Genomic DNA, 45927 nt, shown 5'->3' with positions numbered 1-45927 from the left:
TTTTCTTAACTCTAGTTTATTTGTGTATTTTAAGTAAAGCACCTAAAAATACGCAAAGCAAGATATTTGGTGAAAAATTGTTAAAAATCACACGGATTGATTTTCAATAGTTAACTATTTGTTTTATTTCATTTAGGTAACAAATTTTAAATATTTGATTTTAAATAAAAATTTAAATGGTTAATTAGGTAACATGTTTATGGTAACTAAAAATATTTTTTAATAAATTTACGATTTATATAAATCGATTATTAGTTATTTTATTTAAATAACAAAATCAAAGAATAAATATAAAAATGAAAATTAAAAAATAATCAAGTGAAAAAAAACTTAGTAACAAAAAACAAGAACAAATAAAAGTGTCATATACACATACTTAATTTATTTAAAGTATCGTTAATAACGAATAAAATACATAGAAAAATCGAGTCATAGTATCAAATAATAAGAAATATAAATTAAGTAACATATAATAAGTATTATTAGTAACAATTAATACCATTATACACGTGTATAATGGTAGTAATTGATACTACAATAATATCAAAATCACAGAATATTAAACAATGTTTATTTTTATTGATATTATGTATTCTATTAATATGATACTTTAATTTAGCGGTTTTTTATGAACTATAACTTTAAATGTTCTTAATTTATGTTATTATATATTAATAGATAATAAGGGGGTTATATGACTCAGAAGATTAAAATTGGCGAATTAATAAACGCATTGGTCGATGAAATCGATGAGATAGATGTATCAGAAATGCCTCAAGGAGAGAAAACCCGAAAATACAAAGCGGCTGCGTCTAGATTTAAAAACGCATTGTTTACCGATAAGAGGAAATACCGAGGAAAAGGGTTAAAAAATAGAATATCTTCAAATACTTACAACGCTTACATGACAAGAGCTAGAAAAATATTTGATGACAGATTACATCATCATTTCTTAGATAATGTGACGAAACTAGCGAAGAAATATTATTTATTTTCCGATGAGCTACATAGTTGGATAGAACTTTCAACCTCAGAAATCAGGCAAAAATTTATTGCATTACAACATCAATTAAAATGCATTATTCCACTAACTGATGAACTAAATAAAATAAAATTTGGAAATCGTTCTGCAGAAAATAGAATCATTCGGATAGCTAAAAAATATCCAGCATGGTCATTCTCACTGTTTGATCTAAACAGCAGTGAATGGTTAGAACGACGTAACCATCTATATAAATTGCTCGGACAGGGGCAATTGCTATTAGAAGATCTATCTAAGCTGAAAATAAACCATGACGTACTCTACTCATTACAATTGAGTCAGGCAGAACGGACCTCTATTCAAAATAGATGGAATGACGTTCTCAGTAACAAAAAGCGTAGCGTCGTTTGGATTGATTATCCTGCATATATTCAGGCACTGCATAATATATTAAATGCACCTGCTCATTCATTTGATTTAACCACCAGAATAGGAATGGCGCCGTTAGCGTTTGCATTAGCTGCTACATCCGGGCGGAGAATGATTGAAATCATGGTGCATGGCAGTTTCAAAATTGTTGGAAAATACAAAGTTGAATTTTTAGGACAAGCGAAAAAACGGACTGGAACAGATACCGGGCGCACTATTTACACGCTATGTGATTCCAGTATTTTCATGGAAAAATTCGAGTTACTACGGAATTGTTCTGCAATATCAGATTTTGGTGAAATCATGACAAATGATGATCCAAATGATACTCGGTCACCAAACGCCAAAATTAACGCAGTAATAGCGAAATCTTTTAACCCCTGGGTAAAACAGTTTTTCAATGATGATCGCCGGGTTTATAAAGACAGTCGCTCTATATACGCAAGAATTGCGTATGAAATGTGGTTTCATCATGATTCTCGCTGGGCTGATGTTGACGAGGATGTATTTTTCTCCGAACTACTGGGTCATGACGATGAAAACACCCAATTGCACTATAAGCAGTTCAAATTACAAAATTTTTCACGTACTTGGAAACCTGATACTGGCAACGAAAATAGACGATTAGAGGCGCTACAGCAATTAGATGATGAAATGCCAGATTTTGCTAGGGGCGATGCTGGAGTCCGAATTCACACCGAAACTAAAAAAATTGTCGAACAGTTTCCGTATGATTTGGTTACCTCATCTCAGTTACGTACGTTAGGGTTCAATATCCCACTGACCAAACGGTATTTAGAGTTCGCTGCAGACGCGCTAGAGCAGGAGATTGGCGAAAACGGTCGATATCAACTGATAGATACCTCACCAAAAATCATTATTCAGGATAACGACGACGAGGAGCTGGTAGAGGTAGATGATGAATCCATTGACGATGATGAAATAGAAATTGATGACGACAATGATATTGATGAGACTGAACCTGAAATAGAGGTGGAACCAGAACAGGAACCTGAATCGCCCCCTGAAGCAGCAGAAAATCCAGAACCGACTGAACGCCCCAGATTCTCTGCACCACATCGCCGTGATGATGGTCAATGGGTTGTTAAATTCGAATACAGCGGCCAATATTACTCATGGATAGGTCAAGCTAAAAATCTAAAAGATGCGATGACTCAGGCATGGTTGACGTATTTCAGCTAGTTTTAGGTAAAATATGGAACAAAGAATGCCGTTAGACAACCATTATAAATTATAGGGTACTAGGCCACATGCATCAGCATAGATTAGTTACTGACGATTTAGGTACGTTTTTAGTTATGTCTAACGACATTAACTACATTGATATCGAATTTATTTTTTCTGAAGAATCTACACGAATCATAAATTTAAGAATGTATTTTTGCCCACCTTCCATAGATATTGTTGCTGCAGAAACCATGAATAGAATGTTAGGTGAAGATTTAAAAACTATGCATGTACAGGTTGTTAGCTTCTTAAATACAGAACAATTAAATTCAAACACATCTGATTTTTTCTCAAAACCTGAAGGCTCCATCAATTTAAAACTCGATGAACTTAATTATCTTTACGCTACCTTGGTTGACTTAATGCTAAAAGTTGCAGAAAATGAGAATATAGAAATTCTTTATTTTTCAGCGTATGAAAAACGACTCAACAAAATTTACTCTAGATATGTGAAATTTTTTGCTAAAATGCACAATCTAGAATATATGCACGATGGAGGCAGTTATGCGATACGAATGCAAAGACACTCATAACAAAGAAAAAATCGATTACGAAGCTATCCGTCGCAGCAAAAACGAGATGCTAAAAAAAGTCATTGCAGCTCATAAAGAGGCTGAACGTAAAGGCGAAATCGTATATAAGCCTCTTTAATGAACAACCCCGCCGCAAGCAGCGGGGTATCTCAAAACAGTGCCAGTTGATGATCTGAATGCAGTTTGTGATATTCCTTACCTTGATTTTTGACGTACCGTCCAATCATCTGTTCATCGCCGTGCTTGCCGACCGTACTGGCAAAATAGCCGTCAGTCCAAAACTCGCCTCCCCACAGAGCTTTCTTCACTTGTGGGCAGCGTTTGAATATTTCACGCGCTGTCAGACTTTTGATTAGTTTAACAATTTTAGTCACACTGTACGTAGGCACTGATTGCACGAGAAAATGCACGTGATCTTTGTCCGTACCTATTTCTAGAAACTTCACCTGATAGCGAAGTTCTATATCCAGACACACCGTTTTCAGAATTTCATCAACACTATCATCAAACACGGCTCGCCGATATTTTGCTGGCAAAACGATATGGTACATTAGCACCGTAACATTATGGCTTTTATGGATGTATTCACTCATCCATTTAGTTTACGCCGCAAGCGGCGGGGAATATAACCCTTAGAGATTTAAATAGCTTATTGTGCATTTTCCGATTTATTTTATACGAACCTCTGGGCAACTGTTGTTTGTTCACGTGAAAAACTCCTACCGACCTATCTACGCCCGCTGGGGCAACAATGGGACCGCGGTCCCACCCTTATATTTAATTTCATATCTTTGCCTCTCTGTTTCTAATCGCAATTTGGATGCGTGCCAGATTAACAGTCGTCTGTTTATATTTCGCGGGTGTATTGGGATAGATTTTATTTAAAATCACATTCTCTTCACGGCTAATCATGAGTAAATTATCAATGTGGCAATTTTGAGAGTTACCATCTTTGAAAATTAAAATAGAACCAGTGGGTAATTTTCCGTGATGATTTTCCCATATGACATGGGATTTTAGTCTCCATCGTTTATGATGGGCTACTTTTATATAAACATAGCCGTCACTATCAATGCGTTCTGAACCGACCTCACGGCGATGACTGGGGATTGCTCCTTTCTTGAATGATGTTACATTTGATCTCATTTTCCCCTTAGTTCCTGCATTATGGGGTTTGTTCCCTTTTGGGAAATGCCCAGTACGCCCCGTGCGCAATCCCAATCGTTTTCTGAATCCGTGAAGTGATTTTTTGGTGTGGTTGACTGAAAAATATTGATTAAATTTGGTGGTCAGTTCCTCTATGGGTAGTAGATAATTTTCTCTCATCCACTCTTTCATTTCAGCGGTGTATTTAAACTGAGTCATTTCTACCCACCTAAATATTTAGGTACACAGTCAACATCATCATTATCTAATGCCCTTTGAACTTCCAACGTTAATTTTCCATTATTGATAATCTGAGTAGAAATTACTGAAATACATTTAGCGCGATTAAATTCATCCTTAAGATTTTCGCCTGAAATACTCTCATCAGACAGCCGCTCTAGCTGGGAAAATAGATGATCATTTAAATCAGTCAGTTTATTTTTCATGGTATTTACCTATAGGGTTAGATGTTCTGTTTGGATTGCCGAGCACAGTAACTGAATTTTGAAAAACGATGGGCCGTCTTTCTTGTTTTTTCTGTTGTTTTTTCTGTTGTTTTCTCTCCTCGTTGCGTTTCTTCTTCGCTCTGGATATACGATTCCATTCGAGAGTGCAAATAACACAGGCACCCGTTGATATGTAACGTTCTGTATGTCCTTGAGGGCACGGCCGCCCTTTAGTATATTTTTTTAGATCTTTCAAAAGATTTTTCATAATTACCCCAATTAAACAGCCATGGCCGCAATATTAATTGCTGCGTTGATATCACGATGATGATCCGCGCCACAAATGCACTGCCATCGCCGTATGGATAATGTTAATTCATTATTAATATGACCACAGGCGCGACCTGTTCATATGAACCGACCTACTGCGCCCGTGCGGGCGATACGACGTTCTAAGCCATCATTCAGGACTAAACAGCCCGACCTACTGCGCCCGTGCGGGCGATACGATACGACACATGTTACATCAGCACTGGTTATCTGACCTACTGCGCCCGTGCGGGCGATACCCTAACGGTTTTTGGTAGATTAATCATAGTGTTAAACAACCACAAAAAACCTACCAAAATTTTTTCGCAAATTTCCTCTTTCAACCACGATATTTCACCATGTCCAGAGGCGTAAATTCGGGCAGGCCGTGCCCTATTTAAATAATTCATATCAACTCACCATAGCCCACTGTCAGTGGGCTATAATTAATTGATAATTAATTAATAATAGTGACTGAAATATCTGAGTTTTTTACCCCTTTAAACCCTGCTTCATTTAAAATAAGAGACATGTCATTAATAATTAATTCAGAATATTCATATTGTTGAATAGGAAAATCCGCATCTATATATTCACGTACTTCAATTTTATTTAATTTTACTGTGACTTCCATTTTTAAATCCCCATTGTTCAGTAATAATTTTTTAATGCAATTGGCTATTAGAAATACCTGAGTTTAACTGGTTAATAATGACGATTTTCAATTGTTCCAATGTGGATTTTTCCATTGGGGAAAAATCGTTTGTATTGAACGATTCCCAGCTAACTCTACATGTATTAATTTTTTCATCATAAACAATACCAATCTCTAATTTTGCAGCCATAATATCACCTCGATTTAATTTCAATAGTTAAGTTTTTTATTTCTTGAAATGTCTTTCAATCCGCGGTAATAACCACGTAATAAATTACGGCGAACTATGCTCAACAATCCAGGTCGATTTAATTCAACTGGCAATTTATGAAATTTAATATTCCGTGGATTAATTCCATCGAATGCCATTTCATAACCTGAGTTTTGTAATTCGTCTCGTTGATATTTTAAAAACGCATCCCAATTACAATGTGGACACGGGGCATTATTATCAATGTCGAATTCGTATTTAGGACAATTACAACGGATGTCGGTATCCATGATTAACCCCGCGCTCTCGACTAATTAGACCATCCCATTCGCGACGATATTGTTCTGCCTGAATAACCAGATTTTTTGCGGCTAACAATAAATGTGCTGTGTCGCGGATATAAATATTCGCATCATGCGATTCCATCGTATGATGGGCGGTATTAATCAGGGCGCGAATTTGCGAATGTAATGACGCCAACTCTTCGGATAAACCAAATTCGTTTCGACGAATATTGCTCATATTACACCCCCGAACGGTAGGCGGGCACGGAAAAATAAAACGAATTTTTGGGAGAATTGTTGGCGGGCTGAATCTTCACTATCAGCTATAGTGGTGAAAAAGTGGAGATTATTTTTTTTATCGGTGCGGTAAATAGCCGCAAATTTGTAGGTGTGCATTGCAGAAACCTCATTCAGCATTTTACGCTGCCACCAAAGTTTCCACGCCTGGTGGCAGTCCAAACGGAGGTGGAAATACCGAGCTGAATGAAATCGGCCAACCCAAAGGTTGCTCCGCTTGAACCGCCATATATAATGTTCAAGCTACGCAAACAAAAAAACACGCCGACGCGTGTTGTTGCGTCATCCAGCCAATCGGGTTTCCACGCCCGAATCACAGATTTTGCTGTGACTCATTAAAACTACCCCAACCTAAACCAAACGTCAATAAATATAATCGAAAATTATTGTTAATTGAGTCACAAAATACTGTTTTGACTATTAACAACACAAAAAAACTCACATCAATTCTGTAAATGCTGGGCATGATTCATTTGTTGATGCAGGATACGAACGACCAGAATATCGATATCCCGGACAGTGTAAAAAACAGTGTGACGCTGAAATTCAATCCGCATCACACCGGGTATAGCAGGATAATCCCGCCCAATATCGGGCATACTAGCCAGTGTCTTTAAAAACGCATCCAGAGCGGCGGTGTAGTGATCCGCCCGGGTTTCCCCGAATTGCATCAGTGTATAGTCATAAATTCCAGCAAAATCTTCTGCCGCCCGTTCTGATAACCTATACACGATGGTGCCGTTTCCTCTGCTCAGCAATGTCCCGCAACGTCAGCGAGCTTTCTCCACTATTCAGCCCATCAATAACTGCGTTACGGATCGCTGAGTCCTGATTTTCCTGCTGTTCCAGCAAACGTAATGCCGACCGCATCACTTCGCTGGCTGAACCATAACGGCCATTCTCAATCATCCGTTGCACAAAGCTGTCGAGTTGTTTGCCCATACTGACAGAAGTAATTTTTCTCATATCACATACCTGTATTAACAGTTAATACATTAAGCTTACTGCAAACTATCAGATCAAGCCACATTTTAAACGTTATGATTTATTAAGATACGATATTTCAATTAATTACGCCCAATAACATCGTCAGAAATACGAATTTCAATCGAATTATTCATAGTCATTCCTCATTTATTTTTAACTACACAGCACAGCCTGTACCCCATTGTGACTCGCATGACGCGTGTCGCTGACAAACTGTCTCAATAGCTGCAGCTCACCGCTAGACAGCCTTTCCATAAACTCTGTGAGGAATAGCGATGCAAACGTCAACGCTATACTGGTTGGCGACCACTGTCGCACTGTATCCAGCTCATCACGCGACAACGCGGTTTGTGCCCAGTCCACCGGAATTTTCACCGGAATCCTACCCAACGCGTGTTCTATTACTGAAACAGGTGCGGCGGGAGTGTCTCCTGTGGATCGCGGATCATCATTTATATATAGAGAAACATTCGGATCGCGATCCACCTCATCAACCCGCACTGTTTCTGGTTTACGCGGGGATAACGTCATTCCCGCATCACGTCGTTTGCCAATAATATCGCGCATAAAATAAATTGATTCTGGAGTGATGGTATAAACGGTTGGTCGTTTTTCACCGACTCTGGGACGTCGAGTTTCGATCTTTAAACCGAGGGATTTGCATATCATCCTGAAAAAATCGGCCTCGTCTTTTATTTTTTGGTTTGGTTGATAATACCCACCGATTTTTACGATATTATTGAACACGTCGGCGTTCTCCGGGGTCAACAGCATGTCACGAGCCTGCGCCAAACGCTCTCGGTCGATATTGCCGGAATAACCTGTTCCCAATAGTTGTTCGAAATCAATACCACACGCGGCAAAATATCTGCATAATGCGTCGCGCTGGATTGACCAAAATTTGCGTAAACTTACATCAACAACAGGCGTGCATTTAACTGATATTGGTTTAATAGAAGGATTTTTTTCCCGAAAAATTTTATCAGCTTGCTCTTGCGTCATTGCGGAACAGACGAAATTTTGCCATTTATTGCCAATTTTGTATCGGTAATGAAAACTCAGTAGGGCCTCTTCTCTGTCCCAGCGACGAACTGTCAGTTCATCCTGTAATATCAGTTCGATCCGTTCAATTTTTCGTTTACCGCCTTCACGATGAAATTTCAGACTGGATTCGTCGACGGGCAGCATCATTTCGTATTCAATTTCCCAACGATTTAATTTCGCCCGTTCTTCCTCTGATACAGCACGCCGTGCCAGCAATTCTTGTCGTTCGTCGTCCGATGGTGTTTCGGTATTAATATGCAATTGAACCAACTCATCCCAGCGAATTTCGCGCGCCTCTTTACGTAATTCTTTGCCGAGTTCGTTTGCGTCCAAATCAATTGCCAATTTTTCGACCCGATACCCGTCGCTATACATAATGCACAACATATTGTTGGCGTAATCGTTTTTGGCTGTGTTCTCCAACGCCGTGGCTTCGATTTTCATTTTGGTAAAATCGGTGTTTGCTATTCCTAACGACAGTCGGTCACCATCCAACACCACATCGGTAATTTCGCCATTTTTGCCCGCGTTTTCTAACATGGCCTGTATATATGCTCGTTTAATTTTTACCGGATCGGTTTCACGTCGTTGCCGAACGCGGTCAAATCCGATGATGAACTCACGGGCTGTGCGGTCACGGCGCAACATTTGAATTGCGTCTGATGGCGCGACTTCGCCGCAGAACATGCCAAAATGTCGGTCAAAATGGGGCGTTTCGAACGAAACTCCCGATGAAATCGACGGACTGTAAATTAATCCGTCGTATTTGATGAGCATTTTTTTCGGCGAATCGGTAAACGCCTCAACTTCCGGATTTGGTTTTGTGTTGAGGTTTACGCACAGAAATTTTTTCTCTGGATGATCCTTTTCCAAGCGTGTAGCTACATCCTCTGCGAACGTAGCACTATCAGTTGCTAATAGGATTTTTTCACCACGCTTAACTGCACCGACAACCTCTGTCATTATGCGATCTTTTTCTGTATAGAGAACACGGATTGGTTCACCCGTTTCCCGGTTGCGAACGTCAACCGGCAATTCAATAACATGAATTTTTTCCCATACAGGTAGGCCAATTTCTTCTCGGCGTTTTATGGCCAACTCAGCCAATTCAACTAACAGGTCATTTGCGTCCGCATCAACCATTACGGGGTGTTCGGTAGTTCTGGCCAGCGCGTCAATTAACTGATTGAAAACCCCAACAGGGTTATCCATGGCTTTGCCGGATAGAATCGCGCGTAACCCCTGAGTTGCCTCATCCAACCCGAAAAAATCGTGATTTTTCATTAATGGCTGCCAGCAATTTTTGACAATTGAATTCATACAAATTGTCAGTTTATTGGCGTACGTCGCCGCATTCTGAGCACCCTGATCTTGATAGTGCAGGATATCTTTGTCGCCACTGGCCATCATCTCCCATAAACCACCGATGAGTGACACGCGGTGCGCGACGGCAATGCCGCGTTCTGCTGCATGCATCATTGGGCGCAATAGGTGCTGTGATTTACCCGAACCCATTCCAGCACGGACGATAATAGGACCCGTCAGCGATTTGACGTAATTCAATACGTCATCGGTCATGTGCGGTTTATCAAACTGTTTATAGGTGATGTGTTTCGGGCGCAGTTTGGGATCAGTTATGCGTTCGCTGAACGAACGAGTATTTTGTGCCTTCCGGCATTTCCAATTAAATCGTTTGTTAACACGGTGACGAACTAATTTTGAAAATTCGGTCAATAATCCGATTTCTTGTAGTTTTTTTTCTATCTTGGTGACCAATTGACGGGGTGATAAATTAGTAGGGCAATAGCCCATACCCGCATTAATGCAGGAAGTCAGTTGGTTTTTGATATTTTTAATTTCAACAACAGACAATAATGCTAGCTCAGCATCAAAAATGTTATCGGCTATGCAGAATTGGTTTTCTTTCACACTCAACTGGCGCTGGGTTTCATTTTTACCAAATTTAACGTAGAGGTCGTTAAAATCCGACTGTCCTTCTTCAATGGTTGGGAAAATTGGTCGCGTACATTTAACTGATGGGAATTTTTTCATAATTTCAATTCCCATACGTAACCCAGTGTTCCCCTTCCCTTTGACCCGTGCTGTGTGTTCGTCGTTGTCCAGGGCGCACCAAATTTTTACGCCCTCATAAACAGTGGCCAGTTGATCGACAATGTTAATTAGGTTGCCCGCTGATATTGCCACAACTACCGCATCGAAATTGTTTTTAGCCGCTAAATAGACGGATGCACCTGTCGCGAATCCCTCAACAACGCAAACGCGCTTCGCTCCTTTTAGATTGCCAATGACGTGGCATGCGCCAGTGAATTCACCATCATCAACAGCCCGTGTTTGGTATTTTTCACTGTTGGCGTAAATACGCTGCCAACCAATGATTCGACCGTCTGAACGGTTATCGAGGTGATATAGAGGTACTGCTAAAAATTCGTGTTTTTTCGGGTTGGGACCGTGGTCCCAGTATAAAACACGTCGAACATCGCACGATTTAAAAATAGGACCGATTTGTTTCTTAACCGCGTATGGATGAGAGCCGTCCTCAGCAGACGCATTGTGGAACAGTTCCGATATGTGGAGATATTCCATTAGGGCCTGATGCCGATTCTGGTTTGTTACCCGTCTACTAATATCCTCACGTTTCAATCGTTCTTCGCGCTCTTTTCGCTGTTTTTCAATACGTTTTTGGTTTTCTTGTTCATCATATTGAGCTGGGACCGCGGTCCCACTTGAACGATTGAATGCATGGTATGCCGATAACAAAAATTGGTATCCGGACCACGACCCGTCCCCGAACCCTTTTTTGACGAAATTGACAAACGGATATCTAATCCCATTGTTCGATGTTTCCAATCTCGAATAGATTTCTACGCGTCCGCGTAGCTTTTTTTCCAAAACGGCGGGATATTTTCCGGTATATGTGGAATATTTTTCGGCGTTGCCCTGAACGGCTACGAGTTGGATGTTAGGTGCGCATTCATTCCAGTCAACACACGCTGAGGCCGCTATTTCTGCGAGTTCGCCGTATGCAGCATAGAGAATTTCATATGGATCTGAATTAAATTTTGTCTGATAAAAATCGATAATTGTCACGGATTACTCTCCCACCCATAAAAAAAGGTTGAACAAAAATGGGAGATTCGACTAAAATGAACTTACTCAGTTAAGTTCTATTTTTTGACGAATCCCACAAGAACCTCGGTCGCCACAACCGGGGTTTTTTGTATTTAAAATTCCAGTTGGTCTCAAAGGCTCAATCGGTTACTACGCCACATAGCAACTAATTAAAGCACAGTTCAAAACCATTTTAAAGCAAGTTACATTTTCTTGTTCACCATTGTTGATCGGATTGAACCCACGATCATGTTTATGAATTTGATATCGGTTATTTTTAAAACAGTGCGTTTCATTGAAATATCAATGTTATCCAGATGAATTTCGCCCGCCTCTTTCTCGACCCGCGCTAATCGCCGCACCATCACATCCCCGCTATTTGTTACGACGACGACATTTTCACCGTAAACGAGGTTTTCATGGTAGCTGACCAACAGAACGTCGCCATACGTAAACCCGATTAGATCATTACACACACAGTTTAACGCATAAATTTTGTTTGGCGTACTGTCAAAACCAATATATGCGGCAGGGATAAAATTTTTATCACTATTCATATAGCGTTGGTCAGGGCCTGTTTTTGTGTCCCCGACAATCGGAATTTTTTGTTGTGCACCTGTTTCGTCGCCGTCCAGCACCCAGTAAATGGATTTATTCAGGATTTCGGCCAATTTTACGCCAATGCTCAGTGCGGGCATGACGTCGCCTAGTTCGATGTTTCGAACCCCAGCAATGGAGATACCGACGTACTCGCCCACCTCACGTAACGTGAGTCCCAACTCTTTCCGCCGTTCTTTCAGTCTATCGCCTCGTGTTTTCATATATACATAATAGCCGATCACTGTATAGCTAGCTATAGAATTTTTATTTTGAAGCTGGCTTTAAAATTAATTTTGATTTATTGTTGTTTTCATGAAACCGAACGACCTCATAATCTACTATGGCGACGTAGTTAGAGCAGCCAGAGCACTCGATGTAACAACGGGCGCGATATACCAATGGCTGGACTCAGGCACTATCCCGAAATTGCGTCAGAGTGATATTGAGGTCAGAACCGCATACCAGCTCAAATCCGATTTCACGTTGAATCGGTTGGCGGGTCGAAATGTTCACGTTAAATGATGGAGGCGCCATGCTGCAATATGAATACGTGCGCATACATTTGAGAATTGCTCTGTTTGGTTTTGTTCTGAAACAGAACGGTCAGATGGAATCTCTAAATATGGGTTCCGGTGCCGGTAGTCGTTTTAATGAAAAACCGCGTCGCAAAATAGAAATTGATGGCCGAAATATTTTTGTTGATGCTGAACCTGTTCATTATACCGAGACCGGAAAATATCAGCACAGTACGTTACCTATTGACGATGCGACCTACCTATTTTGTGACTGGCGTCGTGCTATTCATTTAATACCGGATAACTCTCGTGCCTGGATTCAATATTGTTACGCATATGATTTAAATTTTGATTACCAAATATCAATTTGCCAAAACGTTTATCAACGATTTTTGTCACTGCATGAACGATATGGAATGAAAAAAATGTCATCAAAAACAGCAACGCGTGTCCGCCAGTTAATTTGGTTAGCCGTTCAGGAATCCGTAGGTGAATTCCGTGATGATTTTCGTCGTGAATTCTCATACAGCGACCTCAGCCGACAAATTGGAATATCCCCATCTAATTGGAATGAAAACTATCAGTCTCGTTGGTATTTGATTATTGAGGCGTGTCGGGAATTGGACGAGGAGGCACTAACCCATGTTGACCAACAATTCCGAATCCAACAGGACCGCAAATATCTCAGATATGCCAGTGTGTCTGTGTAAACAGGTCATGTTGTTTCAGCCGGAAAAACCCCAGTTGAGGTATTCGAAAAAACGGGATCAGTATTTGATGTTCTGTCCGACCTGCGGTTACAGAACTCGCCCGGACAGCAACAGACAGGCAGTGGTTGCAGATTGGTTTATGGGGAATCGCCCTAGTGATAAACACATCGAAACGTTATGGATAGAGCGCTACACCGAGCTTCAGTCAGAGCCGATAGCACAAAAAATATCAAACGATAATGAACATGGGACCGCGGTCCCAGTTGAATAGAGGATAAATAAATGCCTGATAATGTTTTGGTAACTATTGATGTCACGTTTACTACGAATGTAGAAACAACCGTCGAAATGTCTAAAGAAGTTTATGAGCAGATAACAAATCCCGAATTACATTATTCCCAAATAGTAGGAATTCTGTTTGATCACGGTATAGATTTAGAAAAAGAAGCAATAGATCAAGGATTGGAGGCCGATGAACTTGAAATCAGTTTAGAAGATGAGGAAGAAAACAATAGTTAAATAATTATATCTGATACAAAAATAAAATTAATTAGTAATTAAAATTAATTCATTAATATAACGGTTAGATAAAAAATGAAATCATTTAAAACTCTGTTCCCATACAGGACCAGTACCGAGCTGTCCTACGACATTACATGTGGTATTCATGAAAACACATTTGATGGATTATCTGACGGAGAATTAATCGGCCGTGGCTGGGGAATTATTTGTGATAGCAACAGAATAATAGTGTCTGATAACAGGCTGTTGATTAAATATGTAGCGGAGGTCAGAAAACCGAATGCTGCCGCAGTAAATAAAATCTATCAGGAACGGATTGATAAAATAACCACTGATGGTAGAGAAATAACAGACGCCGTTTATTATGAAATAAAATCTCAGGCTGAAAATGAAGTTGCTAAATATTCCCCCATATCCAAAACTGTTGTTTATTTACTGATTATTCCATTACAGGGACTGATTTTCTGTAGCGGTAGTACTGAGAAAAAATGCGAAGACGCGCTGAAAATGCTGAGAGTCTCCATTGGCGGACTGGCCGTTGAACCCATGTCATTTGTGTCAAATGAATCGCAGATTATGGCCATGTATCTCAGTGGACAAAATGATTCGTACAAATTACCTGAGAATCTGATTATAGCGCCGATGGGTGATGTTATAGCGACATATTCAGATGATGTATCGACTAAATGTTCATTCAGTGGAATGGATTTGGGTGAGGATGAAATTCAGTCCATGTTTTCTCATCCTGACATGGCCGTTCGCTCTGTAGAGATGCAGCTAATTCAGAAAAATAACGGGCTGCCTGTCGATTTTAAATCCCGATTTGTTCTCAAATTACCTGCATCAGGGAACCTGCATTTCAAATCATTCAATTATGAAATTGATGCCAGATTCGAACAAAAACGGTTAGACAGCGAATTTAGTGAGTACACAGACAGTTTGGAGATGCAGCACGAATTTGCTGCCGAGATGCTCATAGTCGGTCGGTATGGACATGAAATTATTACCGGGCTGCAGGCATTTTTCACCGACACAATCATAATGGAGACTAAATAATGGCACGGCAACGAATGGATCATTTAATGATTGATCTCGAAACAATGGGGAAACACGCACACTCCCCTATTGTTGCGTTGGGCGCTGTTTTTTTCGATATCAGAACAGGTGATTTAGGGCAGACGTTGTACATGAATATTTCACTGTCTGAGCAGATGAAACGCGGGGCAACGCCGGATGCGTCGACCATCATATGGTGGCTGCGACAGAGTTACGCTGCGAGACAGGCGATTACCGAGGGAGATGCTAGAAATATTAATTCCGCATTACTAGAATTCGAATCACATATAAACGGGTACTCGAACGGCATTGAGACACTATCTGTCTGGGGTAACGGCTCGTCGTTCGATAACGTTATATTGCGCAATTTTTACGAGCGCGCAAATTATCGCGCTCCCTGGCGTTGGGATGCTGACCGCGATGTCAGAACCATTGTTCAGTTAGGACGTGACATTGGATATGACCCCAAATCTGAAATGCCATTCAGCGGCGAGAGACACAATGCGTTGGCTGATGCTATCCATCAGGCCAAATACGTCTCGGCCATTTATCAGAGATTAATGAACAATCATGAATTCATCACAAATTAACACTATTTTATCGTCCCTGATATCGCGTAGCAGGAATAATTTAAATGATGGCGGTGATGGTTTCATTTCTACTGATTTATTGGTCTATGATGTTGGCCTTAACACACGAACCATTCGTCGTGAATTGGACAGAGCTGTCACTACTGGACAGTTAGAGCGCGAGAAAATCAGAAACGGTAAATCATATAGATACAGAATCCCAACCACTTCGGCACCTGTGGAGCAGGGTGTAAAATTATTGTATAGGAGTGAGTTACATAACTTAAGAGGATTAATTTAAAATATTTATGTGAATATAACAATTGAAACAATAAATTATGTGATTAATTGCGCAGAATAAATTAATTCCCGTGAAATATATGGATTTTACGCATATTGTAACAGCCGATAGGGATATGATTAAAAAATATTGGATAAGACACTTATAAATAAGAGCATTTTTTGTTCATAAATCGCGTCAATCCCGTTTTTCATAGTTTTATGCTAGACATGATAAGATAATTTAATATACTGTATAAAAAAACAGTCATTGTAATTATTACATTTGCTCACAATGGGATAGGCGTTTTTATTTTGTTAGTACAATTATAGGAGTACGACATGGTTGACTCGACTATGGTTACGGGAGATGAGTTGTCTGAACGTCTGAAAAATAAAATGGCTGATTTGGATGCGTTATTGAGATTGGTTGATCTGACGTTAGAGAGAAATGACTCCAGTGTGTTTGAAAATAAAATTGCTAGGTTGGTGAAAGTGGCGTTGAGATACACCGAAAAATGCGAGCGATATCGGTCAGAACTGCATGATTCAACGCAGTCTGACACAGATTCTAATTCAGAATGAAATTATTTAGTTGGGACCGCGGTCCCATGTTGCAAAAAATGAAAAATAATACTACTATTTCCCCATACTAGGGTTTTTATAATCTAAATAATTGAATTCAATAGGTCGCTATAATGCGACCTTTTTTATTGCCAAAAAAACTTGCTGTTCGTTTTGGTCAGAGTTACATGTGTGTTCATGTACGATAACTGACCAAAGGTTTTAAATTATCATGCTAAAACATGCGGATATGACAACAACGGCGGCATGCGTTTTAGAAACCATCCCTGCAGATAATTGGGTAACGGTTGACGCAGTTTCAGAAACAACAGGGTTGACCCCAGCCCGATGCCAATTGATTTTAACACAATTCAGCCTAGCAGGTCTGACAGTAGACCAGAATGGCGAGTTGTTTAGGCGTTGCCAATGACGGCAATTTTCCCAATGTGAAATGGGCGACTGATGAGTGACGTAAACACACATCAGTCATTTGCCTGTTCGAAACAGTCACAGGCAAACCAAGGCCCAATTGCTCGTGTACACAGCGTGTTGAGCCTATCAAAACAGGCCCATTTTTGCTATGAAAAATACTGTTAATTTAGACAGTATCACATTAATTAACGACGACTCTTTACAATTTATCAAAACGTTGCCAGATAACTGCATTGATTTGATAGCAACAGACCCGCCCTATTTTCGGGTTAAATCGTGCAGCTGGGACAACCAGTGGGGTGACGTTAGCGGATATCTGGCCTGGTTGGATGAGATGTTAGCCGAGTTCTGGCGGGTATTAAAACCTAATGGTAGTTTGTATATGTTCTGCGGTTCGCGTCTGGCATCCGATACTGAACTCCTCGTTCGTGAGCGGTTCAATGTGTTAAACCATATTATTTGGGCGAAACCGTCCGGCCCGTGGCGAAGACAGAATAAAGAAATCCTCAGAACCTATTTTCCAGCGACGGAACGAATAATTTTCGCTGAACATTATCAGGGACCCTATCAACCCAAAACGGATGATTATTCCCGCCAGTGCCGCGAACTGAAACAAAATGTTTTCCAGCCGTTAATTGATTATTTCCGTGATGCCAGAAAATCGTTGGGTATTACTGAAAACGATATTCGTCAGGCAACAGGTAAACAGATGGCCAGTCACTGGTTTGGTTATAGCCAGTGGCAATTACCTAATGCGGACGACTATCAAAAATTGCAGACGTTATTTTCCTGCGTTTCTGCGGAAAAACGACAGAACGGGGAACTAAACAGGTCACATGATGAATTGGTTGTACATTATCAGGAACTCTCTCGTGAATATGATGAATTGCGGCAGGAATATGGTTTATTGCGCCGTCCGTTCTCAGTGACGGTTGATGTGCCATATACCGATGTTTGGAATTTTTCACCTGTTCAATATTACCCCGGCAAGCATCCATGCGAAAAACCTGCTGAACTCATGGCTCACATCATCCGCAGCAGTAGTCGCGCGGGTGATGTTGTTGCTGATTTTTTTATGGGTTCCGGTTCGACAATTAAAGAGGCGATAAAACTGAATCGTCGCGTGATTGGTGTTGAACTGGAAACGGAACGATTTCAACAGACTAAAACAGAAATTTTAACGAACCCTGGTAAGCTGGCCTGATATTTCAGGCAACTCAAGGGCTGGCATGTGCCAACCCTTTCTTTTCATTAATAATTCATTCTCTTAATTCAACTAATGGACACTCCGCAAAGGGGGTGTATATGCGTATGGACAAATATACTAGCCCCTCTGCGTATGGATGGGGCGCATTCACTACTATGCTCGGCGCTCTGTCATTAAACGACTGGGCGATTGTTACTGGCATTATCTGCACGGTAGGCACATTCGCCATCAACTGGTACTACAAGCATCGGGAGTTTAATCGCCATGACAAAGACCAAGACCCATACTAAATTAACGGCTGTGGTCATTGGTTTGGTGATTTCCGGTGCGGGAGCGACGGCTATCCTCTCTCAGTTACTGGATGAGAAAGAAGGGAATCGACTATCAGCCTATCGCGATGCAGGCGGTATCTGGACTATTTGCCGTGGTGTTACTCGGATAGATGGCGTTCCAGTTCGTCAGGGGATGAGGCAAACTCAGAACCAATGTAACGTCCTGAACCAAATCGAGGCACAGTGGGCGATTGACTGGGTAAAACGCAATGTACGAGTGCCGTTGACCGAACCTCAGATAGCGGGTATTGCCAGTTTCTGCCCGTATAACATCGGCCCCCACAAATGTTTTTCTTCCACGTTTTACCGAAAGCTCAACGCCGGAGACAAGAAAGGGGCGTGTGCTGAGATCAAACGCTGGATATTCGACGGTGGCAAAGACTGTCGACAGACGAAAGGCCAAGACAATGGCTGCTACGGTCAGGTAGAGCGACGTGCTCAGGAATCGGAATTAACGTGTTGGGGATTGGATGAATGAAGCTCAATTTCACCCATGGTACGGTTATTGCGATGATTATTGCCTCAGTCGCAGCCTTCTTATACCGCTCAGGGTACAAGGTTCAGCTCGGTATCAATAGCGAACAAGCAACCGAAATCCAACAACTGACAGACACAATTAACTACCAGAACACGCACATTGACATGCTGCATGAACTGGACACCAAATACACACAGGAACTCGCCCATGCCAAGACTGAAATTGATACTCTTCGGGCTGATGTTGCCGCTGGCCGTCGCAAGCTGCGCATCAAGGCTACCTGCCCTGTGCGTCAAGCCACTCCCTCCGGCAGCATGGGCGATGCAGGCACCCCACAATTTACCGAAACAGCTCGACAAGATTATTTCCGCCTCAGAGAAATGATGGTGGAGAACGAACGGCAAACTCAATATTTGCAGGATTATGTGAAGACTGAATGTAGAGGAAATAATGGAAAACCAACACCGTAAAATCACGGGTTATCGTGAATTAACCCAAGATGAAATTGATTGCATGAACAGGATTAAGGCACTTGGAGAGGAATTAGGCCAACTTTATGACTATCTTGCAGTCACGAGTGCACAGACTGGTAATCACCAAATTGACATGCGTTGGCTGAACGAAGGTCGGACTGTTCTGCAAAAGGGGATTATGTGCTGGGTTCGTGCCGTAGCTCAACCAACTACGTTCTGAATAATAACCCCAGAGCAAATGATTCTGGGGTTGCAGGAGTATGTTAATACTGAATGTCATGAGGTGAAGAAAAAGGCGAGGGAATGGCTTCAACTGGATACATAAAGGACGGTACACAGCAAAAAATCATTACCGCCCTTGAGTCTGCATTATTTCAGGCTAAAGCTGAGGCTTCATGCTGGGATAACCACTCAGGGGCTGTGGGGGCTTAGTCATGTTATTTTCTTGGTTTTGTTCGTGGTGACAGTTTATGTATGTCACTAACCCTGTCGGATTGATCTGCTAAATCAAAATCACGGCGCTCTGTTCTCTCAGCGCCGATAGCATTAGCTGTTGCTGTTGGCAGGTGAGAATAATCTAGCCTGCCGTCTGCCTGTAGTTGTTTGATTTTATCGCGATGCTTTCTACGGTATTCCAAGCCAGCTAGAGGAGTAGTAGCAGGAATATTGAATTTTTCACGATATTCAACCAGTGTCATATGATGCGATTTACGTACATGGTTGCCTAAAAACGAGAACCGCGCGCCGCACTCTAGGCATTCTATTTTTTCGTGGTTGAGGTATTCGCCTAACTGCTCACGGTTGCTGATGCGTTTTCCACTCATCGAGTAATCCTCGTTCAGCCATAAATACCATCATAGCAATAGCAGTTAGTGCAATAGCAGGAGGGTTGCGTTCACCTCTGCACCATTGATCTACATTATTGCGGTGAACACCCAGAATTCTGGCCATTTCAGAAACAGATAGCCCGAGCTTTCCCCGGGCTTCATTTACCACATTATTCATCTGCATCTTCTTCAAGAGCGGTGATAGCTAATTTAATTTCATTAGTCCACTGCTCTGCTGTTAGCCCCCAAGTTTTCATATCGGACTCATCAGGGCCAGCTAATAACGCGGCTTGAAGGTCTTCGATAGTGTTTTGATTATAACAAGCGGCAGCGAATGTATTGTCATTGTCATTGATAGTAGTCATTTTATTTACCTTTTGTTGAGTGGATATCTTGTTTCGATGATTTAAATATACACTCATTGAGTGCATTGATCAAGATAAAATTACACTCATTGAGTGTATTTGTGATATTTATCACAATCTAAGCCATTCTCAGGCGATCACCTCTTCGGGCTGATGTTGCCGCTGGCCGTCGCAAGCTGCGCATCAAGGCTACCTGCCCTGTGCGTCAAGCCACTCCCTCCGGCAGCATGGGCGATGCAGGCACCCCACAATTTACCGAAACAGCTCGACAAGATTATTTAGTTGGACCGGGAAATGAATCTACGTATTTGATGGTAAAGTCCGGGAATGAATTTACAAACTGAACTGTATAATTGGGTGATGAGTTAACCATTTTCCATTTGCCTGACGAGTTAGCGGAACCCGTTACAACCTTGACCTTCAGATCAGGGAATGAGTTAACAATCTTAACCTTGTAGTCCGCACCGGAATTAACGACTTTGATATTCCCGTAAACCTGAGAAACATCGACCTTGGTTTTAGCGTTTGCCCCAAATGGCAGTAATGCCGCGATTAACAGGACTGCTAATTTTTTCATGTGAACTCCTATTTTTGACAAATTCATTATAGATGATTGGTAAATCACTATGGCTAATCTAAGCGATTTGTCTGACCAGCTAGCCAGATTGAGAAAACAAATCCCATTCGCCACTGCTCAGGCAATGACTAAAGTCGTGCGTAAAATAGAACAGGCTCAGAAAAAGGCAATAGAACGTAGATTAGAAAATCCAACCCCTTTCACCGTTAAATCAGTTAAAAGCCGCGGTGCCCGCAAAAATGATCTTTCAGCGAAAGTTTTTGTTATGCAAACCGCGGCTGAATATTTGGAGCCGTTTGAGGTTGGCGGCGTTCATAAATTGAGTGGGGCAGCATTACTCAACCCCAAGAACATCAAACTCAATAAATATGGAAATCTACCTAGGAACAAACTGAGTCAGTTGAAAGGAAAGGAAGATACATTCATCGGTGAATTGAATGGAGTCGATGGCGTATGGCAACGCAAAAAATCTAAGGCCAAGAAAAGCAATCGACGTCTCAAACGTTCTGCCAATGGCACACGTAGGCCGAGGCAGAAACAGCGAGCACCAAAACTGCTCATTCGATTTGGTGATGCCTTACCCGTTGAACCTGTTCTCGGATATCAGGAGCGGGCACAACAAATGGCACAATCATTGATGCCAACCGCTATCAGTCAGGCACTGAGCGAGGCAATCAGAACAGCCAAATAGTAACTGGGACCGCGGTCCCACCCTGTACAGCATTGTCAAAATTTGACGCAACCGCGGCAGGGTAACGGGAGGTAACAGAGATGGTAACAGCGTCTGATTTTTTTGGGTCCTTCCTAACACTTTGATATATCACGGGCATTGCGCGCCGTGTTTTCTCACTAGCTACGAGTTTAAAAAATTTGGGTAACAGGTAACACAGAGGTAACGATGAAACAGACAGAGGTAACGATGAAACAGGCTGATTTTGCACGGCTGCATAATGTTAGTCGGAAAACCGTAACTCAGTGGAAGGCTCGTGGTTGGCTGGTTATGGACGGTGACGACATTGATGTTGAGGCGTCGAATGCCAATATTTCGCAGTACAGAAAAACTGTTACCCGTGGCGAAAAAAAAAAGAAATTGTCAGAAATAAACCTGCAAAAAACAAATCAGGTAACAATTCATCTGAACATAGCGGTAACACTGGAGATGACGGAGAGTGGTTTAGTGATGACATCGATTCAGACCAATTGAACGATGAAATCTCACTGGATGAATATCGTCGTCGTCGGGAACATTATCGGGTACTACAGGCAAAATTAACCTACGAGAAAGAGGCAGGTTTATTGTTGCCGTATCAGGACATGATTGATGCTGTCAGTAATGAGTATGCAAGGATGCGGACACGATTAATAGCGATAGGGCCTGAACATGGGCCGAGATTGCGAGCGCTGGCATCGACTACCGATGATACTGGTTTTGTATCGGCACTACAGGAATTGATTCACGAGGCTATGGAGGAACTGAGTCGTGATGGAGACGCCAGTAGCTAATCCTATTGCCTGGGACAATTTTATTAATGCTTTAATACAGCAGCGGAAAACAATCCGCCCTCCAGAACCTTTATCATTGAGTCAGTGGGCGAATACCTACGCAGTATTATCAAAAGAAACGAGCGCCCAAACTGGGCGCTTTCGTTCATTTGCATATCAGGATGGCATGATGGATGCCATTACTGACCCTAAAGTGATGATGGTTTCAGTTCAGAAATCCGCACGTGTTGGTTACACCAAAATTCTGGATCATGTGATTGGTTATTACTTATCGCATGACCCGTCACCCATATTAGTTGTTCAGCCGCGTGAAGAAGATGCTGAGGATTATAGTAAAACCGAGATAGCGCCTATGCTGCGTGATACACCTGTGTTGACAGAGATAGCCGGTGATAGCAAAGCGAAAGACAGTAATCAAACCATCAGGAAAAAAACTTTTTCTAATGGCGCGAATTTGACGCTGATCGGGGCAAATTCACCCGGTGGTTTTCGTCGTATTACCTGTCGCATCATTTTATTTGATGAGGTTGACGGTTATCCCTCAGGTGGAGCCGGTGCTGAGGGTGACCAGATATCACTGGGTATCAAACGTTCAGAGACGTTTTGGAACCGTAAAATTGTGATTGGTTCGACACCCACAGTCAGGGGAACAAGCCGTATAGAAAAATCATTCCACGACAGCGACCAGCGTTACTACTACGTACCCTGTCCTCATTGTAATGAGTATCAGGTACTGGAATGGGGCGGTCCAGATGTTCCATACGGTATTAAATGGGAAAAAGGCGAAGATGGCAGAGGTATACCTGAGAGTGCCTATTATGTTTGTCGTCATAATGGTTGCGTTATTCAGCATAGTGAAAAAACGTGGATGGTCCAGAACGGCGAATGGCGTGCCTCAAAACCATTTACTGGACATGCTGGCTTTCACATTTGGGCTGGTTACAGCTTGTTTCCTAATGCTGCATGGCAGTATCTGGTTGCAGAATGGTTGAGGATTAAAAACGATCCGTTACTGAGGCAGACATTCATCAACCTTGTTTTAGGTGAAACGTATGAGGATAAAGGTGAGAAATACCTCAGTGAAAAACGACTCATTGAACGCTGTGAGGTTTGGGCAGCAGAGGTTCCTAATGGTGTTACTGTACTGGTTGCGGGAATTGATACTCAGGATGGGCGATTTGAAATTGAGGTTGTTGGTTGGGGTCGTAATGAGGAGAGCTGGTCAATTTCTTACGACGTCATTGAGGGCGATTTGGAAACTGCTGAACCGTGGTCGCGATTGGATGCGTATTTGAAACAGGTATGGCGTCGTGCCGATGGACATGGTTTTGTCATTATGGCGGCGTGTATTGATTCCGGTGGTCACCATACACAGAGAGTTTATGATTTTGCTCGTGAACGATTGGGTCGCAGAATTTGGGCTATTAAGGGTGAGTCGGCTCGTGGTGGAAAAAGATCTCCTGTTTGGCCGACCAAACGTCCGTCGTCACGCAGTAAATCAACGTTCAAACCGGTCATTATTGGTGTCAATGCAGCGAAAGATGCCATTCGCTCTCGATTGCATATTTCACCACCGGAGGCAGGAAATACAGCTCCTGCATATATGCATTTCCCTGTAGATAGAGACCTCAGTTATTTCAGCCAACTATTGGCTGAACGCTCAGTATTAAAAACATCAGGTGGTCAAACGTACCGTGTATGGGAGCAATTACCGGGCAGAGCGAATGAGGCACTGGACTGTCGTGTTTATGCCTATGCTGCACTGTGCGGTTTGCAATTCATGGGACTGAAACTGAATGCACTGGCAGGCGCAATTGAAAATAACCCTGGTAGGTTGCAACCGCCGCCCGCTGAACTGGAAACCAAAATCAGCCTGCAATATCCCGGCGTCATCATTCAAGAACCGGAAAGACCCCAAACACGTAAACGTATATCACAGCTACTGCCTTAAGGAGCGAGTTAATGCGACCAACTACTATGCTCACTGGCATGACCCGTGAGCAGCTCAAAGCAGCACTCAATACCGCTCAAGAAGCTTATATCGAACTGTCGACTGGGACGAAAGGAATTTCATTTTCGTATACGCAAGGCGATGGTACGCGCAATGTGTCGTATCAACAAACCAGCTTAGGTGACTTATTAGCGCTGATTCAGGCAATACAAATGGAATTGGGGATCAGGTCACGGAGACCAATCAGAGTGAGGTATTGATGAGCGTCAGAATATTAGGACCAAATGGTGAGCCGCTACCACCATCGAATGCCACCGTAAAATTCAATGCATTATCAGGCAGTAGTCGTATTCCTTATGATGCGGCGGATTCGTACAGCGATCAGCTAGCCAACTGGCAACCGGCGTTGTGGTCGCCGGATAATGAAATCAATATTTACCGTGACCGCATTGTGTCACGTATGCGCGATTTGGCGCGTAACGACGGTTGGGCATCCGGCACGATTACCCGTGTCTTGGATAATGCCATTGGTGCAAACTACCGACCAATATTTAAACCGGATTACCGGATGCTGAAATTACTCACTGGTAACCCTGCGTTTGATGCGACTTGGGCGGATGAGTACGGTAAAGTCATCGAGGCGCACTGGCGTTCGTGGGCGAATGATCCGGGGCTGTATTGTGATGTCGAACGCAAACAGACAGTCTCGCAAATGCTGCGTCTTGGTTTTCGCCATAAATTACTCGACGGTGATGCCGTGGCGGTCTTGCAATATCGCATTGATCGGCTGGGTCCCGGACGTGGGCGCTATGCCACCACGGTACATATTATCGACCCGGACCGACTCAGTAACCCGCAAGAGAATTTCGACCGAGAGCGTGTGCGGGGTGGTGTGGAAATTAATCACGATGGTGCCCCCATTGCCTACCATATCCGGGAGGCGCATATTGGGGATTGGTGGTCAGGCAAAAAAACCATGACATGGCAGCGCATATTGCGCGAAACAGCATGGGGACGACCGGTGGTGGTGCATAATTTTGACCATGAGCGGGGTGCCCAGCATCGCGGAATTGGCATACTGGCTCCGATAGTTCAACGGCTAAAAATGCTGATTAAATATGATGAATCAGAACTTGAAGCGGCCATCCTTAATGCGATTTTCGGCGCCTATATTGAATCTCCCTATGATTCGCAAATGGTGGCATCCGCCCTCGGTGACAATGGAGATTTCAGTGGTGACGAACTCAGTGCGTATCAAACACAGCGTGGCGAATACTATGAAGATAAGCGACTGAACTTACAGAACGGTGCCCGCATTCCTCATCTGTTTCCGAATGAAAAAATCGTCACGATTTCAGCCACGCGCCCAACCAACAATTTTGACGGATTTGAAAGCGCAGTACTGCGAAATATCGCCGCCGCAACCGGACTTTCAACGCAACAGGTCACGCAGGATTGGTCGGACGTCAACTACTCCTCTGCCCGTGCTGCGATGCTGGAAGCGTGGAAAACCCTGACACGCCGCCGCGATGATTTTGCGATTGGTTTTGCGCAGCCCATTGCCTCGGCATTTGTGGAAGAAATTCACGATATCGAAGACTTACCTTTACCCAGTAATGCCCCTGATTTCCTTGAGGCAAAAGCGGCGTATTGCCGAGCCCGTTGGATGGGACCCGGTCGCGGCTGGGTGGACCCTGTGGCAGAGAAGAAAGGGTCCATTCTGGGAATGAATGCAGGGCTTTCAACCCTTGAAATGGAGGCGGCAGAAAACGCCGGTGAAGATTGGGAGGAAATGTTAGATCAGCGCGCGCGTGAAATCGAAGCATTTAAAGAGCGCGGGATACCTCTGCCTGAATGGGCTGAACCAGTTCCTGCCCCACAACCTAGCAACAATATGGAGGCGAAGTGAATTTACCCCATTTAGCCCAAAAACTATTTAACACGCCGCTGGCTATTCACCCCAAGAAAGCCGAAGTCGTGATGGCGGCGTTAACGGACCGCTTTGGCATCACTCAAATTCAGGCCGGGATGAACTGGGATGATGATGACAATAGCAATTTTACCCGAAAGGCTAGATCCGACAAAGGTTATGACGTACTGGAGGGAATTGCGGTGATCCCGGTGCAGGGAACGTTAGTACAAAAACTGGGTTCACTGCGACCTTACAGTGGCATGACCGGTTATGACGGTATTCGGCGAGCCTTTCTCAGGGCACTGAATGACCCGGAGGTCAAAGGGATTTGTCTGGATATCGATTCGTCCGGTGGTGAAGTCGCGGGATGTTTTGATCTGGTCGACCTGATTTACCAGTCGCGAGGCGAGAAACCTATTCACGCTATTCTGAGTGAGAACGCCTATTCCGCCGCGTATGCGATTGCCAGTGCGGCTGACAAGATTACTGTGCCGCGCACGGGCGGTGTCGGCTCAGTGGGAGTGATTGTTATTCATTGTGACTGGTCACAGAACATAAAAGACAGCGGGTTGAAAGTCTCGATTATCACTTACGGCGATCGCAAGGCAGAAAGCAATCCCTACGTACCACTGACGGACGAGGCGAAAGCCTCCATTCAGCACGATGTTGATGAAATGGGGCGTCTTTTTGTACGCACTGTTTCCCGTAATCGCGGACTCTCAGAAGAGCAAATCCGCAATACACAAGCCGCTTGTTATTTGGCAAGCGAGGGCGTACAGACTGGGTTGGCGGATGAAGTCGCGCCCCCGGATGTCGCATTTCAAACACTGATGAACGACTCTGGAGTAATTTAACGATGTTTAAATTTGCACACCTGCTAGGTGCCAAAGCCCGCGCTGCTGATGAGCATGACGAGGACGAAAAAGCGCGTAAAGCCAAAGGTAAAAAGGCTGAGGAAGACGAGCGCGACGAAAACGCAGAAGAGGATGACCCTGATGCGCAAGATGATGACGAAGACGACAAAAAAGAAGGACGCAAGGCGAAAAAAGCCAAAGGTAAAAAGGCGGAAGAGGATGAAGACGATACTGAAGAGGATGACGCTGATGCCGAAGACGATGACGACAACAAAGACGTGAAAAAAGGCCGCCGCGCTGAACGTCAACGCGCCGCTGCCATTTTTGGCAGCCAATATGCAGCAGGTCGTCCTGATATAGCGGCACATTTAGCTTTCAATACAACACTGTCTGCAAGTGAAGCCATCAGTACATTGAAAGCGATGGGGAGTCCCGTGACGATGTCGCGTGTCACATTGGACAGCCGGATGCGCGCGGAGCAACAAGTTCGATTGGGGCCGGATGCGCAACAACCCGCGAAAGGCTCAGCTTCCGCACTGGTCCAGCAAATGACCGGTTTATATAACGCTAATAAAGGAGCGAAATAATGGATCAGTATTCCAATAACCCCTTTCAGCCGGGTATGCGACAGTCGGTTTTTGTGCCTGACCAGCTGGTTGCGGGGCAACTGCAACCGGTCACTGATACCGTGGCTATTGCAAAAAGCGGTAAATTGCAACGTGGGGCAGTGCTGGGTCAAATCACGGCGTCCCGTGAGTATGTTCTCAGCAAAAAAGAGGCAAAAGACGGTAGTCAAATTCCCAGCGCCATTTTGGTGGATGACGTCGATGCTACAGAAAATAGCGTCATGGGCGGCGTGTATCTAATGGGCCAATTTAACCAACACCGTATCCTTCATGATCAAAGCTGGTCTTTGCCTGAATTGGCCGTTGAACTCCGTAAATTTTCTCTTTTCCTGCGCGACAGCGTGATCGCTTAATTTAATTTCTAACAGACGTCTCCATGCTGGTCACAGTAGGCATTGTGACGTCTTTAACATGAGAAACAGCATGAATATTTATGATACCAATGTATTAGTGCAGGTTGTGCCAAACCTGATCACCAGCCAGAACTGGTTGCTGGACAAGTTCTTCCCGAACATTGTGGAATCTGACACCGAAGAAGTGTCCATTGACGTGGATGTGGGTTTGCGTCGTATGGCACCGTTTGTCTCTCCGTTAGTAGCAGGGAAACTGGTGGAATCGCGTAAATTTCAGACCAACAGCTTTAAACCCGCGTACATCAAAGACAAACGCGCACCGGATTTACGCAAACCCATTCGTCGCCAGATTGGGGAGCGCATTGGCGGTCAGTACACCGCGGGCGAACGTGAAATGCTCAATATACAATTTGAGTTGGCTGACCAAATCGACATTATTAACCGTCGTCTTGAGTGGATGGCGGCCAGTGCATTAACTTCCGGCACAATTACGGTGTCTGGCGAGGGTTACGAAACGAAAGTGGTGAACTTCGGGCGCTCTGCTGACCTGACGGTTACTCTGAGTGGCAGTGACAAGTGGCCGACAAAGGTTGATGCCGGAAAAACCAATAACCAGCCGACGCTGGACATTGAAGAATGGTCGCAGCGCATCCTGAAGAACTCCGGTGCTGTTCCGACCGATCTAGTATTCACTACGAAGTCATGGAATGCGTTTCGACAGGATACTACCATTACGGATAGCGCCATCAAATTTCCGGCATTAAACCCGTATGGCAACCAGATTAACCCCGGTACACAGGTGCAAAAAGGGGCTGTCTACAAAGGGCGTTGGGGGCAGTTCGACCTGTGGGTGTACAACGATTGGTTTATCGACCCAGTCGACGGTAAAGAGAAACCGATGTTGCCGGAGGGAACGGTCATTATGTCTGGCGCTGACCTGATGGGAACGCGGGTCTTTGGTGCTATTATTGACCCCGCATTTACCTATGGCCCAATGGCCTATGCGCCGAAATCGTGGTTACAGGAAGATCCGGCTCAGCGTTTTTTGATGATGCAGTCTGCTCCGTTGGTTATCCCCAGCCGAGTCAACGCGGCATTATGTGCAACGGTGGTGTGATATGGCGAAAAATCAAAAAGAATCTGTGACAACCGACAATGATTTGGGCGTTTTACCGCCTGAATTGCAGGTTAATCCGACAGAGGGTGTAACTCAGGCTGAAGTTCAGACACAGCCAGAAAAATTTCCCGATGTTGATATTGAAAAGACAACCCAGACTGAACCTGACAACGAGCGCGCTTCTGATGAAGAAGAAACTCCGGAGTTTGTCGTCCTGCAGGGGAATACGGTCCAACATGACGGTGTTGAATATCCTGAAAATTCGGTGATTTATATCTCGGATGCGGATGCAAAGCGTCTGGTTGAACTGGGTGTTATTGCGCGGCTGGATGATTTGAAGGCGCGGCTTTTGTCCGGCAATCTACAGGAGGAATAATGCCAATTGACTGGGATAAACATCTGTTAGCACCGTTGCATCAGCAGTTTGCTGAACGGGTGAACTGGCAGCCTAAAGATGGCCAACCGTATGACATCGTGGGGGTGTTTGATCGTGCTTATGCCCAGCAAATGGAGTCGCTGGACGGTGATAGCAGCATCAATACGACAAAACCCATACTGGGGGTTCGCGATGCTGTATTCAAATCCCCGCCCAGCCAACGTGACCGCGTGTTTGTCTATAGCATCAATACCGAGTTTGTTGTACACGATGTTCAGCCTGACAGTCATGGTGGCACACATTTGTTACTCAACAGGGTGGTGGAAAAATGAATGCAGCACAGTTGCGTAATATGGTCGTGACGGCACTCATGGATAAAACGGATGCGCAGTCCCGTGTTTATTCACCACGCGATTGGTCAACACGCAGTGAGGACTACCCCTGTATTTTGGTGCAAACCCCGTTTGATCATAAAAAATCACTGGGCCGTAATGTCCCGCAGTTTCACACCATAACCACCGTCAGAGTCACCGGCAGGATAGAGGAATTTGATAACGAGACTGATTATGGTGCAGAGCGGGCAGAACTGGCACTGGAGGCATTGCGGGAGCAAATCGAGCGGGCGGTTATTAACAGTTATGAATTGACCCGCGTTGTTCAACAATATGCTGAAATCCGGTCACAAATCGATATTGATGCCAGCGGTGAATCGCATATGGCGCAACTCCTGATGGACATTGATATTGAATATTATCAGGGGCCGGAGGATTTTTACCCGATTGAGCCGCATCCACTGGACGGCATTGATGTCACGATTGCCATGCCAGAGCACACCCCTGAACCCCATATCAGCATTAATCTGGAGTAAATTATGTTTGTTAAACCCGTTGCTGGGCGGCGTGTTCGCTGTCCGGTCAGGGGCGAGTTTTTGCCCGAATCTGGCGCTGAGGTGCCGGATACACTGTTTTGGCACCGCCGATTGAGAGACGGTGATGTGGTCGAATCCATGGCGGAAACTAAACTCGCCAAAAAATCAACGAATCAGGAGAATGAATAATGGCGATCCCGTTTTCCCGTATTCCCAATAATCTCAGGACGCCATTGTTTTTCGTTGAGTTCGATAACTCAATGGCAAACAGTGCCATCGCTACCCAGCGCACGCTCATCATCGGGCAAATGTTGGGCAGTGCAACGGCAGCACCTGATATTCCCGTCCGAGTCTCCTCAGCAGAACAGGCAGCGTCCCAGTATGGTCATGGTTCATTGTTACATGGCATGGTGACGGCGTATCTGGCCAACGACATTGCAGCGGAACTGTGGGTACTGCCATTCAACGATAGCGAGAATATGCTGGCAGCCAAAGGACAGGTGAAAATATCGTCACCGCCGACCAATGCGGGCGTTATTTCTTTGTATATCGCAGGTCAGCGGGTGCAGGTTACTGTGTTGGCCACGGATAATGCGGCGCAGATCGCACAGTCATTGACTACGGCGATTAACCGTAAAATTTCTCTACCGGTGACTGCAACTGCGGCAAATGACACGGTCACATTAACCGCCAAAAATAAAGGGGCGCACGGTAACGGCATTGATATCAGCCTGAATTACCGTGGTCAGGCTGGCGGCGAGGTGGCTCCGGCTGGGCTGGGGTTGGTGATCACTCCCATGACAGGGGGTTCAGGGGCACCGGAACTGAAAAATGGATTGTCCAACCTCAGCGACCGGGCATTTGATTTTATCGTCAATCCCTACACGGACACCACGTCACTGGATGAGATGAAATCGTTCCTGTCAGATACCAGTGGCCGCTGGTCATGGGAACAACAATTGTATGGCCATGCTATCAGTGTTGTCAGCGGAACCTATGGCGAACTGGCTGATGCCGGCGAACGCCGCAACAATCAGCATGAAACGCTGCTGGGCATAACAAAATCACCGACTCCCAACTACATTTGGTCAGCAGCTGTAACCGGTGCTATTGCGCCGAGTTTGCGAAATGATCCCGGCAGGCCATTACAGACACTACCCGTAGCGGGGGTTTTGGCACCGGCAGTAGAATATCAGCTGAACCTGATTGACCGAAATAATCTGCTGCACAGTGGTATTTCAACCGTTACCGTGGCAGATGACGGCACCGTACAGATTGAAAACATTATCAGTACGTACCAGAAAAATCCGTATGGCGATAATGACGACAGTTACCTGCAAATAGAAACCCTGTTTTTGTTGGCATTCGTGTCTCGTTATATTCGTACCCAAATCACCTCTAAATTTGGGCGGGTGAAACTGGTCAGAGACGGTACACGGTTCATGCCGGGTTCGGCCATTGTGACCCCGAATATTGTACGTGCTGAACTCATCGCCCAATACCGGACACTCGAATACAACGGTTATGTTCAGGATTCAGCGGCGTTTGCTGAGGGGCTGCGGGTTGAAATTAATGCCCATAATCCGAACCGCCTCGATGTCCTCTGGACAGGCACATTGATCAACCAGTTGCGCGTATTCGCACTGCTCAACCAGTTCCGTCTGGGACCGACTGCATAAGGAGCAATAATGGGAAACACATCTAACAGACTGGCGGGAACCGCTCTGGTATCAGTGGATGGCATGTCTATCATGGTAGCAGGGGATTTTACCTACAGCCCGTCAACCGTGACCCGCGAAACCCTGACAGGGATGGATTCGGTGCACGGGTACAAAGAAAAACCTGAGCCGTGTTTTATTTCATGTCGGGTGCGTGACAGTGGTGGGACCACGGTCGCAGATTTTAACAAACAGACCAATGTCACCATTGTGGCAGAAATCGCCAACGGTAAAACCATCATCGGTGAGGGCATGTGGGCGGTAAAAACGCAGGAAGTTCGCAGCGAAGATGCGGAGTTTGAGGTTCGCTGGGAAGGAATTTCGGTAACAGAAAACTAGAGGTTATTATGGAAAAGACAAAAATAGTCCAACTCAGCAAACGAATTGAGAGCAATGATGGCAAAGAGGTTTACACAGAAATTTCTCTGCGCGAACCTTGCCTGATAGAAGTTGAACAGTTTTACGAGGCGCAGGCGAAAAATACTAGTAGTTCTCTGCCTGCTATGCGCCTCCTGATTGCATTGGTGTCAGGAGTGCCTGAGACGGTACTGAAAAAGATGGCTATCACCGATTTTAACGTCTGTCGAGAGTTTATGACGGGTTTTTTGGTCTACATTCCCTCCGGGGATGGCAGCAGTTAGCGGCTGATATCACGTATTTTTATCATTGGGGGCCACGAGAGGCTTGGCTCCTGAGTCGCTCCCGTCTGGAATGGTGGTTCCAGCAGGCGGAACGTATAAATAATGTGAGGAGATGATGGCAAATGTATTTGATTTCGAGTTAACTGCCGATGAAAATGCAACAAAAACATTGGCTGATATTGAATCCAAACTGAAACAGTTGAATCCGCTGCTGAACACCACTCGCGACGGGCTACGGCTCGGGGGTAATGAAACACTGGAAAATGCCGGGTCATTGAGTAACAGGTTGCGTGATATGGCACGTAATGCTCAGGATAATGTGCAAAATATTGGTGATATGATCCCCCCGCTGAAAATGTTTGGTGAATTGTCCGGTAAATATCTGGGCATGGGATTGAAGCTGGGCGGTATTGGTGCCGTGGGATACGGCATCACAAAAATGGCGCAACATATCGGGGAGCGCAGCAAACAGGCGTATGATTTAGACGTCATGGCAAAGAATAACAACATGACCACCGAAGAATTTTCCCGATTGTCGGGGGCAATGGTCATACTGGGGGCGAACGCCGATGAGGCGAAATCGTCTGTTGATGGGTTATATCAAACATTCAACGATCCATTGTGGGCTAGGAATGATGCCGCATTAGCACAACTGAATGGTATGGGCGTGTCAATCATCCGTAAGGAAGATGGCACGGCTGATGTGATGAAGACCATGGAAGAACTGACTAAGGTATTTCCCACCTTTTCTTCAGCAAAACAGAAAACAATCTCGGATTTTTTAGGGCTGGATGCCAATACATTGGCGCTATTGCGTCAAGGTGCGCGGTATAAGGAGTTACTGACAAAATCAGAGGTGTTGGGGCTGACGGTTCCAGAGGGATTAAACCAACAGTTAACCGAACTGAACGGAACGCTCAGTCTATTGAACGCCTCTTGGGAGGGATTTAAGCAGCGTTCCAGCAATGCCATGACAAATTTTTTACTGTCTGACGGTTCTATTAATGACGGGTTGAAAGGCGTTAGCGATTTACTGACATATGGACCAGATAATTTCGCTATTACGCGGACATTAGGTTTTACCCGTGGTGATGAATCAGACCAAATGCGATGGGGCTATAATACCCCAGAATTTTATAACGCACTCAGTACGTATGAAAAGACGATGCTGGATTTTGGATTAATGACGGATGGGTATCGCGAAAAATACAAGAAATGGCATGAAAAAAAAGGGAATGAAAAATTAGAGTCCCCGCTAGTGCCTGAACAACAAAAATCCTATAAGGATATTTATAAAGAGCCGGCTAATTTTCCCAAAAATTCTGGGGTGACTGCGCGCGGCATTAGGAACAACAATCCTGGCAATTTAGTTGCGGCACCTAATGCTGTCGGTAAAGATTTTGGGAATCATCACACCTATGTAAAGTTTGCCACAGCCCATGACGGATTATCAGCGATGGCGCGTCAAATTATGCTGGATGCGGAACGGGGACTAAATACGGTATCATCTCTGTTGAATAAATATGCCCCACCGAATAAATCAGCTCCACCGCAGGCTAGGAATAATACCCCAACGTATATTCGCAGAGTTTCCCAACAGGCGGGATATTCCCCTCATCAGCGCATTGATATGCACAACCCAGCAGAGCTGAAAAAACTGATGAGTGCGATGATTACGGTTGAAAACAAATCCAATCCGTACAGTGATAAACAGATCAGTACGGGAATTGCAGAGGCTATTCATGGCGACCGTTGGAAGGGGTTACGTAATCCGAAAAAACTCACGGAGCAACGGCAACAATATAACAATGGGTTAATTGAGGCGAATTTACTCTCATTTAATCAACCTCATGTAGATAAAACGCGAAATTTAACTGAGCAACAAGAGTCCTTGCCGGCTAATGAACCCCGTCTAGGCAAACCGCCTTCCGATGAGCCAAAACAGCCGTTTCCCTCACTCTACGGCAAGAAAAAAGAGGTTGAGTACGAAGTAGAAATAGCCAAAGGCATGGCAAAGGCTGTTCAGGATTCTGTAGGCGATAATCCTCTGCAGGTTGAAATCACACTGGTAAATGATAAGACGGGAGAGCGTCAGGTATTCCAGTCAAAAACAGCGGGGAAAGTGACGACCTCGATGCGGAATCCGTGAAAATAGCTTATATTTTACTCAGTAATGTGATTTATTATATTTTGCATAAACTACAGGAACTGAGTAGAAATGATGACTATATGGAATACATCTTTACTTACTATTGCGTTATTTTTGGTATCTGTTAGTGCAAATGCTGAAAGTAAAGTGCGCTGCGATGCCTATATGGGAGGGAGATATGAAGGATTTGCTTTCCCTCTATCTTTTTCAGGAAAGATCCATAGTGTTGATAATATTGCATGTTATGAAGGTAGGGATATAACTTCATGGGTTGCAGGGGAAGGTATGAAAGTTACCAGTGCCCTTATTCCCAATCCCAAAGAGTCGTTAGCTATTGTTACTATTGAAGAAAAGAACCCGCAGTCACCCAAACCTAAAAGTAGTGTCAGGATAATTTATGTCACTCAAAATGGCTTTCGTGGGAAAAAAGATATTATACGGCAAAGATACACGGAAGACCCAAAAACGACTCTTTCTAACATGAAAATCGTAGGTTATAACCACGAGAAAGGTATCGTTTATTTCTCGGTTCCGGCGTGGGCTGTCAGTCATGCTATACATGATTTCGCAATTCCTTTTGATAATAACTACATAAATATAAAGGAAAAATTCATTACAGACGGTGAATTAACGTTTGTTAACATGTTTAACTTAATAGGTAAGCCAGAAAATAATAAATACATAGGTAGCTTAGTTGTTGAACAAAGCGAAATAAGAGCAGATGAAGGACGTGTATATAACGAATATCTAATTTCTCCAGAAGGAAAAAGAATCTGTGAGCTAGATACAGAAATTGAAGACTGGAAAATGTATCTGCTTTGTAAAAAATAATCCGTAAGGATTTATTTGTACTAACTCAGACTTTAAATATCTCAAGCCGCTTAGCTGCGGCTTTTTAACATTCAAATTTCAGGGGGCAGTATGGCCTTTATACAAGATGCCCTTTCTTCATTGCTGGGCGGTAATGACTCATCGTGGAAATGGTCAGAACATTTACGGCCAGCGTCGTTTCGTGGCATACCATTTGCAGTGGTTTCCGGTGAGAGTGTATTTGGTCGCCGTCAGGCTGTTCATGAATATCCGTACCGTGATACGGCATGGATTGAGGATTTAGGCCGGGCGACACGAAAAATCACCCTGCGCGGGTTTATCATTCAGGACAGTCTGGTTTATCACGCGCCGGATGTGATCACCCAGCGTAAAAATCTGGTAGCCGCGTGTGAGACAGGATCAGCCGGGACATTGATTCATCCAACACTGGGCGAATTAACGGTCAGTGTGACTGAGTCTGGTTTGCGTATGAATGAAAATGTTGAGTTCGGGCGGGTATTTGAATTCACATTAACGGTCATAGAATCTGGATTACAGATTTTTGCTGTTACAAATAGCACAAAATCGGCAACCGAGGTGGGCAAACACTGGCTGAGAACCTATACCACTCTTCTGGCGAAATATGTATCTCTGGTGAGAGGTGAAATTCGCTCAGTCGTGCAGGCCATGAAAACTATCCAGGCCACGGCTGACCAGTGGATTGGTATGGTTATGCGCTCAGTGGACGAGGTAACGAACCTCAGTGATATGTTCAAGACGACATTTGGTAGCGAGCGTTATGGGCGTTATCAGCGCGGGAAAATCGGCGGCACAGTGTCCGGTGCTACGGGAATTAGGTCACATGACAGTCAATACCGTGACGAAACTGAAATCGTTCAAAAAACCACGGCTGCCGTTGTGATGAGCCGTAAATCGATTATTGAGTCCATTAATAGATTTCGAAATTCCTCGACAATTGAGGATTTCAGTCAGGCAGCACATGGGGTTGTAGATTCAATTATTAGTTCAGCCGGTAGTGTAGATGAGAAAATTACTATTTTTGAGAATTTGTCAGCATTTCAAAATACTCGATATCAACAGAGTTTCGTTGATCGTCATGTAACAAACATGACTGTTTTACTGTTGGTCGTATTATCTTCTGGTGCGATGGCCCGAGTTGCCAGTGAGTTCACACCAGCTAATAACCAAGAGGCTAACGAACTGCAACGCCGAGTGTGCCATACATTGGATGCAGCGTTAATAATGTCAGGTGATTTGGGAACGGATGACATCTATCAATCACTGATGTCGCTCAGACATGAATTTATTACCAGTTCAGAGTTGCAGGGAGCGGAATCTGGTCGGCTGACACAATTTAGTTTGCCTGCAGTTCTGCCGGCACTGAATGTGGCCAATCGAATTTATCAGGATTCGTCCCGCAGTGATGAACTACTACAGGCGACCAATCCGCGTCATCCGGCATTTATGCCTCTCAAATTTACGGCGCTGAGGAAATGAAAAAAAATGCGAATGAATTGTCATTGGTTATTGATGGCAAAACGATTTATGGCTGGGACAGCGTTCGTGTGACCCGCGGTATAGAACGACTGCCATCCGATTTTGAACTAACATTAATGGATTATTATCCCGGCAGTCACGAGAAACAATTGGTTGAACCTGGTCAACCCTGTCAGGTATTGCTGGGTGATGACCCTGTGATTACTGGGTATGTTGACATCTGGAATTCCTCCATCAATAAATCAACGCATCAAATCCGCGTTACCGGCAGGAGTAAATGCCAGGATTTGGTGGACTGTTCGGCAAAATGGCCGCAGAACGTTATCTCTTCAGCAACCGCATTACAGATTGCCCAGAAACTAGCGCAGTGGTACGGCATTGAGGTGACATCGGATGTGACAGATATGCAATCTGTGCCTCAATTTACGCTGAACTGGGGGGAATCATCACAGGAGGTCATAGACCGAATTACCCGCTGGTCTGCATTGCTGTACTACGACATACCCGATGGCAATTTATTTTTGACTCGTGTTGGTGATACGGTGGCGGCGAGCGGTGTCGAACAGGGAAAAAATATCGAACTGGCTGACTATCAGTCATCAATGCATGAACGATTCTCTGAATACAGTGGGTTGTCACTGTCAGTAAATACGTTAAATGAACTGTCGAACGGGGATGGTTATCAGGCAGTCACCATTGCTCAATCGAAAGACCCTGAAGCAGAAAAAATGCGATATCGAAATTTCGTGACCATTATCGAGAGTACGTTATCAACATGGGGACGACAGCAGGAGTCGATAAATTGGGAAATGAACCGCCGTTATGGTCGTTCTCAGACGTTGAAATGTCTGGTTGACAGTTGGCGGGATATTAGCGGTTCATTGTGGCAACCCAATACATTAATCCCTATTCATTTGCCTGTTTTCGGGCTGGAGTCAGAGCAGTGGTTGTTGTCAGAGGTGAGCTATGTTCGCAATCGGGATGACGGAACACGGGCAGAATTAACCCTGATGCCCCCGGCTGCGTTTGCCGTTCAGCCGTACGAGTTTTACAGCACAATAATGGAGACACGTAATGGGCGTTAGAAATTTATATCGTCGTGCCATGATGATGTTGGGTCTCGGCAGGGTAACAACCTGTAATGATAATGGTGTGATTCAACGTATCCAGTATCAAACTGAGATGGAGGTTCGTGATAACACAAACCGTATTTCTGAGTTCGGTTTCTCGTCTGGACTACCCACAGGAACCGACGTGGTTCTCGCGTTTTTAGGTGGAGACCGATCCAATGCTGTAGTGATAGGCAGTAATCATCAAAAATATCGGCATATCGGATTAAAATCAGGCGAGGTTGTTGTTTATAACCAGTGGGGATTACATATACTGCTGACAGAATCGGGAATTACAGTGGAGGCGCGGGGTCAGCCTATCACAGTCAATAACGCCTCGACAGTGACTGTTAATGCCTCAACAGAGGTTTTGCTGAACACACCCGTATTACGGGTATCCGGCGATATTATCGATAACTGCAACAGCAATAAAACTACAATGAAACAGTTGCGCGATTCCTATAACAGTCACACCCATCCCGTAACTGGCGTGAAATCGGGCGGCTCTACGGTAACCAGCCAAACGACAGGAGAACAGGTCAAATGAGTGACATTACCTCATCGTGGGATGTAAAAAACATTCATGCCGATTTGATAGTGGGTCGTGGTGATTTGGTCACCGGTGATGATTTGCAAACGGCCATTATTATCAGTTTGTTTACAGACAGGCAGGCTCGTTCTGATGATGACATTGACAGCGCCGATCGCGGTGGTTGGTGGGGTGATAGCGGGGCGGATTATCAAATTGGTTCCCGTTTGTGGTTGCTGCATCGGCAGAAATTGACTACAGCAGTGGCACGGGCCACGGAGGATTACGCAGGTGAGGCGCTGCAATGGATGTTGGATGATGGTGTGGCAAAATCCATTGATATTCGAACTCAGATTGTTTGGCCAAATCGTTTGAATATGGTGATCCGTTATCAACGCCCAGGGCGTGATAATGGGGACCTCCGGTTTTTTTGGGTATGGGAGCGAGATAATGCCGTTTAAACGAAAAACGTTAACCGAACTCCGGGAGCAGAATCGCAGCTATTTGCAATCGGAATTGAACGCTACAGGCCCGTTACTGCGATTTTCTAATATGGGTGTTTTGGCTGATATGGATGCAGGAATGGCACATCTGCATTACGCCTATCTCGACTATATCGCGAAACAAACGACACCGTTTACGGCAACCGACGAATGGTTGGCGGGCTGGGCGGCATTGAAAAAAATATTCCAAAAACCTGCGACAGCAGCACGTTGCGAGCATTATCAATTTACGGGGATGAATGGGCGAATAATTCCTGCTGGCACAATATTGAACCGTGGTGATGGCTATCAATATAAAACCGTTGATGAAATCTGTATTCAAGAAGGACGTGGGCAGGCAATTCTCGTCGCAATATTGCCTGATGTTACCGATGATAACTCAGGTGGAGGTGCAGCCGGTAATGCTCCGGCAGGTACGACATTAACACTGGACCAGAGTATTGCAGGTGTGGATGTTGAGGGTGTTGCAATTGCACCAATAACAGGAGGGGCCAATATAGAGAGCGAGGCCGATTTTCGTTCCAGAATGTTGTTGGCCTATCAGGGGTCTCCCCAGGGCGGTTCGGATGATGACTATAAACAGTGGGCGTTAGCTGTCCCTGGTGTTACGCGGGCATGGGTCAAACCGAGAGCAGCAGGCGCGGGTACGGTGGGCGTATATTTTATGTGTGACAATAATGGGCAGGATGGTTTCCCCATTGGCACCGATGGTGTCTCATCACATGAACCCTATGCCGTTCATGCGACAGGGGATCAACTACGTGTTGCTGATTATATTTATCCGTTACGACCTACGACGGCGTTAGTTTGGGCACTATCTCCGATAAAACGAACAATTAATTTTACCATCAATGGTATTGCGCATGTGGGCACGGAAATCACCCATCGCATTGCAGTGGCCATTGATAATGCGTTGTTTGAGAGCGGAAACCCTGACGGAACGGGGAAAATATTGATATCCGATCTGCAGTATGCCATTGCCGATGTGCCGGGAACGGCTGGGTTTGTGATCACGTCACCGACAAAAAATATTGAACTGACGGTGGGGCATTTGCCTTTACGGGGTGAGGTGAAATACACATGAAACAATATAGCGTCAGTGAATACGCCTCAGCATTAAATGGATTACTGCCTACAGGCATGGCCTGGATTAGAAATTCTGATTCAGTAATGGGTGCGGTGATTAGGGCAATTGCATACAGTTATCATCGTAGTGATCAGGATGCACATTTATTACTGGAGGGCAGTTTCCCTGCAACGGCGACCGTTATGTTGCCGGAGTGGGAAAAATCGCTGGGATTACCGGATGATTGCGCGATTGGCGAAATCGATAGTGTTTCATTGAGACAAAAATCAGTCGTATCTAAATTACTGCTAACAGGTGGCCAATCAAATTCGTATTTCATCGGTCTAGCTGCTGAACTCGGATTCAAAATTACCATTACGGAATTCAGGCAGGCCAGAACGGGTATGTCTGCGTGTGGTGATGCCTTGAACGGGGACGATTGGCCATTTGTTTGGCGAATTAACGCACCGTCAACGACGATTAATTATGCTGTTGCCGGTGGGAACTATTGTGGTGACCCGTTACGTTCGTGGGGTAATAAAAAACTCGAATGCCAACTCAATAAATTGTGCCCGTCTCACACCATTCTGCAGTTTGGCTACAGTCAGTAACAATTAACTCAAATTTTTAAATATCACCTTCATTTAGTGAGGATTTGTTATGCAAAAAATTGGTGATTTAACTAATACCGCTGATAACAATGGTGAATTCACAAACGGCAATGTCGCCGCGGGTGTAGCACCCACAATATTAGAGGCCCCGTGGTTTAATACCGTTCAGCGAGAAATATTGAATGTTTTATCCAAGGCGGGTATTAGGCCAAATAAAAATAATGACGCTCAATTATCAGCGGCCATATTCCAAATAATTTCTAATGGTGCACTCGAAAAATCCAAGAATGGCGCAGATATTCCCAACAAACAGGCGTTTGTAGAAAACCTCGGTTTAGGGGAAGGCTCAGCGTTGCCAGTTGGCGTACCTGTTCCGTGGCCGTTGGAAATTCCCCCGACTGGATGGCTGAAATGTAACGGTTCGACATTCGATAGGGAAAAATATCCGAAACTAACCCGGGCATATCCATCAGGAGTATTGCCCGATTTGCGTGGTGAGTTTATTCGTGGATGGAGTGAGAAAAGAAATGTTGATAGGGGGAGACGACTGCTGTCATCACAGGACGATTCGCTGAAGGCGCATGATCATTTTTTTAGTCATTCATGGGCTGCAACTGGATTTGACTTTACAGGCGGGAGGCATCCTGTTGGTGCGGATGCAGCTGGTTATTTAGCAAATATAGCTATCACAACTGAATATTCAGGGGGTCCTGAAACTCGTCCGCGAAACATCGCGTTTAATTATATTGTGAGGGCTTCATAATGAACAGTGCTGTTTTAGGTAAAAATAATATTGCTACATTGGCAGGGAATATTACTGTTTATAACTATGCTGAGGACACCAGAGAATATTTATCCACTACGGTAGAATATCTGGCGGTTGGTGTAGGCATTCCGGCACACTCGTGTACGGATGACCCGCCTGTAGCCAGTGCAGGAATGGCAATTTGTCGTACTGACGATAATCTAGCATGGGAACGCATTCCCGATTATCGAAGCAAAACAGTGCACCATACTGGAACACGGCAGGCACTGACAATTAACTATATCGGCGAATTAGAACCGGATCATACCCTGTTGGCGCCTAAAACCCAATTTGATAAATGGAATGGTAAACGGTGGGTAACAGATACCGCGGAACAACAGGAATATGAGATACAACAGGCGGAAAATAAACGCCAATCATTACTGCACGCAGCAGAACAGCGGATCGTAATGCTGGAACGTAAAAAACGATTGGAGATGGCAACGGAGCAGGACATTACATTATTGCGGGAATGGGAGATTTACAGTGTCAAACTCACTGATGTAGGTTGTTCTACCGCGCCAGATATTCAATGGCCTGAACAACCGAAGTAAACGGGGCACAGCCCCTATTGCTCTTCAGCCAACTTTCGTTGTTGTTGATTCCAGATAGAATTTTCTGGCATTTGGACACGGACAGAAATAGACCTGCCAGCCGGAATATCAATCAAATCCCCGTCGGAATAACCCTGACGCACATTTTTAGCGAATGCCGGTGCGTTTGGATGTTCTCTGTGATAGGTCATGATTTTTATCGCACCATCGGACAATACCTCATAATTGACCCAAATCAGCGGTAATTTATTTTTGCACATAGGTATTTCAACGCCACCATCGACACCACCCCATGCAGCATCGGCATTGAATCCCAGCACATTTTTGATGAGATAAGCACCCTCAGACAGACGCTCAACCGTTGCGCCCTCGGATTCGTCGTTGGTTTCGAATGTTCCATTACTCCAGATTTTGATGATGGGGGAGGCCGTTTTTAGAAATCCGTCAACCACGGTAGTGTTACTGGTATTCCATAATGCACACCATGTTGGATTGGCGCGTGCGGCTAATGAGTATCCGTAATAAATTTGACCAACAGCGTGACCCGTTAAAAAACCGCCATAGCCCTGACTCATATCACGAGCTCCAATAATGTGCCAATAGCTATGACCGCTCAAACCTGTGGGGAAACCGGCGCTTTTGTCATCCACCAGAACTGAATAACCTACCGGTTTACCCCATTCACCGGATCTTAGTTTCGTACGCGGTGTATACGTTTTACCTAAATTAGTGTTTTCCACTCGCTCCACGGTTTCCACCAAACCGAGGTTTAATGTAAATCAATGTGTCACTGTATGAGGTTGGTAGAATTATCCATTATGGAATGAATGGAGTTTGGTATGGCAAAAATTGGTTATATTCGTGTGTCAACAAATGACCAAAATGGTGCTTTATAAAGAAAGTCCCTAATTAGTACACATTGTGAACAGATTTTCGAGGATAAAACATACAGCCCAATTGGGACCGTGGTCCCAATGTAATTTTTACTGAATTATGAAATCAACTATCATTTTTATTACTATTTTCTAGTAATTTCTCAATCTGTTGTATTATTGAATCGGGAATTTTTGTTTTATCTATCGTTAACGTGAACTGATTACCTCGGTATATTGCACGTGCCCCAGGATTAAAAACTCGCTCTATTGCATCTATATCTTGTTTTTTGTGTTTTATTACTGCATTGCTTAATAATCGGATAATTTCATCTGCACTAAAAATTTCCCCATTTTTTTGTTTTTCAGTTAATTCACCCGTTACTGATAGCATTAATTCATTATCAATTTGGTATGATTTATATAATGAATCCCCTGAACGGGCTGATAATTCACCAGGATGGGAAAATAACGCAATTATTTCGCGAGGAATTTTTGCCGTTGAAATGCAACGTGTAATGATTTTTCGTGAGATATTTTCAGCTAATGCCAATTGTGAAATGCTGCCATCGAATTTAGGCAATAACCGTTCATATCGCCTGCCCCGTTCAAATGCTGATGTTGGACGGTAATCATTCCCAACATTAGAGAGCCACTCCATTTGGTTGTCATCTAAATCACCAACCAGAACAATATAGTCACGCCCAGTCAAAATTGCCGCTTTACGTCGTCGGCTACCGTCAGCAACCTCTATAACTCCCGAAATATCTCGTCCAAATGCAGGATTTTGTTGTCCTACTGTTTTAAATGTCGGTATTATGTCTGATAGTGCATTCTCGTTGAGGAAATCCTGATCTCGTTCATTACCACTCCAAACCATAGTTGATTTGTCAACCATAGATGCAGAGATTGTTTTTAATGTGAACAGAACATTTTGGCCCATCACGGACAGCGTTATTTGATTTCCAGCCATCGCGCTCACTCTGGTCCTTAAATTGTTTACAGATGGAGCTGACGATTGGGCACTAGTTCCGATGTTGCTAGACGGAATGTTGTTCCAGTCTATATTCGGTGCATTTTTCATTTTTGCTCGTTTCATCAGCGTTCTCCTAAATATTTTCCCAACGAGGTTTGATCAGGCGGTTGAATATCTCATCGCACACGGGTTCCCAAATGCGAACGGCATTGCGCCAGGCATGAGTGGTAGAACGTTGGTTAGCCGCCTGTTCAAACACCGTCCTCATCCTAACTTGCCCTTTACCCACCTCATCAGTAACGCGTACCACCTCATTTAATACCATTCCACCAAATGCATGCCTGATTTGTTCATCCATCCATGCTGATTGACTGCCTGACGAGTTGCTATATTTGGTAATTAGCACCCGTAAATCGGGTTCAAATCCACCTAAATCTACCCCATTTAATAAATCCCGGAGCATCGTAAAAAATTGTAGCGTCGACACATAGTCATACAGTTCGGCGGGGGTGGGCACAACTATGACGTCAGCAGCACAAACAACATTAATGGTTCCTATGCCGAGGTTTGGTGCACTATCTAGCACAATAATGTCATAATTATCCCAAACACTCTCAATGGCTGCTCGTAATAATAAATGAGGCTCTGTAGGTAATCGCTGACTGTCAGCTAATGGATAAATTTCAGATTCTATGCGATGAACAGCTAGGCATGATGGAATTATGTCTAAATTCGGCCAACACGTTGGTTTTATTGCATAAAAAGCGTCGCTTTTTTCACCTAAATAGTATGGTAGTAATGTATTGTCAACATGTATGTGTAGATCAGGCACATAACCATGATATAGGGACGCAGTCGCTTGCGGGTCGGTTGCATCAATTAATAGTACACGCAATCCCATTAATGCGAATTTTTGAGCAGTATGAACAGCCGTACTAGTTTTATACGCACCCCCTTTATGGGCTGCGATAGCCAAAACTTGAGGGTCTGAGCCATCGGGACGAGTCAATCTAGTTCCAAAAACATCTCTCATTTCATTTATTTGTTGAATGGTATAACCAGCGCGTTGTTCAACTCTTCCTTTTTTTATCATATCAGGGACAGGTAACCGACCTGACTCTTCTGCTGTTCGTATAGTTGGAGCACTGACACCAACCAATTCCGCTGCTTCCTGAATTCCCCATCGACGAGTGATAGCCCGTTTCTCAGGGCTATCGTCACCAAACTGAGTTTTAGCTATTGATTGGGTCATAGTTTGACCCAACCTAATGCATTCATTCAACCGATTAACTAAATTCAT

The 45927-nt window shown here is 44.2% G+C and carries 65 protein-coding genes and 2 pseudogenes; 46 read left to right on the top strand and 21 right to left on the bottom strand.

What is annotated here, in order from left to right; all coding sequences use genetic code 11:
* Nucleotides 1-694 precede the first annotated feature (694 nt).
* The 3 genes from AC5JQI_RS19975 (at nt 695) to AC5JQI_RS19965 (ending at nt 3310) form a co-directional block, all read left to right on the top strand.
* On the top strand, nt 695-2614 hold the full coding sequence (locus AC5JQI_RS19975) for a protelomerase family protein (protein WP_493914871.1): 1920 nt from the start codon (nt 695-697) through the stop codon (nt 2612-2614).
* A gap of 68 nt (nt 2615-2682) precedes the next feature.
* Nucleotides 2683-3192, top strand: a complete 510-nt coding sequence (locus AC5JQI_RS19970) for a hypothetical protein (protein ID WP_493914870.1) — start codon at nt 2683-2685, stop codon at nt 3190-3192.
* Nucleotides 3164-3310: a hypothetical protein gene (locus AC5JQI_RS19965; RefSeq protein ID WP_237387300.1), complete on the top strand. Its 147-nt coding sequence runs from the start codon at nt 3164-3166 to the stop codon at nt 3308-3310. The genes AC5JQI_RS19970 and AC5JQI_RS19965 overlap by 29 nt, the downstream gene beginning before the upstream one ends.
* Nucleotides 3311-3341: 31 nt before the next feature.
* On the opposite strand, the gene tnpA is transcribed toward AC5JQI_RS19965, so the two are convergent.
* The 14 genes from tnpA to AC5JQI_RS19895 form a co-directional block, all read right to left on the bottom strand.
* Entirely contained in the window at nt 3342-3785 is a 444-nt protein-coding gene (tnpA, locus tag AC5JQI_RS19960) for an IS200/IS605 family transposase (RefSeq protein ID WP_493914869.1), read from the bottom strand.
* 190 nt (nt 3786-3975) lie between these two features.
* Nucleotides 3976-4557, bottom strand: coding sequence for an HNH endonuclease signature motif containing protein (locus AC5JQI_RS19955; protein ID WP_493914868.1), 582 nt, complete (start codon nt 4555-4557; stop codon nt 3976-3978).
* A gap of 2 nt (nt 4558-4559) precedes the next feature.
* Complete coding sequence (locus tag AC5JQI_RS19950; protein WP_493914867.1) at nt 4560-4784, bottom strand: hypothetical protein; 225 nt, start codon at nt 4782-4784, stop codon at nt 4560-4562.
* Nucleotides 4774-5052, bottom strand: coding sequence for a hypothetical protein (locus AC5JQI_RS19945; protein WP_493914866.1), 279 nt, complete (start codon nt 5050-5052; stop codon nt 4774-4776). Before AC5JQI_RS19945 ends, AC5JQI_RS19950 begins: the two co-directional genes overlap by 11 nt.
* Before the next feature lie 11 nt (nt 5053-5063).
* The gene (locus AC5JQI_RS19940) at nt 5064-5147 is read right to left on the bottom strand and encodes a zinc ribbon domain-containing protein (protein WP_493914895.1); all 84 of its coding nucleotides are present in this window, start codon (nt 5145-5147) and stop codon (nt 5064-5066) included.
* Nucleotides 5148-5550: 403 nt separating this feature from the next.
* Complete coding sequence (locus tag AC5JQI_RS19935; RefSeq protein WP_493914865.1) at nt 5551-5727, bottom strand: hypothetical protein; 177 nt, start codon at nt 5725-5727, stop codon at nt 5551-5553.
* Between the two features lie 31 nt (nt 5728-5758).
* The gene (locus AC5JQI_RS19930; RefSeq protein WP_493914864.1) at nt 5759-5938 is read right to left on the bottom strand and encodes a hypothetical protein; all 180 of its coding nucleotides are present in this window, start codon (nt 5936-5938) and stop codon (nt 5759-5761) included.
* Nucleotides 5939-5958: 20 nt separating this feature from the next.
* Nucleotides 5959-6249, bottom strand: a complete 291-nt coding sequence (locus tag AC5JQI_RS19925) for a hypothetical protein (RefSeq protein ID WP_493914863.1) — start codon at nt 6247-6249, stop codon at nt 5959-5961.
* Nucleotides 6227-6481, bottom strand: coding sequence for a hypothetical protein (locus AC5JQI_RS19920; RefSeq protein WP_493914862.1), 255 nt, complete (start codon nt 6479-6481; stop codon nt 6227-6229). The genes AC5JQI_RS19925 and AC5JQI_RS19920 overlap by 23 nt, the downstream gene beginning before the upstream one ends.
* Nucleotides 6478-6639: a host cell division inhibitor Icd-like protein gene (locus AC5JQI_RS19915; RefSeq protein WP_493908128.1), complete on the bottom strand. Its 162-nt coding sequence runs from the start codon at nt 6637-6639 to the stop codon at nt 6478-6480. Before AC5JQI_RS19915 ends, AC5JQI_RS19920 begins: the two co-directional genes overlap by 4 nt.
* 344 nt (nt 6640-6983) lie before the next feature.
* On the bottom strand, nt 6984-7271 hold the full coding sequence (locus tag AC5JQI_RS19910; protein WP_493914861.1) for a type II toxin-antitoxin system RelE/ParE family toxin: 288 nt from the start codon (nt 7269-7271) through the stop codon (nt 6984-6986).
* Nucleotides 7264-7506 carry a type II toxin-antitoxin system ParD family antitoxin gene (locus AC5JQI_RS19905; protein WP_493908126.1) on the bottom strand — a complete coding sequence of 81 codons (243 nt, stop codon included), beginning with the start codon at nt 7504-7506 and terminating at the stop codon, nt 7264-7266. Before AC5JQI_RS19905 ends, AC5JQI_RS19910 begins: the two co-directional genes overlap by 8 nt.
* Nucleotides 7507-7680: 174 nt before the next feature.
* Entirely contained in the window at nt 7681-11679 is a 3999-nt protein-coding gene (locus AC5JQI_RS19900; protein WP_493914860.1) for a plasmid replication protein, CyRepA1 family, read from the bottom strand.
* 224 nt (nt 11680-11903) lie between these two features.
* Nucleotides 11904-12521, bottom strand: a complete 618-nt coding sequence (locus AC5JQI_RS19895) for a helix-turn-helix domain-containing protein (RefSeq protein WP_493914859.1) — start codon at nt 12519-12521, stop codon at nt 11904-11906.
* Nucleotides 12522-12612: 91 nt separating this feature from the next.
* Here AC5JQI_RS19895 and AC5JQI_RS19890 point away from each other — a divergent pair, with 91 nt between their 5' ends.
* The 14 genes from AC5JQI_RS19890 (at nt 12613) to AC5JQI_RS19825 (ending at nt 19869) form a co-directional block, all read left to right on the top strand.
* The gene (locus tag AC5JQI_RS19890; RefSeq protein WP_493914858.1) at nt 12613-12822 is read left to right on the top strand and encodes a Cro/CI family transcriptional regulator; all 210 of its coding nucleotides are present in this window, start codon (nt 12613-12615) and stop codon (nt 12820-12822) included.
* A gap of 10 nt (nt 12823-12832) precedes the next feature.
* On the top strand, nt 12833-13525 hold the full coding sequence (locus AC5JQI_RS19885) for a bacteriophage antitermination protein Q (protein WP_493914857.1): 693 nt from the start codon (nt 12833-12835) through the stop codon (nt 13523-13525).
* A gap of 282 nt (nt 13526-13807) precedes the next feature.
* Nucleotides 13808-14044 (top strand): hypothetical protein, encoded by a 237-nt coding sequence (locus AC5JQI_RS19880; RefSeq protein ID WP_493914856.1) that lies wholly within the window; start codon nt 13808-13810, stop codon nt 14042-14044.
* A 75-nt stretch (nt 14045-14119) separates the two neighbouring features.
* The gene (gene rdgC / locus AC5JQI_RS19875; protein WP_493914855.1) at nt 14120-15103 is read left to right on the top strand and encodes a recombination-associated protein RdgC; all 984 of its coding nucleotides are present in this window, start codon (nt 14120-14122) and stop codon (nt 15101-15103) included.
* Nucleotides 15104-15117: 14 nt separating this feature from the next.
* The gene (locus AC5JQI_RS19870) at nt 15118-15693 is read left to right on the top strand and encodes a 3'-5' exonuclease (RefSeq protein WP_493914894.1); all 576 of its coding nucleotides are present in this window, start codon (nt 15118-15120) and stop codon (nt 15691-15693) included.
* The gene (locus AC5JQI_RS19865) at nt 15674-15973 is read left to right on the top strand and encodes a hypothetical protein (RefSeq protein ID WP_493914854.1); all 300 of its coding nucleotides are present in this window, start codon (nt 15674-15676) and stop codon (nt 15971-15973) included. The genes AC5JQI_RS19870 and AC5JQI_RS19865 overlap by 20 nt, the downstream gene beginning before the upstream one ends.
* A 320-nt stretch (nt 15974-16293) precedes the next feature.
* Nucleotides 16294-16536: a hypothetical protein gene (locus AC5JQI_RS19860; protein ID WP_493914853.1), complete on the top strand. Its 243-nt coding sequence runs from the start codon at nt 16294-16296 to the stop codon at nt 16534-16536.
* A gap of 211 nt (nt 16537-16747) precedes the next feature.
* Nucleotides 16748-16945, top strand: a complete 198-nt coding sequence (locus AC5JQI_RS19855; RefSeq protein WP_493914852.1) for a hypothetical protein — start codon at nt 16748-16750, stop codon at nt 16943-16945.
* 150 nt (nt 16946-17095) lie between these two features.
* A complete protein-coding gene (locus AC5JQI_RS19850) occupies nt 17096-18151 on the top strand; it encodes a DNA-methyltransferase (protein WP_493914851.1) in 1056 nt (351 codons plus the stop codon).
* A 101-nt stretch (nt 18152-18252) separates the two neighbouring features.
* The gene (locus AC5JQI_RS19845) at nt 18253-18444 is read left to right on the top strand and encodes a phage holin family protein (protein WP_493914850.1); all 192 of its coding nucleotides are present in this window, start codon (nt 18253-18255) and stop codon (nt 18442-18444) included.
* Nucleotides 18419-18964, top strand: coding sequence for a lysozyme (locus tag AC5JQI_RS19840; protein WP_493914849.1), 546 nt, complete (start codon nt 18419-18421; stop codon nt 18962-18964). The genes AC5JQI_RS19845 and AC5JQI_RS19840 overlap by 26 nt, the downstream gene beginning before the upstream one ends.
* Nucleotides 18961-19434 (top strand): lysis protein, encoded by a 474-nt coding sequence (locus AC5JQI_RS19835; protein WP_493914848.1) that lies wholly within the window; start codon nt 18961-18963, stop codon nt 19432-19434. The genes AC5JQI_RS19840 and AC5JQI_RS19835 overlap by 4 nt, the downstream gene beginning before the upstream one ends.
* Complete coding sequence (locus AC5JQI_RS19830) at nt 19415-19657, top strand: Acb2/Tad1 domain-containing protein (RefSeq protein WP_493914847.1); 243 nt, start codon at nt 19415-19417, stop codon at nt 19655-19657. Before AC5JQI_RS19835 ends, AC5JQI_RS19830 begins: the two co-directional genes overlap by 20 nt.
* 83 nt (nt 19658-19740) lie before the next feature.
* Nucleotides 19741-19869, top strand: coding sequence for a hypothetical protein (locus AC5JQI_RS19825; RefSeq protein WP_275384598.1), 129 nt, complete (start codon nt 19741-19743; stop codon nt 19867-19869).
* Between the two features lie 5 nt (nt 19870-19874).
* Here AC5JQI_RS19825 and AC5JQI_RS19820 read toward each other — a convergent pair whose 3' ends face one another.
* Genes AC5JQI_RS19820 through AC5JQI_RS19810 form a run of 3 tightly spaced genes read right to left on the bottom strand, consistent with a single transcriptional unit; the run spans nt 19875 to nt 20629 of the window.
* Nucleotides 19875-20261, bottom strand: coding sequence for a MucR family transcriptional regulator (locus AC5JQI_RS19820; RefSeq protein WP_493914846.1), 387 nt, complete (start codon nt 20259-20261; stop codon nt 19875-19877).
* Nucleotides 20233-20442 carry a helix-turn-helix domain-containing protein gene (locus AC5JQI_RS19815; RefSeq protein WP_493914845.1) on the bottom strand — a complete coding sequence of 70 codons (210 nt, stop codon included), beginning with the start codon at nt 20440-20442 and terminating at the stop codon, nt 20233-20235. The genes AC5JQI_RS19820 and AC5JQI_RS19815 overlap by 29 nt, the downstream gene beginning before the upstream one ends.
* Nucleotides 20435-20629, bottom strand: a complete 195-nt coding sequence (locus AC5JQI_RS19810) for a hypothetical protein (RefSeq protein WP_493914844.1) — start codon at nt 20627-20629, stop codon at nt 20435-20437. The genes AC5JQI_RS19815 and AC5JQI_RS19810 overlap by 8 nt, the downstream gene beginning before the upstream one ends.
* 225 nt (nt 20630-20854) lie before the next feature.
* On the opposite strand from AC5JQI_RS19810, the pseudogene AC5JQI_RS19805 reads away from it, so the two are divergent.
* Nucleotides 20855-20911: pseudogene (locus AC5JQI_RS19805) on the top strand (hypothetical protein); the annotation flags it as partial.
* Here AC5JQI_RS19805 and AC5JQI_RS19800 read toward each other — a convergent pair.
* A complete protein-coding gene (locus AC5JQI_RS19800) occupies nt 20904-21206 on the bottom strand; it encodes a 7(1) septoil knot domain-containing protein (protein WP_493914843.1) in 303 nt (100 codons plus the stop codon). The pseudogene AC5JQI_RS19805 and the gene AC5JQI_RS19800 overlap by 8 nt on opposite strands.
* A gap of 49 nt (nt 21207-21255) precedes the next feature.
* On the opposite strand from AC5JQI_RS19800, the gene AC5JQI_RS19795 reads away from it, so the two are divergent.
* The 27 genes from AC5JQI_RS19795 (at nt 21256) to AC5JQI_RS19665 (ending at nt 42779) form a co-directional block, all read left to right on the top strand.
* The gene (locus AC5JQI_RS19795; protein ID WP_493914842.1) at nt 21256-21897 is read left to right on the top strand and encodes a hypothetical protein; all 642 of its coding nucleotides are present in this window, start codon (nt 21256-21258) and stop codon (nt 21895-21897) included.
* Nucleotides 21898-22104: 207 nt separating this feature from the next.
* Entirely contained in the window at nt 22105-22410 is a 306-nt protein-coding gene (locus tag AC5JQI_RS19790; protein WP_493914841.1) for a hypothetical protein, read from the top strand.
* Nucleotides 22407-22709 (top strand): hypothetical protein, encoded by a 303-nt coding sequence (locus AC5JQI_RS19785; RefSeq protein WP_493914840.1) that lies wholly within the window; start codon nt 22407-22409, stop codon nt 22707-22709. The genes AC5JQI_RS19790 and AC5JQI_RS19785 overlap by 4 nt, the downstream gene beginning before the upstream one ends.
* Nucleotides 22690-24660 carry a phage terminase large subunit family protein gene (locus tag AC5JQI_RS19780; protein ID WP_493914893.1) on the top strand — a complete coding sequence of 657 codons (1971 nt, stop codon included), beginning with the start codon at nt 22690-22692 and terminating at the stop codon, nt 24658-24660. The genes AC5JQI_RS19785 and AC5JQI_RS19780 overlap by 20 nt, the downstream gene beginning before the upstream one ends.
* Nucleotides 24661-24671: 11 nt before the next feature.
* Complete coding sequence (gene gpW, locus AC5JQI_RS19775; RefSeq protein WP_493914892.1) at nt 24672-24920, top strand: gpW family head-tail joining protein; 249 nt, start codon at nt 24672-24674, stop codon at nt 24918-24920.
* Nucleotides 24917-26569 carry a phage portal protein gene (locus tag AC5JQI_RS19770; RefSeq protein ID WP_493914891.1) on the top strand — a complete coding sequence of 551 codons (1653 nt, stop codon included), beginning with the start codon at nt 24917-24919 and terminating at the stop codon, nt 26567-26569. The genes gpW and AC5JQI_RS19770 overlap by 4 nt, the downstream gene beginning before the upstream one ends.
* Nucleotides 26566-27426: a S49 family peptidase gene (locus tag AC5JQI_RS19765; RefSeq protein ID WP_493914890.1), complete on the top strand. Its 861-nt coding sequence runs from the start codon at nt 26566-26568 to the stop codon at nt 27424-27426. The genes AC5JQI_RS19770 and AC5JQI_RS19765 overlap by 4 nt, the downstream gene beginning before the upstream one ends.
* A gap of 2 nt (nt 27427-27428) precedes the next feature.
* On the top strand, nt 27429-28013 hold the full coding sequence (locus AC5JQI_RS19760) for a hypothetical protein (RefSeq protein ID WP_493914889.1): 585 nt from the start codon (nt 27429-27431) through the stop codon (nt 28011-28013).
* Entirely contained in the window at nt 28013-28405 is a 393-nt protein-coding gene (locus AC5JQI_RS19755) for a head decoration protein (protein WP_493914888.1), read from the top strand. The genes AC5JQI_RS19760 and AC5JQI_RS19755 overlap by 1 nt, the downstream gene beginning before the upstream one ends.
* A gap of 70 nt (nt 28406-28475) precedes the next feature.
* Nucleotides 28476-29522 (top strand): major capsid protein, encoded by a 1047-nt coding sequence (locus AC5JQI_RS19750; RefSeq protein ID WP_493914887.1) that lies wholly within the window; start codon nt 28476-28478, stop codon nt 29520-29522.
* 1 nt (nt 29523) lies between these two features.
* Nucleotides 29524-29898, top strand: a complete 375-nt coding sequence (locus AC5JQI_RS19745; RefSeq protein ID WP_493914886.1) for a hypothetical protein — start codon at nt 29524-29526, stop codon at nt 29896-29898.
* Nucleotides 29898-30230 carry a head-tail joining protein gene (locus AC5JQI_RS19740; protein ID WP_237387328.1) on the top strand — a complete coding sequence of 111 codons (333 nt, stop codon included), beginning with the start codon at nt 29898-29900 and terminating at the stop codon, nt 30228-30230. The genes AC5JQI_RS19745 and AC5JQI_RS19740 overlap by 1 nt, the downstream gene beginning before the upstream one ends.
* On the top strand, nt 30227-30766 hold the full coding sequence (locus AC5JQI_RS19735) for an ATP-binding protein (protein WP_237387329.1): 540 nt from the start codon (nt 30227-30229) through the stop codon (nt 30764-30766). The genes AC5JQI_RS19740 and AC5JQI_RS19735 overlap by 4 nt, the downstream gene beginning before the upstream one ends.
* A gap of 3 nt (nt 30767-30769) precedes the next feature.
* Nucleotides 30770-30955, top strand: coding sequence for a DUF2635 domain-containing protein (locus AC5JQI_RS19730; protein ID WP_237387330.1), 186 nt, complete (start codon nt 30770-30772; stop codon nt 30953-30955).
* Nucleotides 30955-32445: a phage tail sheath subtilisin-like domain-containing protein gene (locus AC5JQI_RS19725; protein ID WP_493914885.1), complete on the top strand. Its 1491-nt coding sequence runs from the start codon at nt 30955-30957 to the stop codon at nt 32443-32445. The genes AC5JQI_RS19730 and AC5JQI_RS19725 overlap by 1 nt, the downstream gene beginning before the upstream one ends.
* A gap of 9 nt (nt 32446-32454) precedes the next feature.
* Complete coding sequence (locus AC5JQI_RS19720) at nt 32455-32823, top strand: phage tail tube protein (RefSeq protein WP_493914884.1); 369 nt, start codon at nt 32455-32457, stop codon at nt 32821-32823.
* A gap of 8 nt (nt 32824-32831) precedes the next feature.
* Nucleotides 32832-33125: a phage tail assembly protein gene (locus AC5JQI_RS19715; protein ID WP_237387333.1), complete on the top strand. Its 294-nt coding sequence runs from the start codon at nt 32832-32834 to the stop codon at nt 33123-33125.
* Nucleotides 33126-33237: 112 nt separating this feature from the next.
* Nucleotides 33238-35274, top strand: coding sequence for a hypothetical protein (locus AC5JQI_RS19710; protein ID WP_493914883.1), 2037 nt, complete (start codon nt 33238-33240; stop codon nt 35272-35274).
* Nucleotides 35275-35343: 69 nt separating this feature from the next.
* Nucleotides 35344-36105 (top strand): hypothetical protein, encoded by a 762-nt coding sequence (locus AC5JQI_RS19705; RefSeq protein WP_493914882.1) that lies wholly within the window; start codon nt 35344-35346, stop codon nt 36103-36105.
* A 90-nt stretch (nt 36106-36195) separates the two neighbouring features.
* Nucleotides 36196-37602, top strand: a complete 1407-nt coding sequence (locus AC5JQI_RS19700; protein WP_493914881.1) for a DNA circularization protein — start codon at nt 36196-36198, stop codon at nt 37600-37602.
* Complete coding sequence (locus AC5JQI_RS19695; RefSeq protein ID WP_493914880.1) at nt 37599-38687, top strand: phage baseplate assembly protein; 1089 nt, start codon at nt 37599-37601, stop codon at nt 38685-38687. The genes AC5JQI_RS19700 and AC5JQI_RS19695 overlap by 4 nt, the downstream gene beginning before the upstream one ends.
* Nucleotides 38677-39258, top strand: coding sequence for a phage baseplate assembly protein domain-containing protein (locus AC5JQI_RS19690; protein ID WP_493914879.1), 582 nt, complete (start codon nt 38677-38679; stop codon nt 39256-39258). The genes AC5JQI_RS19695 and AC5JQI_RS19690 overlap by 11 nt, the downstream gene beginning before the upstream one ends.
* Entirely contained in the window at nt 39255-39701 is a 447-nt protein-coding gene (locus tag AC5JQI_RS19685) for a phage GP46 family protein (protein WP_493914878.1), read from the top strand. Before AC5JQI_RS19690 ends, AC5JQI_RS19685 begins: the two co-directional genes overlap by 4 nt.
* Nucleotides 39691-40827 carry a baseplate J/gp47 family protein gene (locus tag AC5JQI_RS19680; RefSeq protein WP_493914877.1) on the top strand — a complete coding sequence of 379 codons (1137 nt, stop codon included), beginning with the start codon at nt 39691-39693 and terminating at the stop codon, nt 40825-40827. The genes AC5JQI_RS19685 and AC5JQI_RS19680 overlap by 11 nt, the downstream gene beginning before the upstream one ends.
* A complete protein-coding gene (locus AC5JQI_RS19675; RefSeq protein ID WP_493914876.1) occupies nt 40824-41420 on the top strand; it encodes a YmfQ family protein in 597 nt (198 codons plus the stop codon). Before AC5JQI_RS19680 ends, AC5JQI_RS19675 begins: the two co-directional genes overlap by 4 nt.
* Nucleotides 41421-41469: 49 nt before the next feature.
* The gene (locus AC5JQI_RS19670) at nt 41470-42183 is read left to right on the top strand and encodes a tail fiber protein (protein ID WP_493914875.1); all 714 of its coding nucleotides are present in this window, start codon (nt 41470-41472) and stop codon (nt 42181-42183) included.
* Nucleotides 42183-42779 carry a tail fiber assembly protein gene (locus AC5JQI_RS19665; RefSeq protein ID WP_493914874.1) on the top strand — a complete coding sequence of 199 codons (597 nt, stop codon included), beginning with the start codon at nt 42183-42185 and terminating at the stop codon, nt 42777-42779. Before AC5JQI_RS19670 ends, AC5JQI_RS19665 begins: the two co-directional genes overlap by 1 nt.
* Nucleotides 42780-42793: 14 nt before the next feature.
* Here the strand turns inward: AC5JQI_RS19665 and AC5JQI_RS19660 are convergent, their stop codons facing one another.
* Nucleotides 42794-43519 (bottom strand): phage tail fiber protein, encoded by a 726-nt coding sequence (locus tag AC5JQI_RS19660; RefSeq protein WP_493914873.1) that lies wholly within the window; start codon nt 43517-43519, stop codon nt 42794-42796.
* Nucleotides 43520-43618: 99 nt separating this feature from the next.
* On the opposite strand from AC5JQI_RS19660, the pseudogene AC5JQI_RS19655 reads away from it, so the two are divergent.
* Nucleotides 43619-43723 (top strand): annotated as a pseudogene (locus AC5JQI_RS19655) (DNA-invertase); the annotation flags it as partial.
* A gap of 55 nt (nt 43724-43778) precedes the next feature.
* Here the strand turns inward: AC5JQI_RS19655 and AC5JQI_RS19650 are convergent.
* Nucleotides 43779-44750 (bottom strand): ParB/RepB/Spo0J family plasmid partition protein, encoded by a 972-nt coding sequence (locus AC5JQI_RS19650; RefSeq protein WP_493914872.1) that lies wholly within the window; start codon nt 44748-44750, stop codon nt 43779-43781.
* Between the two features lie 10 nt (nt 44751-44760).
* On the bottom strand, nt 44761-45927 hold the full coding sequence (sopA, locus tag AC5JQI_RS19645; RefSeq protein WP_237387342.1) for a plasmid-partitioning protein SopA: 1167 nt from the start codon (nt 45925-45927) through the stop codon (nt 44761-44763).

Source organism: Xenorhabdus sp. XBWT (genome assembly GCF_059072735.1).
This window is presented reverse-complemented; position numbering and strand designations above follow the sequence as displayed.

What these genes read in the sequence shown, in the direction of transcription:
- AC5JQI_RS19975 (WP_493914871.1), top strand. Translation starts at nt 695, where the DNA reads ATGACTCAGAAGATTAAAATTGGCGAATTAATAAACGCATTGGTCGAT.
- AC5JQI_RS19970 (WP_493914870.1), top strand. Translation starts at nt 2,683, where the DNA reads ATGCATCAGCATAGATTAGTTACTGACGATTTAGGTACGTTTTTAGTT.
- AC5JQI_RS19965 (WP_237387300.1), top strand. Translation starts at nt 3,164, where the DNA reads ATGCGATACGAATGCAAAGACACTCATAACAAAGAAAAAATCGATTAC.
- tnpA (WP_493914869.1), bottom strand. Translation starts at nt 3,785, where the DNA reads ATGAGTGAATACATCCATAAAAGCCATAATGTTACGGTGCTAATGTAC.
- AC5JQI_RS19955 (WP_493914868.1), bottom strand. Translation starts at nt 4,557, where the DNA reads ATGACTCAGTTTAAATACACCGCTGAAATGAAAGAGTGGATGAGAGAA.
- AC5JQI_RS19950 (WP_493914867.1), bottom strand. Translation starts at nt 4,784, where the DNA reads ATGAAAAATAAACTGACTGATTTAAATGATCATCTATTTTCCCAGCTA.
- AC5JQI_RS19945 (WP_493914866.1), bottom strand. Translation starts at nt 5,052, where the DNA reads ATGAAAAATCTTTTGAAAGATCTAAAAAAATATACTAAAGGGCGGCCG.
- AC5JQI_RS19935 (WP_493914865.1), bottom strand. Translation starts at nt 5,727, where the DNA reads ATGGAAGTCACAGTAAAATTAAATAAAATTGAAGTACGTGAATATATA.
- AC5JQI_RS19930 (WP_493914864.1), bottom strand. Translation starts at nt 5,938, where the DNA reads ATGGCTGCAAAATTAGAGATTGGTATTGTTTATGATGAAAAAATTAAT.
- AC5JQI_RS19925 (WP_493914863.1), bottom strand. Translation starts at nt 6,249, where the DNA reads ATGGATACCGACATCCGTTGTAATTGTCCTAAATACGAATTCGACATT.
- AC5JQI_RS19920 (WP_493914862.1), bottom strand. Translation starts at nt 6,481, where the DNA reads ATGAGCAATATTCGTCGAAACGAATTTGGTTTATCCGAAGAGTTGGCG.
- AC5JQI_RS19915 (WP_493908128.1), bottom strand. Translation starts at nt 6,639, where the DNA reads ATGCACACCTACAAATTTGCGGCTATTTACCGCACCGATAAAAAAAAT.
- AC5JQI_RS19905 (WP_493908126.1), bottom strand. Translation starts at nt 7,506, where the DNA reads ATGAGAAAAATTACTTCTGTCAGTATGGGCAAACAACTCGACAGCTTT.
- AC5JQI_RS19895 (WP_493914859.1), bottom strand. Translation starts at nt 12,521, where the DNA reads ATGAAAACACGAGGCGATAGACTGAAAGAACGGCGGAAAGAGTTGGGA.
- AC5JQI_RS19890 (WP_493914858.1), top strand. Translation starts at nt 12,613, where the DNA reads ATGAAACCGAACGACCTCATAATCTACTATGGCGACGTAGTTAGAGCA.
- AC5JQI_RS19885 (WP_493914857.1), top strand. Translation starts at nt 12,833, where the DNA reads ATGCTGCAATATGAATACGTGCGCATACATTTGAGAATTGCTCTGTTT.
- AC5JQI_RS19880 (WP_493914856.1), top strand. Translation starts at nt 13,808, where the DNA reads ATGCCTGATAATGTTTTGGTAACTATTGATGTCACGTTTACTACGAAT.
- rdgC (WP_493914855.1), top strand. Translation starts at nt 14,120, where the DNA reads ATGAAATCATTTAAAACTCTGTTCCCATACAGGACCAGTACCGAGCTG.
- AC5JQI_RS19870 (WP_493914894.1), top strand. Translation starts at nt 15,118, where the DNA reads ATGGATCATTTAATGATTGATCTCGAAACAATGGGGAAACACGCACAC.
- AC5JQI_RS19865 (WP_493914854.1), top strand. Translation starts at nt 15,674, where the DNA reads ATGAATTCATCACAAATTAACACTATTTTATCGTCCCTGATATCGCGT.
- AC5JQI_RS19860 (WP_493914853.1), top strand. Translation starts at nt 16,294, where the DNA reads ATGGTTGACTCGACTATGGTTACGGGAGATGAGTTGTCTGAACGTCTG.
- AC5JQI_RS19855 (WP_493914852.1), top strand. Translation starts at nt 16,748, where the DNA reads ATGCTAAAACATGCGGATATGACAACAACGGCGGCATGCGTTTTAGAA.
- AC5JQI_RS19850 (WP_493914851.1), top strand. Translation starts at nt 17,096, where the DNA reads ATGAAAAATACTGTTAATTTAGACAGTATCACATTAATTAACGACGAC.
- AC5JQI_RS19845 (WP_493914850.1), top strand. Translation starts at nt 18,253, where the DNA reads ATGCGTATGGACAAATATACTAGCCCCTCTGCGTATGGATGGGGCGCA.
- AC5JQI_RS19840 (WP_493914849.1), top strand. Translation starts at nt 18,419, where the DNA reads ATGACAAAGACCAAGACCCATACTAAATTAACGGCTGTGGTCATTGGT.
- AC5JQI_RS19835 (WP_493914848.1), top strand. Translation starts at nt 18,961, where the DNA reads ATGAAGCTCAATTTCACCCATGGTACGGTTATTGCGATGATTATTGCC.
- AC5JQI_RS19830 (WP_493914847.1), top strand. Translation starts at nt 19,415, where the DNA reads ATGGAAAACCAACACCGTAAAATCACGGGTTATCGTGAATTAACCCAA.
- AC5JQI_RS19825 (WP_275384598.1), top strand. Translation starts at nt 19,741, where the DNA reads ATGGCTTCAACTGGATACATAAAGGACGGTACACAGCAAAAAATCATT.
- AC5JQI_RS19820 (WP_493914846.1), bottom strand. Translation starts at nt 20,261, where the DNA reads ATGAGTGGAAAACGCATCAGCAACCGTGAGCAGTTAGGCGAATACCTC.
- AC5JQI_RS19815 (WP_493914845.1), bottom strand. Translation starts at nt 20,442, where the DNA reads ATGAATAATGTGGTAAATGAAGCCCGGGGAAAGCTCGGGCTATCTGTT.
- AC5JQI_RS19810 (WP_493914844.1), bottom strand. Translation starts at nt 20,629, where the DNA reads ATGACTACTATCAATGACAATGACAATACATTCGCTGCCGCTTGTTAT.
- AC5JQI_RS19800 (WP_493914843.1), bottom strand. Translation starts at nt 21,206, where the DNA reads ATGAAAAAATTAGCAGTCCTGTTAATCGCGGCATTACTGCCATTTGGG.
- AC5JQI_RS19795 (WP_493914842.1), top strand. Translation starts at nt 21,256, where the DNA reads ATGGCTAATCTAAGCGATTTGTCTGACCAGCTAGCCAGATTGAGAAAA.
- AC5JQI_RS19790 (WP_493914841.1), top strand. Translation starts at nt 22,105, where the DNA reads ATGAAACAGACAGAGGTAACGATGAAACAGGCTGATTTTGCACGGCTG.
- AC5JQI_RS19780 (WP_493914893.1), top strand. Translation starts at nt 22,690, where the DNA reads ATGGAGACGCCAGTAGCTAATCCTATTGCCTGGGACAATTTTATTAAT.
- gpW (WP_493914892.1), top strand. Translation starts at nt 24,672, where the DNA reads ATGCGACCAACTACTATGCTCACTGGCATGACCCGTGAGCAGCTCAAA.
- AC5JQI_RS19760 (WP_493914889.1), top strand. Translation starts at nt 27,429, where the DNA reads ATGTTTAAATTTGCACACCTGCTAGGTGCCAAAGCCCGCGCTGCTGAT.
- AC5JQI_RS19755 (WP_493914888.1), top strand. Translation starts at nt 28,013, where the DNA reads ATGGATCAGTATTCCAATAACCCCTTTCAGCCGGGTATGCGACAGTCG.
- AC5JQI_RS19750 (WP_493914887.1), top strand. Translation starts at nt 28,476, where the DNA reads ATGAATATTTATGATACCAATGTATTAGTGCAGGTTGTGCCAAACCTG.
- AC5JQI_RS19745 (WP_493914886.1), top strand. Translation starts at nt 29,524, where the DNA reads ATGGCGAAAAATCAAAAAGAATCTGTGACAACCGACAATGATTTGGGC.
- AC5JQI_RS19740 (WP_237387328.1), top strand. Translation starts at nt 29,898, where the DNA reads ATGCCAATTGACTGGGATAAACATCTGTTAGCACCGTTGCATCAGCAG.
- AC5JQI_RS19735 (WP_237387329.1), top strand. Translation starts at nt 30,227, where the DNA reads ATGAATGCAGCACAGTTGCGTAATATGGTCGTGACGGCACTCATGGAT.
- AC5JQI_RS19730 (WP_237387330.1), top strand. Translation starts at nt 30,770, where the DNA reads ATGTTTGTTAAACCCGTTGCTGGGCGGCGTGTTCGCTGTCCGGTCAGG.
- AC5JQI_RS19725 (WP_493914885.1), top strand. Translation starts at nt 30,955, where the DNA reads ATGGCGATCCCGTTTTCCCGTATTCCCAATAATCTCAGGACGCCATTG.
- AC5JQI_RS19720 (WP_493914884.1), top strand. Translation starts at nt 32,455, where the DNA reads ATGGGAAACACATCTAACAGACTGGCGGGAACCGCTCTGGTATCAGTG.
- AC5JQI_RS19715 (WP_237387333.1), top strand. Translation starts at nt 32,832, where the DNA reads ATGGAAAAGACAAAAATAGTCCAACTCAGCAAACGAATTGAGAGCAAT.
- AC5JQI_RS19710 (WP_493914883.1), top strand. Translation starts at nt 33,238, where the DNA reads ATGATGGCAAATGTATTTGATTTCGAGTTAACTGCCGATGAAAATGCA.
- AC5JQI_RS19705 (WP_493914882.1), top strand. Translation starts at nt 35,344, where the DNA reads ATGATGACTATATGGAATACATCTTTACTTACTATTGCGTTATTTTTG.
- AC5JQI_RS19700 (WP_493914881.1), top strand. Translation starts at nt 36,196, where the DNA reads ATGGCCTTTATACAAGATGCCCTTTCTTCATTGCTGGGCGGTAATGAC.
- AC5JQI_RS19695 (WP_493914880.1), top strand. Translation starts at nt 37,599, where the DNA reads ATGAAAAAAAATGCGAATGAATTGTCATTGGTTATTGATGGCAAAACG.
- AC5JQI_RS19690 (WP_493914879.1), top strand. Translation starts at nt 38,677, where the DNA reads ATGGGCGTTAGAAATTTATATCGTCGTGCCATGATGATGTTGGGTCTC.
- AC5JQI_RS19685 (WP_493914878.1), top strand. Translation starts at nt 39,255, where the DNA reads ATGAGTGACATTACCTCATCGTGGGATGTAAAAAACATTCATGCCGAT.
- AC5JQI_RS19680 (WP_493914877.1), top strand. Translation starts at nt 39,691, where the DNA reads ATGCCGTTTAAACGAAAAACGTTAACCGAACTCCGGGAGCAGAATCGC.
- AC5JQI_RS19675 (WP_493914876.1), top strand. Translation starts at nt 40,824, where the DNA reads ATGAAACAATATAGCGTCAGTGAATACGCCTCAGCATTAAATGGATTA.
- AC5JQI_RS19670 (WP_493914875.1), top strand. Translation starts at nt 41,470, where the DNA reads ATGCAAAAAATTGGTGATTTAACTAATACCGCTGATAACAATGGTGAA.
- AC5JQI_RS19665 (WP_493914874.1), top strand. Translation starts at nt 42,183, where the DNA reads ATGAACAGTGCTGTTTTAGGTAAAAATAATATTGCTACATTGGCAGGG.
- AC5JQI_RS19650 (WP_493914872.1), bottom strand. Translation starts at nt 44,750, where the DNA reads ATGAAACGAGCAAAAATGAAAAATGCACCGAATATAGACTGGAACAAC.
- sopA (WP_237387342.1), bottom strand. Translation starts at nt 45,927, where the DNA reads ATGAATTTAGTTAATCGGTTGAATGAATGCATTAGGTTGGGTCAAACT.